Source organism: Rhizobium sp. SG2393 (genome assembly GCF_042610495.1).
Taxonomy (GTDB): Bacteria; Pseudomonadota; Alphaproteobacteria; order Rhizobiales; family Rhizobiaceae; genus RU20A.
This window is the reverse complement of sequence record NZ_JBHGAP010000010.1, coordinates 113,988-169,391: the sequence shown is the minus strand read 5'-3', so window position 1 is coordinate 169,391 and position 55,404 is coordinate 113,988. Positions and strand designations below refer to the sequence as shown.

Here is a 55,404-nt window from a genome sequence, read left to right as displayed (position 1 = left end):
CCCATGAGCCGGATCCTCGCCCATCGCAGGCTCGTCACGGTCTGGCAGAAGCTCGGCACGCGCTTCCTGCCGTTCGCCGATGCCGCGACGGTCGATCTTCCGCTCGGGCGGCTCCTGCGTCTGGCGCTCTTCCAGGTCTCAGCCGGCTGCATCATGGTGCTGCTCAACGGCACGCTGAACCGCGTGCTGATCGTGGAACTCGGCGTGCCCGTGGCGCTCGTCTCCGCCGTCATCGCCATTCCCGTGCTCGCCGCACCCCTGCGGCTGTTCTTCGGCTACCGCTCCGACACCTACCGCTCCGTGCTCGGCTGGCGGCGCGTGCCCTATGTCTGGATGGGCAGCATGCTGCAGTTCGGCGGCCTCGCCATCATGCCGTTTGCGCTGCTTCTCCTGCAATCCCAGACGGTCGGGCCGGAATGGGCGGGCGCGGCCGGCGCTTCGCTTGCCTTCCTGCTCTGCGGCTTCGGCCTGCACATGGCGCAGACGGCGGGGCTGGCGCTCGCAAGCGACCTGGCGCCCGAAGACAAACGCCCGCGCGTCGTTGCCCTCCTCTACCTCATGCTGCTCGCCGGCATGATGGCGGCCTCGGCCTTCTACAGCGTCGCGCTCACCGATTTCACGGCCATGCAGCTTATCCAGGTCATCCAGGGCACGGCGGTGCTGACGCTCGCGCTCAATGTCATCGCCATGTGGAAGCAGGAGGCGCGCAATCCGCGCCTGACCGCCGCCGACCGCAAGGTGCCCGGCTTCTTCGAGGCGCTCGCCGCCTATCGCAGCGATGCCGGCGTCACCCGCCTACTCGTCGCCGTCGCCATCGGTTCCATGGCCTTTTCCATGCAGGACATCCTGCTCGAACCCTATGGCGGTGAGATCCTCGGCATGCCGGTGGGACGCACGACGCTGCTGACGGGCCTGTGGGCGGCCGGCGCCATGGTCGGCTTCACGCTGGCGGCCCGCAGCCTGCAGCGCGGCGGCGAGGTGCACCGCATCGCCGCACGCGGCCTGCTCATCGGCATCGCCGCCTTCAGCGCCATCATCTTCGCAGAGCCCATGGCCTTTGACGGCCTCTTCTACGTGGGCGCGGCCGCCATCGGGCTCGGCAACGGGCTCTTCTCGGTTGGCACGCTGCTCGCCGCCATGGCGGTGTCGCGCCGGGCCGACAGCGGCGTCGTCGTCGGCGCCTGGGGCGCGGTGCAGGCGACTGCGATTGGCACGGCCCTGCTTCTCGCCGGCTTCATCAAGAATGTCGTCAATGCGCTGGCGCTCTCCGGCGCGCTGGGAACGGCGCTGCTGACGCCTGCCTCGGGCTATCTCGTCGTCTACGGGCTGGAGATCGTCCTTCTGTTTTTCTGCCTTGCGGTGATCGGCCCCCTGTGTGGCGCCCGCACTGGCTCGCATGAACGCAATGAAACCCGTTTCGGCCTGGCAGACATGCCCGGCTGACCGCCATCATTTGGGGAGGCTTACATGACCGGATCTCTCGTCGGCAGCATGGATGTGGCGCAGGTGGTGCTCTACGCCTTCTGGCTCTTCTTTGCCGGGCTCGTCTGGTATCTGCGCCAGGAGGATCGCCGCGAGGGCTATCCGCTGGAGGAAGACGCGACGGGCCGCTACAACAAGCACCCCTTCCTCTTCGTTCCGCCGAAGAAGACCTTCATCCTGCCGCACGGCCAGGGCACGCATGCCGTGCCGGATTTCGTGCGTGACACGCGCCCCCTCTCCGCTCGCCGGATCGCCAAAGCCCCGGGCTCACCGATCGAGCCGGTCGGCAATCCGCTGCTGGCCGGTGTCGGGCCGGGCTCCTGGGCGGAACGCGCCGAGCGTCCCGACATGACCGCCCATGGCGATGCCCGCATCGTGCCGCTCAGGGTGGCCGAAGGCTTCGGCATCGCCGAGGGGCAGAAGGATCCGCGCGGCCTTGCGGTCGTCGGCTGCGACCGGCGCGATGCCGGCACGGTCACCGATGTCTGGGTCGATCGCTCCGAACAGCTCCTGCGCTACTACGAGGTGACGCTGGCCGATGGCGGCCGCAGCGTGCTGCTGCCCAACAATTTCGTCGTCTTCCAGACCGTGCGTGGCCGCCGCCAGCTCTATGTCCACGCCATCACCGCCGCCCAGTTCGCCGACGTGCCGGCGACCGCCGCGCCGGAGACGATCACGCTGCGCGAGGAAGACCGTGTCGTCGCCTATTTCGGCGCGGGCCTCCTCTACGCGACCGGCGACAGACAGGAGCCGCTGCTGTGAAACAGTTCGTCGTCCGCGAGCATGAGATCGAGCCGGTTCCGGGCCTGCCGGGCCAGCTTCCGGCCGGGGAGCGCATTCTCTGGCAGGGGCGTCCCAGCACCCGGCTGGTGGCCCGCCACAGCCTGAAGAACATCTACCTCGCCGCCTATTTCGTGGTTCTCGCCCTCTGGGCCATCGCGGCCGGCCTCTCGGATGGCCAGCCGGTCGGCGGCATCCTCTTTGCGGTCGCGGTGCTGACGGCGATCGGCGCCCTCCTGATCGGCCTCGTTGAGCTCTTCGCCTGGGGTGTGGAGCGCACCACGCTCTACACCATCACCACGGAGCGTCTCGTGATGCGCTTCGGCGTGGCGCTCTCCATGACGCTGAACCTGCCCTACCGGCAGATCAACGCCGTCTCCATGGCCGAACGCGGAAAACGCGGCGGCACGATCGCGGTTGCCCTCCTGCCCGGGCACAAGCTGTCCTGGCTCGTGCAGTGGCCGCATGTGCGCGGCTGGCGCTTTTCCGAGCCGCAGCCGGCGCTGATCTGCCTGGAGGACGCGGCCGGTGTCGCCGAAATCCTGGCGCGCGCCGTGGTCGCCTACCGCAACAGCCCCGCCGGTGCGGGTGTTGCCCGCCCTGTGGCGCCGGTTGCCGCTTCTCCCGACTACCTGCCCGGCGGCCATGCCGCGGCGGCGGAATAGGAGGCCTCCCATGAGTTCCGCCCTCAGCCTGGGCTATCTCGACAAGCGCCGCCCCGGCAAGACCGCGCGCATCCCCGCGCCGCTGATCGCCGCCGCCATCGGCCTGCTCCTCTTTGCGACCGGCGCGGTGCTTTTCGGCCAGACGACGGGCCACGGCGTGGTCCGGGTGGACAATGGCCGGGCGGTCGCCGTGCGCGACATCGTGCTCGGCCGGGCCGCTGGCGACGTGGTGACCGTCACCGATGCCGTGACCGGCGAGACGATCGCGTCCTATGCGGCCGATACCGGCGGCTTCGTGCGCGGTTCGCTGCGCGCGTTCGAGCGCATGCGCCAGATCTCGGCCGTGCCGGTCGAAACACCCTATCGCCTCATCCGCTGGGAAAGCGGCCATGTCAGCCTGTCGGATACGGCGACGGGCGAACGCATCACGCTTGAAGCATTCGGCCGGGACAATGCGGCAGCCTTTGCCGCGCTCCTCGGCAACCAAGGAGGATCCCGCCAATGATGTCACCGCTTTCCGCGCTCTTTGCCCTGATGCGCCGACGCGAGACCGTCGACTGCACCGTGGAGATCAACAACACCTTCGAGGCGCTCGGCGCGCATCTGCGCTTCGACAATGGCGTCATCGTGCATCCCGGCGACGAGGTGCAGGTGCACGGCGCGCCGGTGCAGATCCCCTATGGCCAGTGCAAAAGCTTCCGCCGCAAGGCGACGATCACACGGGCCGGCGCGCTGGAGCGGGCCTTTACCCGCGCCACCGGCGATTTCGACATGATGGAACTGTGCGAATTCAGCTTCACGGAAAGGGCCCTGTCATGAACAACCACGTTTCCACCAGCGATCTCCAGGACCACGAACCGGCGATCGAGGACCGCCTTGCCGGCGTCAACGACACGACCCGCAGCGCGCTGGTCTCCACCATGCTGACGCCGCGCTTCTACACGACCGATTTCGAGGAGATGGACCGGATCAATGTCGAGCCCGTCCGCGCCGAATGGGACGTTTTGATCGCGCAGATGAAGAGCGACCCGAACCGCGGCCACTTCAAGCGCAATGCCGAGTGGGAAGACATCGATATCGACGCCCTTCCCGATGGTCTGCGCGAGGAGTTCATCGACTTCCTTGTCTCCTCGCTCACCTCGGAATTTTCCGGCTGCGTGCTCTACAAGGAGATGAAGCGGCGCGGCAAGAACCAGGAGATCTGCGAGCTCTTCGGCTATATGAGCCGTGACGAATCCCGCCATGCCGGCTTCATCAACGATGCGCTGAAGGAATTCGGCATCGGCGTGAACATGGGCTTCCTTGCGAAAGCGAAGAAATACACCTTCTTCAAGCCGAAGTTCATCTATTACGCCACCTACCTCTCCGAGAAGATCGGCTACGCCCGCTACATCACCATCTTCCGGCATCTGGAAAAGCACCCCGAACAGCGCTTCCACCCGATCTTCAAGTGGTTCCGCGAGTGGTGCAATGACGAGTTCTCCCACGGCGAGGCCTTCTCGCTGATCATCCGCTCCGACAAGAAGCTGATGCAGGGCATCAACCGCTACTGGATCAAGTTCTTTCTGCTCGCCGTCTTCGCCACCATGTATGTGCGCGACCACATGCGCCCGGCCTTCCACGCCGCGCTCGGCGTCGACATCGACGATTACGACATGCGCGTCTTCCGCCTGACATCGGAAATCTCGCGCCAGTGCTTCCCGCTGGTGCTCGACCTTGACAATCCCGCCATGCGCGCCGGCTTCCGCCGCATGGAGCGCATCAACCGCAAGATGATCGCGGCCACGCAGGCGGGCGGTATCGGCGGGCGGCTGCGCAAGACGGTCTGGACGCTCGCCGCCGCCGCCAATTTCGTGCGCATGTATGCGATCCCGACCAAGGAGAACACCATTCCCGCCACCTCCCGCCTGCAGCCGGTCTGGTAGGCGGTCATGGCCTTTTCGCACCCGCTCGTCGTCGTCCTCGTCGCCATCGGCGTCTGGTGGCTCTCCACCGGGCTGGTGCTGGCCATGGTCAACCGCACGGAGCGGGGCGGCTGGCGGGCCTGGCATGTGATGCCGTTGATGACGCTGGCCGGCGGCATGGGCGTGGTGCTGATGGTATTCGGCGGCGCGGAGCGCACGCCGCTCGGCTCCTATGCCGGCTTCTTCGGCGCACTGCTCGTCTGGGCCTGGCACGAGGCGGCGTTCCTCACGGGTGCGCTGACGGGCCGGCGCACGGGCGACTGCCCGCCGGGGCTGACGGGCATGGGCCGTTTCAAGGCCGCTTTCGAGGCGGTCTGCGACCACGAGATCGCCATCCTCGTCACCGCGCTTGGCCTCTACCTCCTCCTGCATGGCGCCGACAACCGCTTCGGGCTTGCCACTTTCAGCCTGCTCTGGGGCATGCGCATCTCGGCCAAGCTTCTGATCTTTCTCGGCGCGCCACATGCCGTCAGCGAGCTGATGCCGCGGCCGATCGCGCATCTCAAGACCTATTTCAAGACCGACCGCATCGCGCCGATCTTCCCGCTTCTCATGGCGGCGGCGACGGGCATGTTCGCGGTGCTGGTGATCGGCGCGATGAGTGCCAGCGACGCCCATTCGNTTCAAGACCGACCGCATCGCGCCGATCTTCCCGCTTCTCATGGCGGCGGCGACGGGCATGTTCGCGGTGCTGGTGATCGGCGCGATGAGTGCCAGCGACGCCCATTCGCTGGTCGGACACATTCTTCTGGCGAGCTTCATGGCGCTCGCCATTCTTGAACATCTGATCCTCGTGCTGCCGGTGTCGGATACGGCGCTGTGGCGCTGGGCCATGCCGCGCGGCAAGGCCGAGGTGGCGCCCGCCGTCCTGGTGGCGGCGCGGGAGACGAAGACGCAGACGACCGCCGTTCCGGTGGCCGAGGCAAGGGCAGAACGACTTTGATGAAACCGCATATCCGCCATGCCAGCAGGCCGATGGCGGGAGACGGTCAGGACATGACAGGGGAGGAAAGGCAGATGGACGTCAACCAGCACATGGCAGGGGCTCTCGATGAGCTGCGAACCGCCGGCAATTATCGCGTCTTCGCGGAGCTCGAACGCCAGTGCACGGCGTTTCCCAAAGCCAGCATCCACACGGCCGAGGGGGTCGGCGAGGTCACCGTCTGGTGCTCCAACGACTATCTCGGCATGGGCCAGAACCCCATCGTCACCGACCGCATGATCGAGATCATCCGCAAATGCGGCGCCGGTGCCGGCGGCACCCGCAACATCTCCGGCTCCAACCACCACCATGTGCTCCTGGAGCGCGAACTGGCCGACCTGCACGGCAAGGAAGCGGCGCTGATCTTTACCTCCGGCTACGTCTCCAACTGGGCGGCACTCGGCACGCTCTTGTCGAAAATCCCCGGCATCATCGTCTATTCCGATGCGCTGAACCATGCCTCAATGATCGAGGGCATCCGCGCATCGGGCTGCACGCGCCGCATCTTCCGCCACAACGACTACCGCCACCTGCGCGAGCTGATGGCCGCCGACGATCCGGCCGCGCCGAAGCTGGTGGCCTTCGAGTCCGTCTACTCCATGGATGGCGATATCTCGCCGATCCGCGAGATCTGCGATGTCGCCGACCAGTTCGGGGCGATGACCTATCTCGACGAGGTGCATGCGGTGGGCATGTACGGCCCGCGCGGCGACGGTGTCGCGGCCCGCGAAGGGCTGATGCATCGCCTGACCGTGATCGAGGGCACACTCGGCAAGGCCTATGGCGTCATGGGCGGCTATATCGCGGCCTCGGCGACGCTGGTCGATTTCGTCCGCTCGTTCGCATCGGGCTTCATCTTCACCACCGCCATTCCGCCGGCGCTGGCCGCCGCCGCCACGGCCTCGATCCGGCATCTGAAGGAAAGCCAGGTGGAGCGCGAACAGCACCGCGCAGCCGTCGCCAAAGTGCGCGCGGCCCTCGATCGGCGCGGCATTCCGCATATGGCCAATCCCAGCCACATCGTGCCCGTCATGGTCGGCAATGCCGCCAAGTGCAAATGGATCTCCGACGTGCTGCTCAATGATTTCGGCATCTACGTGCAGCCGATCAACTATCCGACAGTCGCCGTCGGCACGGAGCGGCTGCGCATTACGCCGACGCCGCTGCACAGCGATGCCGACATCCACCATCTGGCCGAAGCGCTCTGTTCGCTCTGGTCGCAATGCGCACTCGCCCGCCACGTCGCCTGAGATTTGGCCTTTTGCCGCAAAGAGGGGTATGAGGGCCATCAGCGGCCCTCGCCTCGCGGACAATGAAACGAAAGAACAGAGCATGCCCCGCCCGCAAGCCCCCGTCATCATCCCCGCCGTTGCCGGCGACGGCGCGCTCTATCCGATCGAGAAGATGAAGGCGCATGTGGACGGGCAGCTGCATCTGGCCGTCTCGGTCTTCGTCTTCGACGGCGAGCACCTGCTGCTGCAGCGCCGGGCGGCGGCGAAATATCACTGTGGCGGGCTTTGGGCCAACACCTGCTGCACGCACCCGCACTGGCGCGAGACGCTGGAGGCCGCCGCCGGCCGCCGGCTGACGGAGGAACTCGGCTTCACACTGCCGCTCGCCCGCCACGCCACCGTCGATTACGCCGCCGATGTCGGCAATGGCCTCAGCGAGCACGAGCGCGTCACCCTCTTCAGCGCGGTTGCCGACCGGCAGACGCTTGAGATCCACCCGGACCCGGCCGAAGTCTCCGAGACCCGCTGGGTCACCCGCGATGACCTCATCGACGAGATCACCGCGAGCCCGGAACACTTCACCCCCTGGCTGCGCATCTACCTCACCCGCTTCCCCGGCCTGCATTTCCCGCCGACCCGCCTGGCGGGGTAAGGGGCGGGATGCAAGGCTGATTGCCGGCAGATTTCATTTTGCCGACGATCGCCCTGTCTTCTCAATGCGTGCTTAGCTGTTATCGTTGCCTTCACCCGAGTGGGCCGAGCTTTCGGCACTCGGTTGCGAATTATATCTTTTTGTATATATTACGAGGAAATGGCGTGACGTATACGATCCGTTTCCACCCGGACTTCGTTCCTGAATGGAAAGCGCTGGACATGCGACTGAAAGAGCGTGTCGGGGAGGTGCTCGACCATCTCGAAGATGAAGGCCCGTTTCTGGGCCGACCGGACGTTGATACGCTTGTCGGATCGATCCATGCAAACATGAAGGAAATCCGCGTCCGGCATGACAGGCAGGTCTGGCGGTTTGCTTTCGCCTTCGATCCATCTCAGACAGCAATCATTCTGTGCGGTGGCGAGAAGCAGGGCATGACCCAAACCCGCTTTTACAGGCAGTTGATCGAAAAGGCCGACCTGCGTTTCAAGGCCTGGCTAAAGGAGAAGGGCAATGGATAGTCCGGACTGGAACACGATGCGGGCGGAACTGCCGGCTGACGTGCAGGCGCGACTGGACGCGAAACGCGAGGGACGACGGCTGGGCAAGGCGCTGGCCGAAGTACGCAAGGCGATGCATGCTACTCAGCAGGACGTAGCACTCCGGGCGGGTATGACCCAGAATACCGTATCGAAGATCGAAAGCGCGGAGGACGTCCGGCTCTCGTCAATCGTCCGCTACATGCAGTCCATGGGCGGCGCTGTCGAGATCGTGCTGAAGACGCCCGACGGGAACGCTACCCGAGTCGAATTCCCGACAATTGGAGCCCGCGGCGTGAACTCCGTCTGACCTGGGCATGCTTCGGCACGTCTGCGACAGATCGTGGCTCAGCGTGAGGATCGCTCGTTATACTAAAAATCGACAATTCAGTATAACGCAGAGGTGGCTTACTTTTCTGCACTGCTGAGATGGATGATTGGTCGTCATCCGAAAAAGAAGCTCCCCCACCAATAACAACGGCCGCGCCTGCAGTTGCAGGGCGCGGCCGTCGTTGTCGCGTTTTCGTGCAGCCGGTCAGTTGGTCGCGGCCGGCGCCGGCAGGGTCGTCGGGCCGTTGGCGCCCATGACCTGGGTCTTGCCGGGCTCGTATTTCGTATAGTCGGGCACGGCCGTGTCGCTCTTCTTGCCCAGTGCGTCCACATAGTCCTTGAGCATGGAGACGCCATAGAGCGGTTTCTGTACGCCGTTGTGGCAGGTAAAGCAGCCGACCTTCAGCACGTCGCCTTCCGGTCCCTTGCGGTTGGCGGGGAAGACCGGGGCGAGACCCGTGATGTAGTTGGCATTGATGTCACGCGCCATGCGGATGCCGTGCCAGGCGGTGACGCGCTGCGGCGGACTCTGGTCCCAGTCGTTGAAGGCGCGGGAATTGTGGCAGGTGACGCAGTTGACGCCGAGCGATTCCGACATGTGGATCATCAGCGACCAGGTCTTTTCCGTCTCCTTGGTGCCCGCCGTCGACGTGCCGCTCGGCAGCGCCGTGGTGGCGTGGACGCGGATCGGCTCGTCGCCGAGCAGATAGGCAGCGAGCGCATTCTGCGGCAGCGAGGTGTTGCCGGCCAGCGCGGAGGCGACATTCTGGCCACCGCGATCCTGCGTCATGTTGCCGGCCGGCTTCGGCTCGAGGCTTGCACTCCACACCTGTGCGGGTACCGCATTGCCGCGGTGGCAGGTGTAGCAGGTGACGCCGGTGGCGCCCACATGTGGCTTCCAGTCCACGTTGATCGCCTGCGTCATCTGGATCATGCGGCGCGCCACGACCTTGGTGTAGTGCTCGTCGGAGGCCATGTTTTCCGGATTGTGGCAGTAGTTGCAGCCCTGCTCGGCCGGTGCGATCCAGGAGGTGATGGCGGCCATGACCTGGTTGAACTGGTCATCCGAAAGCTCGCCCAGAACCTGGACGTTCTGGTAGATGTTCTTGGCCTTTTCGCCGGAGGGATCGGGCACCCATGGCGGGTCGGGCACGACGTTGGCCGCCTTCAGCGCCTCCTGGGTCTCGATGTCGCGGTGAATGACCATGCCCGTGCCGCGATAGCCGAGCTGGGTCGATTCCACCGGAGGCGCATCCCAGCCGGCACCGACGAAGCTTGCAATGGCCAGAAGCGTCCCGGCGGAGACGGCGAAGGGAATCCAGAGTTTCATCGTCGTTCTCCTTACAATGCGGGATCGACGACGCCGGGCCACAGGCGCGGCAGCGGCGAGACGAGGCCGTGATTGACGCCCCAGAGGTACCAGTTGTCGACGACCGTTCCGGTCAGCAGGATGCCGATGCCGCCCGTCAGCGGCGTCAGGATCGCGAACCACCAGGCCCAGCGGTGAACCGATTCCATCGTGGCGTTGAAGCCCATGGTCCAGCGCCAGAAGAGGGCGGCGCGCTCTGAGGCCGTGCCGCGGTCGGTGATCTGCTCCAACTCGCGCTCGCCGCCATATTTGCCGACGGCCAGGATCGTCGCCCCGTGCATGGCAAAGAGCAGCACGGAACCATAGAGGAAGACGATCGAGAGGCAGTGGAACGGGTTGTAGTAGAGATTGCCGTAGCGGATCGAGAAGGCGGCGGTCCAGTCGAGATGCGGGAAGATGCCGAAGGGCACGGCCTCGGAGAAGTTGCCCATCAGGAGCGGGCGGATGAAGCCGAGCACCAGGAAGAGCCAGATGGCGGCGGCAAAGGCCCAGGCCACATGCATGCCGAGTTCCAGTTGCCGGGCGCGGCGGTAGATGCGCACCCACCACAGGATGACGGACAGGGTCAGGAAGAAGCCGGCGATCAGCCACCAGCCGCCTTCGGCCAGCGGCGGGAGAACTTTCAGCCCATATTTGGCCGGCGGCGGCTCCAGCCCCAGCCAGAAGAGCTGGCGCACGAACTGGATCGGATCCCAGCCGACGGAGGCGAACATGTTGAGGCCGATGATCTCGAAGGCGATGAAGCCGAAGACCAGCGAGAGCGTGCCGAGATAGCCGAGATAGATCGGGCCGATCTGGGCATTGCCGATGATGCCGAAGAGCCGGACGAAGAAGGCCTTGCCGGTGCGGGGGCTGTCGCCGCGCGGCAGCGGCATACCCTCTTCGATCGGGCCTGAAATCTGGATCGGCGTGATGATGTTCTGATATTGCGCCATGACGGCTTCCCCCTCACTTCCAGATCGGCAGCTCGAGCCACCAGTTCCACCATTCCGGCCAGCCGCGGTTCCAGAAGGGGCCGCTGATGACGATGCAGACCGCGCTCCAGAAGCCGGCGTTCAGCGCCAGGATCAGACCCAGACGGTGGATGCCGAGCGTGCCGATGGAGTAGCCGATGATGTCGCGGAAGAAGGTGTCTTCGTATTCCGGCGTCTTGACCTCGGCCTGCTCGCCGGCCGCATCGCGCGAGGCGCCGGGATTGGCGGCCGACAGGATGAGGCCGCCATGCAGCGAGAGCGCGAAGGTCGTCGTGAAGAAGAACGACACGGCGATCATGTGGGCAGGATTGTAGTGGAAGTGCAGATACTGGTAGCCGACATTCGACACCCAGTCGAGGTGGCTGAAGATGCCGTAGGGGAAGCCGTAGCCCCAGGCGCCGAGCAGCAGCGGGCGGATGACGACCAGCGTCGTATAGGCGAGGATGGCGAAGGAAAAGGCGAAGGGCACGTGGTAGCCCATGCCGAGCTTGCGGCAGATTTCCACCTCGCGCAGCGCCCAGGACGAGAAGGCGCCGAGCGCGCAGACGGTGATGATCTGCCAGAGCCCGCCTTCCTTCAGCGGCGCCAGCGCCAGGCCATAGGAAATATCGGGCGGCGCGATCGAGATCTGCCAGATGTTCCAGGTGGGGCCGATGGCGGCGCCGTAAATGATCAGCGCCGTGCCTAGGATGGCGAAGAAGGCCGTGGTGACCCCGAAAAAGCCGACATAGAAGGGCCCGACCCAGAAATCGAACAGGTCGCCGCCGATCAGCGTGCCGCCGCGCACGCGGTATTTGCGTTCGAAACTCAGCAGCGCCATCAGGGTTCCTCCTCGGGCCGTCCGCAGATTTTGGCGGTCGCCTCAGCGCATGTCGCGGGGCGTCTCAGCCGGTGTTCGGCGGCGGGCGGGGCCGGGTATCCGGCCGCCCCCGCTGCCCTCTCGGGGTTCAGCCGATGAGCCGCTGATCCTGATCGCTGCCAATCACGTGCTCGATCGCGCTGGTCTTCAGGGGTTTGCCCTCAAGCCAGTTGAACCGGTCCGTGCTCAACAGGATGAAATGGATCAGAATGGCGAGCGTGAACAGGAAGACGGACAGAGCAACCAGCGCCTTGCGCGGGTCGAACATCAGCCAGATTCTCCACATTGTCGCTCTCCTCAGGCCAGCATCGGCAGAAGCGCCTGGGCAGACTGGTTCATGTGTTCAAGGAACACATACCCTTCCGGCCCCGGGATCCAGGGACGCCACATCCAGACCAGGATGTGCGCGACGACAGCAATCGCCGTGAACATCAGGAAACCCTGGATGAAGAGCCCGTGGAACTCGCGCGCTTCGCTTTCGGTCAGACCCGAAAGTGAAACATTCGATGGATCAGCCATCAAACGCACCTCCTAGCCTCGAATACCGCGGCACCCCCGCGGCGGGGTTCCGGCAGGCCGCGAGCGGCACTACCGGGGTCCTGACGGTGTCGAGAACACCGCCAAAGCTTGGGCAGGGTCACGCGTGGAAGGCGTAACCGACGGCGGCATAGGCCGAGGCGCGGGCCTCGGCGAAGACCGATTGATCAGAAGGCGCCGCCTTGCCGGAGGCGAGCGCCGTGGCGCGCCGCGCCAGCGCCGCCATCAGGCAGAGCGGGTAGGAAATCAGGAAGAGCTGGCGCATCTCGATCCGCTCGGCGCTGCGATCGAGATGGACGCTTCCGGCCGCGCCGGTGACTGCTGGTTTCTGGTGCATGGCATGCCCTCCTCGCGGCCCGTCAGGCCATCCGTGTTTCATTGCCGGTCCGCTGATCACGCGGGCATCGGCATTTTCGCGGCCCGCGCCACATGGGCGGGCGTGACTTCGCTGGCGTCAGTCCGTTCGGCCTCGCGTTCGGCCGCATCGCGCAGCCGCTTGGCGGCGGAAATGCGCACCAGCACGGGCTCGTCGGCCATGCGGCGGTCGAAGATCGCCTGCGCCTCCGCCTGCCAGGGCAGTTCACTGGCGCGCCGCGCCGTCGTCGCCTCGATGGCGTCGAGTTCGCTCGCCTTGGGCAGGATGGCGAAGAGCATGTCGAAGAGGGCGTTGCAGACCTCCTGGATCAGCCAGGCCGCGCCCGAATAGCCCATGACCGGCGTGCCGGTGTGGCGGCGCACCACGGCGCCCGGGAAGGAGAGCTGCACGAAGGTGGCGCGCGCATTGCGCTCGGCGAGATACATGCGCTCGTTGAAGGAGCCGAAGAGGATCATCGGCGGACGCGCCGCCACGAGATCGCTGACGGCCTGGTTGTCGGTCTTCTCGCCCGGACGGCGGGCGACGGCGAAGGTGCAGGGCAGGCCCATCTCGCCTTCGAGAAACTGGCGTACGCCGCGGGCGTAGGTGTCGGTCGCGACGATGGCGAAACTGGCGGTCGCGAAGAAATCCTGCGTCACCGAGCGCCAGAGATCCCACAGCGGCTTCAGCGTCGTGTGCTTCTCGCGCGCGATGAAGGGTTCCGGGTCGAGGCCGAGAAGCTCGCCGAGGCTGCGCAGGAAGGCGGTCGTCTGGTGTATGCCGATCGGCGCCTGCAGGTAGGGCCGGTCGAGGCTTTCGCAGAGCAGACGGCCGAATTCGCGGTAGAGACAGATGTTGACGTCAGCATCGGCCAGCTTGCGCACGTCTTCGAGATGGCTGCCGAGCGGGAAGATCATGTTGATCTCCGCGCCGATGCCTTCGACGAGCCGGCGGATTTCGGCGAGATCGGAGGGCATGTTGTAGGTGCCGTAGATCGGGCCGATGATGTTGACGCGGGGCTTGGCCCCTTCCGGCCGGCGGCGCGGGGCCGGCACCTTGCCGCCCTTCGGGCCGAATTCCGTCCACAGCCAGCGCAGCGCACGGTCGGCGCTCTGCCACTGGTCCTCGTCGATGGTGCGCGGCAGGAAGCGCAGGATGTTGGAGCCCTCCGGCGTCACGCCGCCGCCGATCATCTCGGCGATAGAGCCGGTGACGACCACGGCCGGCAGATCCGGATCGAGCGCGCGGCGTGCCCGCTTCATGGCGCCTTCCGTGCCGTGCTGGCCAAGCTCGTCCTCGGAAAGCCCGCTGACGACGATGGGCAATTCGTGCGGCGGCAGCGCATCGGTGTAATGCAGCACCGAGGTCACCGGCAGGTTCTCGCAGCCGACGGGGCCGTCGATGATGACCTGCAGGCCCTTGATCGCCGTGAAGGCGTAGACGCTGCCCCAGTAGCCGCCGGCCCGGTCGTGGTCGAGGATCAGCATCCGACGCTCTCCCCGTTATCGACCGCGTTCATCGACTTGCGCACCTTGGCTGCGTAGGTCTTGCGGAAGGCGGAATGGTCCTTCGGCGTCTCCTGCCAGATGCCGGCCGTCTCGCCCGTGCCGACGCCGGCGAAGAAGGCGTCCATGGCCTCGAAACGCGCCTTGTTGGCGATGGCGGCGTTGATGACGTCGGGCAGCGAGCCCGCGCCGGCCGGACCCATCAGCGGGCGGGCGGAGATGAGATTGGTGAAGTAGAGCGCCGGTGTGGCCGTCTCCTTGGCCTTCTGCACGACGGGCGTGGTGCCGATGGCGAGATCGGGCGAAAACTCGTGGAAGGCGGCGAGATCGTCCTCCAGCGAGGCGCGGAAGCGCAGCTCGACGCCGCGGGCCGCGAGCCATTCGGCATCCTCGGCATTCCACGGCGTGCGCGGACAGGCCGTGCCGACATAGCGCAGATCCGCGCCAAGCTCGACCAGCAGGCGGCCGACGATGAGTTCGGAGCCCTCATAGCCCGAAAGCGTGATGCGCCCGTCGATGCGTTTGGCCTGAAGGCTCGCCGAAATCGCGCCGCGCATGGCGTTGCGGGCGGCATCGATGCGGGCACGGGACACGCCGCAAGCGGCGCCGATGGCCGAGAGCCAGGCGTCGGTGCCCTCCAGACCCACCGGCGCGGAGCCGACGATCGGCCGGCCGGCGGCTTGGAATTCGCGGATGCTGGCGGTGTAGAAGGGATGGATGGCGGCGACCGCGGCGCAGTCGAGTGCGCCATAGAGATCGCGCCATTCGCGCACCGGCACGGTCGGGCCGGCGGCAAGGCCCATCGGCTCCAGCATGGCGCCGATCACCATGGGATCGGCCGGGAACATCTCGCCGAGCAGCGTGACGGTCGGGCGGTCGGTGGTCTGCTGGCGCGGACGCTGCACGGGACCGGCCTCAACCTCCTGCCTTGCATAGGCGAGCATGGCGGCCGAGAGCACGTCCTTGGCCTCCGCATGGGTCGGCACGCCGAAGCCGGGCACGTCGATGCCGACGATGCGCACGCCGGAAATCTCGCGCGGCAGCATCTTCAGCGGCACGCCTGACGCGGTGGGGACGCAAAGATTGGTGACGACGACGGCGTCGTATTTCTCCGGGTCCGCCATCTGGTGCACGGCCTCGACGATATCCTCGAAGAGCTTGCCGGTGACGAGCGTTTCGGAGCTGAAGGGCACGTAGCCGACAGAGCGCTTCGCGCCGTAGAAATGCGAGGTGAAGGTGAGCCCGTAGACGCAGCAGGCCGAGCCGGAGAGGATCGTTGCGACGCGGCGCATGCGCAGGCCGACGCGCAGCGAGCCGAAGGCCGGGCACATGGATTGCGGCTGGTCGTGCGGGCCCTTGGGATAATCGGCCTCGAAGCGATCCATCAGCGCGCCATTGCCGGCGGCGCGGGCTCTAGCACGCGAGAGGTCGGCACCGCTGTGGCAGGCCCCCTCCCCCGCCGCGGCGGAGGGGCCGGAGGCATCGATCGGGCTCGTGTCTGGTGCGTCGAAGGGCTTCAGCTCATCCATGATCAGGGCCTTCCGACCGTATCGTAGATGACCTCGAGCGAGGGGCGCACGAGCTGGCCGGCCGCGCACATGTCGGCGGCGGTGGCCGGTTCCAGCCGGTAGTCGGCGCCCGTCTCGCTGGCGTCGAAAAGGGCAAGCAGGCCATCCTGGTCGAGCGGGCGCGGCAGCACCGGCGGCGCCTCGGCAAGGTTGATCGACAGCGCCTCGAAGAGCGGGCCCCAGCGATTGTCGGGCGTGCCGATGATCTGGTAGTTGGCGCTCTTGCGGCGGATGTCCTCGTCCTGCGGGATGGCGGCGAGGACGGGAATGCCGACGGCTTCGGCGAACGCCGCGGCCTCGCCCGTGCCGTCATCCTTGTTGATGACGAGGCCGGCCACGCCGACATTGCCGCCGAGATTGCGGAAATACTTCACCGCCGAGCAGACATTGTTGGCGACGTAGAGCGACTGCAGGTCGTTGGAACCGACGACGACGACCTTCTGGCACATGTCGCGGGCGATGGGCAGGCCGAAGCCGCCGCACACCACGTCGCCGAGGAAGTCGAGCAGGACATAGTCGAAGTCCCAGTCGTGGAAGCCGAGCTTTTCCAGCGTCTCGAAGCCGTGGATGATGCCCCGTCCGCCGCAGCCGCGGCCGACTTCCGGGCCGCCGAGCTCCATGGCGAAGACGCCGTCGCGCTTGAAGCAGACGTCGGAGATCGAGACCTCCTGGCCCGCCGCCTTGCGCATCGAGGCGGTCTGGATGATCGTCGGGCAGGCCCGGCCGCCGAAGAGGAGCGAGGTCGTGTCGCTCTTCGGATCGCAGCCGATCAAAAGCACCTTCTTGCCGAGCTGGGCGAGCATGTAGGAAAGGTTGGCGAGCGTGAAGCTCTTGCCGATGCCGCCCTTGCCGTAGATGGCGATGATCTGCGTTTCCTTCTTCACCGGGCCCGTTTCCGGCAGGTCCGGCTCGATCATGGCTTCTTCGCGCAGCTGATCATGCATCAGGTTACGGCTGTCGAGGTCGAGGGTCATGCGGCGGTCCTCCAGTCGATCACCATTTTCAGGCAGTCGGCATCTTCGAATGCGGTGCGGTAGGCGGATTGCGCGGCAGCGGGTGCGGCGCGGTGGGTGATGAGGCCCGAAAGCGACAGGCGTCCGGCGGCAATGAGCGCCAAGACGGCCGTGACATCGGCGGGCGTGAATTCGGCTGCGATCGACAGGCGCAGCTCGCGCATGAAGGCCGGCGTGAAACGGAAGTCGATCCGCTCGCCATAAAAGCCGGCCAGCACGATCTCGCCCGGGCGGGAGAGGCGCGGCACGATCCGGTCGATGAGGCCGGTATCGCCACTGGCATCGATGACGCCGGCAAGGCCGGTGCGCGTATCGTCGGCGGGGTCGATGACGGCATAGCCGTCTGCGCCCCGGCGGCGGTCCGGATTGATCTCCCAGACGATCGGGTCAGGCCTGCCGAGGGCAGGCAACATCCGGGAGATCAGCCGGCCGAGCACGCCATGGCCAACAACAAGGTCGACCGGTCCGCCGGCGCGCGAGACGGCATGGTGGGCGGTGGCAGCAAGCGCAAGCAGCACCGCCTCTTCGCCCAGCGTCTCGTCGATCTCCACGGTGCGCGCGCCCGGCACCACGAGGCGTGAGGCTGTCGCGCCGAACAGGCCGGCCGCCTCTGTATAGCAGGCCGCACCGGCCACGAAGACGAGGCTGCCGACCGTCCGGCCGGAGCTTTCGCCGGCTTCGACGATGCGCCCCACGGATTCGTAACCGGGAACCAGAGGATAGGTGAGCCCGGGGAACGCCGGCATCGTGCCCGTAAAGAGCAGTTTCTCGGTGCCGGTCGATACGCCGGAGGCCAGGGTTTCAACGACCACATCGGCCGGGCCGGGTGCCGTCAGCGCAAGACGACGGACAGCGACGCTACCCGGTCTTTCGAAGATGACGCCTGCCGCCTCCATGATGTCCCTCCCCGACACGGGTTCATTCGAACTCCGACTGTCATCTTAGATTGACAGTAAAGATCGTCAACAAGAATTTACACTTTTCCGCTCTTGTCTGTGTTTGGCCTAGCGGGTGGCCGTCATGATGCCGGCGATCAGCCGGTTCGGAGAGGTGACGGTGCGGATATCGCGGAAGCCCGCAGCCGAGAGGAAACCCGCGATCTCGGCGGGGCTGCGGCAGCGGCCCGAGCCCATGGCGAGGAAGTAGAGGCCGAAATAGGCCGAGGAGAGACGTGCGCCTGCCTCCGACCCGCGCATGGCTTCGGCGATGACAAGCCTCGTGCCGGGGCGCAGCGATCGGTGGAGATTGGCGAGGATGGCGGCGACGCGCGCGTCGTCGTGGTCGCAGAGGATGCGGATCAGCGTCACGCAATCGGCCTCCGCCGGCAGCCGGTCGCGGGCAAAGTCGCCGCCGGTGATCGTGGCGCGGGCCGCAAGCCCCGCCGAATCGAGCAGGTCGGCCGCCCGTTCGGCGACGGCCGGCAGGTCGAAGAGGTGCAGGCGCAAGCCCGGATGCCGCCGGCCGGCTGCCATCAGAAAGGCACCCTCGCCGCCGCCGACATCCATCAGCCGGCGATATTGCCCGAAATCATGGGCGTCGAGCAGGCATGCCGCCATCATGGCCTGGCTCTCGCGCATCAGAGCCGAGTAGTCCGCGACGGCTTCGGGGGGCAGGAGGCCGGGCTCCGCGCTGCGCGCATAGGCCCAGTAGCGACCAAGCTCCGTCTCCCGGGTCGTTCCTGCGAGCAGGCGATCGGGTTCCAGGAGGTCGCGGTAGAAGAGATCGTGGTGGAGCACCATGGCCCTGAGGCCGGGGTCGCTGGCAAGCACGACGCCGGCATCGCCCAGTGTCCAGAGGCCGGGCGCGGCCTCGATGGTCAGGCCGAGATCGGCGTTGACAGCCAGCAGAAGGCCCATGCGCTCAGGTGTCAAGCCAAGTTGACGGGCGAGGCTTGCCGGGTCGGCAGGCCGGGTCAGGAGCGCTTCATAGAGGCCAAGCCTTATGCCGGCGAAGAGGATTTGGCTGTGGACGAAGCCGGTCATGAGCCCGAAGAGGGCGCTGGCGTTGCGGTCGGCAATGCGTCTGAAGAGCGGCAGGCGGGCAATCAGCCGGCGAAAGCCGGGCTTTGCGATCTGCCGGTTGCGCCAGAGCCGCAGACGAAGGGGAAGCGGCAATTGCTCCTCCCCGCGTGCGGCTGCGACGTCGGCGGCCATCACGCAGGCCTTACGCCGCGCTCGCGGCGAGCTTCTTCGGCATCAGGCGCACCGCTTCGTTTCGGATCATGCCGCGCAAGGCGTCGGCGCCGGCGCAGTCCGGCACGCTGTCTGCGGCGGTATCCACGAGCTGGCGCAGATGCGCCATGGCTCCGGCCACGCCGCGTACCGCAACGATATTGGGACGGCCGTTCAACTGGTCCTGATGGGCGGGCTTGCCCATGGCGTTGTCGCCGTCATCAAGCGCGTCGTAGAGATCGTCGGCAACCTGATAGGCCGAGCCCAGCGCATCGGCGAGTGTCAGCCAGGCCTGCGGCTCACCACCGGCAGCGACAGCCCCGGCCGAGACCGCGCCAGCAAACAGCGAGGCGGTCTTGGCGCGATGATACTGATCGATGTTGATCTCCGGCTCGCTCTCCCACGCCTGGCCCGCCACGAGGCCGAAGGGGGCGCCGACAGCTTTCGCGATGATGGCAATGAGCGGGCCGGTCAGGCGCGGCGCATGCACGGTTTCGCGCGCCAGCGTCTCGAAGGCGGCAACGATCAGCCCGTCGCCGGCCAGAAGTGCCGTCGCCTCGCCGAATTCGGCCTGTACTGACGGCTTGCCCCGGCGAATGGCGGCATTGTCGAAGCAGGGCATGTCGTCATGCACCAGCGAAGCGCAGTGCAGAAGCTCTATAGCGGTGGCAGCCGCCGTTGCCGAAACGGGGTCGCGGTCGCCGCAGGCCGCGGCGACCGCGAGACATAGACGTGGCCGGATGCGTGCGCCACCGGGGAACACTGCGTGCCGCAGGGCGCGGGCCAGACGGGGCGGACATCCGCTTGCCGTTGCCATGCGCAGCGCGTGCTGCATGCCGGTCTCGATACGCTCCGACAGATCCATGTTCTTCCTCCCTCACGTGAATGTCAAAATGTGTTGACGAATTCGCGTGTAAACATAAATTGACACACACATACGGAATGTCAACGTGTCGGGAGGCTCTTTTGCCCGGGGGTGCGGACGAAGCGGTGATCGTTGTCGGAGCGGGTATTGGCGGCCTTGCCGCCGCGATCCGGCTTGCCGCTGCGGGCTTTCGCGTCAGTCTCGTGGAGGCGGCGGACCATCCGGGCGGCAAGCTGCGTCAGGTACCGGTCGGCACCGCAATGATCGACGCCGGTCCCACCGTTCTCACCATGAAATGGGTCTTCGACGACCTCCTGTCGCTCTGCGGCACGTGCCTCGAAGATGAAATCGTGCTCGACCGGGCAACGACGCTGGCCCGCCATGTCTGGCGCGGCGGTGACAGCCTCGACCTTTTTGCCGATCCCGCCGAGAGCCGGCGCGCGATCGGCGATTTTGCCGGCCGGCGCGAGGCGGAGGGCTTTTCCCGATTCGCCGCGGACAGTGCCCGCATCTACGCCCTGCTCAAGGACACCTTTATCGACGCCTCCCGGCCGAATCCCGTGTCGCTGTCGGCCCGAATCGGGTTGATGCGGCCGGCGTCGCTTCTGGCGTTGCGCCCCTTCTCCACTCTCTGGTCGATGCTGGAGGGCTACTTTGCCGATGCGCGACTGCGCCAGCTTTTCGGCCGCTATGCGACCTATTGCGGTTCGTCACCGTTTCTGGCCCCGGCAACGTTGATGCTGGTCGCCCATGTGGAGCAGGCGGGCGTCTGGATCGTGGATGGCGGCATGCATGCACTCGCCCGGCGTCTTGCCTCGATTGCCGCCGATTTCGGTGTCACCTTCCATTATGGCGAGCGGGTCGATGCGATCATGCTGGACCGGGCGGGCCGTGCGGTTACCGGCGTTCGCACCGATCGCGACCGCGTTCTTTCGGCCGCAAACATCGTCTTCAACGGCGATGCGGGGGCGCTGGCGACGATGCTTGGCCAATCGCGGCCGCGTCCGGTCCCGCTGGCCCGACGATCCCTGTCGGCAATCGTCGCATGCACGCTTGTCGAGCCTCGGGACGAGCGCCTCGCGCATCATACGGTGCATTTTTCCGACGATTACCGCGGTGAATTCGACGCGATCTTTGGCCATGGCCGTGCGCCTGCCGATCCCACCGTGTATCTCTGTGCTCCGGACCGGACCGCCGATGGCGCGCGGCTGGACGGCGTGGCCGTCGGTGCGCCGGAACGCCTCTATGCCCTGATGAACATGCCCGCCGATGGTGACCGGTGTTCCTATGACGAAAGCGAGATGGAGCGATGTCTGACCGCGATGGAGGGCCGACTGGCGGCCAATGGATCGGCGCTGCGCTTCGACCGGAGCCGGATGACGGTGACGGCGCCGGATGGTTTCGCCCGGCTCTTTCCGGCAACGGGCGGGGCGCTTTACGGCATGGCCTCGCACGGATGGGCAGCCTCCTTCCGGCGGCCCGCGGCCCGGACGGCGCTGAAGGGCCTCTATCTCGCGGGGGGCAGCATTCATCCGGGGCCGGGCGTACCGATGGCGGCTCTCTCGGGCAAGATCGCCGCAGCGAGCCTGATGGCGGATCGCCGTTCGGACGGCTGGTCCCGCCCGGTGGCTATCAATGGTGGTACGCCGATGCGGTCAGCGACTGCGGCGCCTTCGCCGCTACAGTAATTGCCTTCGTCGGCTCGGTCTTTTCGCCCTATTATCACTGGTCGGGCCGCGGGCGTCCCGAGAACCACGTGGCCTTCAACGTCGCACTCTACACGCCGCATGGAAGTTTCTGGGCGATGACGGAGCGTGGCGCCGCGGCGCTCGATGTTTGCGACAATGCGATCGGCATCGGCGCGAGCCGGATGGTACTGGACGCGGATGGAGCGCTTTCGATCCATTTCGATGAGATCGCCCTGCCCTGGCCCGGCCAGCGTCTCCTGCCCCGCCGCATCGCCGGCAGCATGAGGATTGCGCCGCAGGCCGGAGCCGGGCCTGTCGTCGCGCTGGATGGCGCGGGTGAGCATCTATGGGCGCCGCGCATTCCGGCCGGCCGCGCCGCGATCGTTTCCGACGTTCTGCCGGGCGGCGGCTGGGAGGGGCATGGCTATCATGACTGGAATTTCGGCCGTCGCCCGCTTGAACGCGATTTCACCGGGTGGGACTGGGCGCGCGGCCGTGTCCAGGAAACCGGAGAAACGCTGATTGTCTACGATGCCCGCCTGATGGATGGGACGCGGCGTGCTTTCGGTCTGCGCCAGTCGATCGAGAGGGTCGGCTGCGTGCCGGAGGTCTTTTCCCTCGCGCCCGGAAGGGAGCTGCCGCGCGGCTTCTGGGGTGTGTCAGGGACCGTTGCCTGTGATCCCGGCACTTGGCCAAGGGTACAGCGCCGGTTGGAGGACACGCCCTTCTATACGCGTTCGCTGGTGGATGTCGTTCTTGCGGGACGCAGTGTGAGTCTGATGCATGAAACCCTCGACTGTCGCCGACTTGCCCATCCCCTGGTTCGGCTGATGCTGCCTTTCCGCATGCCGCGAAGAGGACGCTAGAGGACTTTCCTTAAGTGGCTGATCGCGAAACGACCGTGCCTTAGCCCTTCTCGTCCTCATCCGGTGTCTTGTCTTGCGGCTTGCGATCGTCGTAGCGGGCAAGGTCGCGCTTCTGCCAGATGTAGAAGGCCAGGACGAGACTGAAGACGAAGAGGGCTTCGATCAGGCCAAAGTAATTCTCATACATGGCCGGATGCCCCCTCCGCGATCCCCTTTGTCGATGGCCGCCGGATCGGCCGCCGGTTCGCGTGCGCCCGACGTTCGAGGTCGAGCAGCAGGGTTGCAAAGCGGTCAAGGCCACCTTCGCCGGCCGTTGGCAGTGAGCTGCTAGCGACGGCGTGGCCGGCAGCTGCCTGAACGAGGGATTGGACGGAGGGATCGGGCGGCGCAAGCCGGGCGGCGGCCATGAAGCCCTCCGACAAGGCAACGGGCCGGCGCGCGGCGAGCATGATGGCGAGCTTGCGGGGCAGCGAGGTGCGGGCGCGGCGCGTCAGGCTGTCATGGCCGGCAAGCGCGATCTCGCGGCCGATCTCGCGATAGGTGAGCGCTGCGGTGCGGATCGCGTGGCGGCAATCGGCCGGCAGGGCGGCGATGCCGGCATGGGCGAGCGCATAATGCTGGTCGGCCTCGCGCAACAGGCGGGCCACCACCCCGCCGATCTCGGGCGTGAAACGCGGCGCGGCGCGCAGGGCGGCGATATCGACGCCCGCCTCCGTCAGCCAGTCTTCCGGCAGGTAGAGCCGGCCGTTGGCGAGATCTTCGCCGACATCGCGGGCGATATTGGTTAGCTGCATGGCAAGGCCGAGATCGGCGGCGCGCGCCAGTGCCCAGGGCTCGTTCGTCTGCATCACCAGCGCCATCATGATGCCGACGCTCGATGCAACACCGGCGGCATAATCCTTGACCTCGGCAATCGTCCGATAGCGCCGCTCGGTCATGTCCATCTCGAAGCCATCGAGCAGCGCCACCGGCACAGCCTTCGGTATCCCGTGCGTTTCCACCAGCCGCGCAAATGCGCGGTCGCAGGCGTGATCGGAGGGCGTACCGGCATAGAGGCGGTCGAGCCGCTCGCGCAGCCGTTCCAGCACATCGGCCCGCCGCCCGCGCGCATCCACGGCATCGTCCGAATGGCGGCAGAAGGCATAGAGCGCATGCGCCGCCTGCCGCGTATCGCGTGGCAGCAGAAGCGAGGCGATGTGGAAGGATTTGGAGCCGCGCCGAATGGAGGCCGTGCAGCGGTCGAGGTCCATGCCGGCACCGCTGAAGCCGTAATTGAGCGCTGCCGGGCGATAGATGGCGGAGGCAGGCGCTGACGTCACGATGTCGCTCATGCGTTCGCCCTCCCCGCCTTAAATACGGATGGATCCGGCACGAGGCCTGCAACAATACGGGCCGAGCAGATGACACCCGGCAGGCCTGCGCCCGGATGGGTGCCGGCGCCGCAGAGATAGAGATTGTCGAGCTCTTCCGACTGGTTGTGCGGGCGAAACCAGGCGCTTTGCAGAAGCTTCGGCTCCAGCGCGAAGGCTGCTCCCTGGAACGAATGCAGCCGGTCGCGGAAATCGATAGGGGTCGCGATGCGCGAGGAGACGATATGGTGGCCGAGATCCGGCAGGACGGTTTCCTCCAGCCGCCGCTCGATCCGCCGGCGGTAGATTTCCGCCTCGCTTGCCCAGTCGGCCTTGCCGGCGAGATTGGGCACGGGGCTCAGCACGTAGAAACTGTCTGAGCCGGGCGGCGCGACAGAGGGGTCCACGGCGCTTGGACGGTGCAGATAGAGGCTGAAGTCGCCGGCCAGATTCTTGCGGTGAAAGATATCGTCAAGCAGGCCGCGATAGCGTGGGCCGAAGATCATCGAATGGTGATGGACATTGTCATAGCGGCGGTCGGTGCCGAAGTACCAGACGAAGAGGCCCATGGAGTAATCGCCACGGCCGATCTTCCGATCCGTCCAGCGCTTGCGCGGAAGATGTGCCAGGAGTTTTCCGTAGGTGGTGGCGGGATCGGCGTTGGAAATGACGATGTCGGCCGACATCGTCTCGCCGGAGGCAAGCCGCACGCCGGTCGCCCGCCGCCCTTGCGTGAGGATCGTCTCGACGGTCTCGCCGAGCCGTATCGTGCCGCCATTGCGCCGCACGAGGCCGGCAATGCCGGCGACCAGCGCATTGGTGCCGCCCATGGCGTAATGCACGCCATGTTTGCTCTCCAGATGCGCGATGAGGCAGTAGAAGGATGTTGCCGAAAAGGGATTGCCGCCGATCAGCAGTGGATGGAAGGAAAACAGCGTGCGCAGCTTTTCATGCCGGAAGTGCCGCGCCACGACCGAATGGACGGACCGGTAGCCGCCGAGCTTCACCAGCCCGAGAAGCGCCTTCGCCGTGAAGGCGAGACTGTGGAAAGGCTTGTCGGCCATCTGCTCGAACGCGACTTCGTAGATGCGCCGGCTTTCCTCCATGAAGCCGCGATAGCCGGCAACGCCATTGTCGGGGTCAATGCGTGCCACTTCCGCTTCCATTGCAGTGCGGTTGCCCGAATAGTCGAACCATGTGCCATCATCGAAGCGCACGCGGTAGAAGGGTAGGCAGGGCCTGAGATCGACATCCTCGGAAAAGGTGGCGCCGCAATCCTTCCAGAGGGCTTCGAACAGCCAGGGCGCGGTGACGATCGTCGGGCCGGCATCGAAGACGAACCCGTCCTGCCGATGGGCGTAGGCCCGGCCGCCCGGCGCATCGAGCGGATCGATGACGGTCACGCGATAGCCGCGAGCGGCGAGCAGGGCTGCGGCAGAGAGACCGCCGACGCCGGCACCGATGACAACCGCATGCGGACGGGCCGGGTCGTGCCCGACCGTTTCGGCAAGGGGAAGGCGCTGCGCCACCGTCATGCTGCATCCGCCCCGGCCGGGCGCTCGCTGTCGAGCGCGGTTTCGATCATCCGGCAAACCGTCTCGGCTGCCGTCTCATGCACGAGATGCCCGCCTGACGGCATGCGCATCAATCGTCCGCGCGGCGCAAGACCTGCGGCATGCGCGGAGTTGGCAGCCGGAACCATGGGGTCATCCTCGGCGGCAATCAGGGTGAGCGGCGCGCGAAAGGCGGTCAGCAGACGATCGAAGCGCTGCAGATCCCAGGAGGCCATCATGCCAAGCGCCCCGCGCACATGACCTGAGGACGTCAGCAGCCGGCGATAGAGTGCCGCGCCGCCGGGGTCGATCGCCGATCCCGTCGCGGCCAGAAGATTGCCGCCGAGCGGCGTGGCGCGCGCCAGAAGGGCGAACATCCGCGCCGAGATCCCGCTGGAAAACAGGGCCTTCGCCATCGGAGAAAACAGCCGATCGCCACGGATGGGGAGGAACGCGCCGTTGATGCCGATGACGGCGGGTGTGGGGTTTCCGTGTGTGGGCTGGCCGGATGTGGCCGCGCTGCCCTCACGCGCCGAAATCGCGCTGGCGAGCGAGACGGCGATGGCAGCCCCGGCCGAGTGGCCGATGATTGCAGCGGGCACCACGCCGGGGATGGCGAGCAGCGCGAGGAGGGCCGCCGTCATGCCCGGCAGAGAGAGATCGGCCGTGCCGGTCTGTGGCCGGGTGAAGCCGTGGCAGGGCAGATCCGGCACCAGAAGCCGGTAGCGTCTGGCAAGGATCGGCAGCACATGCCGCCACGAATGGCTGGATGCGCCGGTGCCGTGCAGCAGCAGGAGAACGGGTGCGGCTTCGGGGCCGGCGATCTGGATATGGAAGGACAGCCCGCCCGCCTCGACGAAGCGGCTGATGTCGCGATGCGGCCAGTCCCGACCGTCCGTCGTCCAGTCGAGCCAGCGATCGGCGGGAGCGAGGCGCGCGCTCATGGCCGTGCGCCTGTCATGGCGGTGTTGACGAGGGCGGAGAGGCTGGCCGCCGCGGACTGGCGCAGCACATGCAGCTCGGCCCCCAGCTGGCCGGCAAGGGTTGCGACCGCCGGGCGCGGCCGGCGTGCAATGTCCACGCAGATCGTCGTGAGAGCCTCGGCGCGATAATGCCGGGCGATGTCCTCCGCCTGCCGGGCCGCGAGCGGGCGGTCTGCCTCGCCGCCAAGTGCGACATTGCCCGCCCCGTCGGTCAGCACCACCACCAGCGGCGTGTTGCCCCGGCGGCGCACCGACAGCGCCAGTTCGAGCCCCATTTTTAGCCCCGCCGCCAGCGGTGTCGGCCCGCCACCGGGAAGGGCGGACAGGCGGCGCTTGGCGGCGGCGAGCGAGCGGGTCGGCGGCAGGAGCAGGTCAGCACCTTCGGCGCGGAAGGCGATCAGCGCCACCTCGTCGCGGCGCACATAGCAGCGCGCCAGCAGCTGCTCGATCGCGCCCTTGGTTTCGCCGAGGCGATCGAGCGCGGTGGAGCCGGACGCATCGACCACGAAGATCGCGGTGGAGGGGCTGGCATGCCTACGGCGATGATAGCGGAAATCGGATTTGCGCAGATTGGGGCGTTGCCGGCCGAGCTCTTCGTTGCTGGCCAGCGGAGATGATGGCGCGGCAGCCCGCAGCCGCTGCCAGGGTGCTGCGGCGCGCAGCGTCGCGGCGATATCCGGCCGCGCGTCGGGAAACGGCGCTGTCGCCCCTGTCGTATAGGGACGGCCGCGCCGGGCCTTGCGCATCTCCGCGCCCGCCTTGCCGGCGCGTTTGGCCTGCCGTGACGCCCGTTCGGAGACGACGAGCGAGAGGCCGTCTATGGTTCCTTGCGCAACCGCGGCTTCGAGCAGGCTCAACGGATCGGCAGGTGCGGCCGGCGGGCGTGCCTGCGGCGGTTCGGCCGTGTCCGGGGAAGGCGGCGGCTCGTGGTCAGGCGGCGACGAGCCATCTGGGACAGCATTGGAGTGGGGCGGTGGCGGAGCGGTCTCGCCGGGCGGCTCGGCGGAGAGCAGGCGGATACCGAGGCAGAGCCGCAGCGCCGTCACCGCATCCTCCGGCCGCACCTGCCGGCGCCCGGCGAGCGCAGCAAGAATGCGGCTGACGGTGAAGAGCTGGAAATGGGCGCGGGCCGAGCGATGGCCGGCGGAAACCGCCAGCGCCAGCATCTGCTCCAGGAGCCCGTTCTTGATGCCGACGGCCTGCCACTCGCAAGCGGTTCGGTGGCCACGCGGCGACGGTGCGGGACGGGTGGCCGACAGCGGGATGCCATCGAGGCTGACATGCAGCGCCAGCCGTTCGGTGAGCACGGCTGGCGGGGCGTCGTCCGTCTCCGCGGCTTCGTCGAGGGCGAGCACGGTGACCGTCCGGTCATCCAGACCGCCAGCCAGCGCCGCAGCCGCGCCGGGTTCCAGCCGTTCGGCCATGGGCACGACCAGAATGCCGCCTCGGCAGGTGTCGAGAAGACCGTCCTGCAGCATCGGCCGTCCAAGCCGCGCCGTGGCGGCGAGGTCGAGACGGGCAAACAGGGCATCGCTGCCGCTGCCCGGCGGAAAACGACGGACCGGCAGGCCGGGGCCGAAAGCGGCCATCAGGCGATCGATGAAGGCATCGCGCACGCCGCTTGCACGGGCCGTGAGCCAGAGACCACCCAGCGCGCCGCGTCCGGCCGAGAGCACGGCAATGGCGAGCAGCGCATCCGACCAGCGCTCTTCGCCACTTGCCTGCATGGCCGCCTGGAACGCGCCGCGGGCGCCGACATCATCCATGGGCGTGGACCGTGTCGAGTGCGGCGAGTGCGCGCTCGATGCGCGGCGCGCTGCCGGCATCGTCGAGCGGATCCCGGCGAAGACGGTGGCAGAGCACCATCGGCGCGATCTCCTCGACATCGGCCCAGCTCACCGCCTCGCGGCCGTCGAGGGCCGCGGCGGCACGGGTGGCGCGCATCAGCGTCAGCTCGCCGCGCATGCCGTCGATGCCGAGACGCATGCACAGCTGCGACATGCGGGTGAGAATAACGTCGGAGATGACGACGCTGCGCAGCAGCGACCGTGCCGACACGACGCTCTTGCGGATCGCCGCTTCCTTGCGGGCCCAGCTGTCGGCAAAGGCCTGCGGATCGGTCTCGAAGGCATCGCGCCTGCGGATCACCTCGATGCGCTGCTGGAGATTGTCGAGCGTGCGGATGTCGACGGCGAGCCCGAAACGATCGAGAAGCTGCGGGCGCAGGTCTCCTTCCTCCGGATTGCCGCTGCCGACCAGCACGAAACGGGCCGCATGGCGCACACTCAGGCCCTCGCGCTCCACCACATTGACGCCGGATGCCGCCGCATCCAGGAGCAGGTCTACGAGATGGTCTTCGAGAAGATTGACCTCATCCACATAGAGAAAGCCGCGATTGGCGGCGGCAAGCAGGCCCGGCTCGAAGCGCTTTTCGCCCGAGATCAGCGCCGTCTCGATATCCAGCGCGCCACAGACCCGGTCCTCGGTGGCGCCGAGCGGCAGGTCCACCATGGGGGCCGGCACCGCGACGACCTTCAGCTTGCGCTGCGCACCCGGCGCCGAACAGACGGGACAGGCCGCCTGCGGCTCGTCCGGCAGGCAATGATAGCGGCATCCCTGCCGCGTCTCGATGGACGGCAGCAGGGCTGCGAGCGCCCGGACCGCGGTCGATTTTCCCGTGCCGCGATCCCCGAAGATCAGCACCCCGCCCAGAAGCGGTTCCACCGCCGCCATGAGCAGCGCCTTCTTCATGTCCTCCTGCCCGACGATCGCGGAGAAGGGAAAGGGCTTCAGCATGGGCCAGACCTCGGTTGAGAAGTGTCAACATACATTGACACCTCTTCGCGGTCTTTTGAAGGGGCAAGTTAAGATTTGTTGACAGATCCGAAGGGCCGCCCGGCCGCCCTTCGCGGAGATTTCGCCTCAGAGCGAAAATTCGTTGGCGAGTGTCACGTGGTGGTGGATGCGGCCGACGAAGAATTCGGAGAGCACGGCTTCGGTCGCGGCGCGCGCTTCGGTTCTGACGGGGCTCGCCAGTGCTTCCTCGACGGCGGTGAGGTCGGGGTAGTTGATTGCGAGGATCATCGGATATTCCGGCGCGCCATCGTCACGGGCCTCGGCGAAGGAGACGCGGACATCGGTCGCCTTTGGAAACTGCTTCCACTTCGGCAGGATGCGGTCCATCACCGCCTTGCGGAAAGCGTCCGTTTGGCCCTCTTTCACGGTGCCTTCGAAGAGTGCGTAGCGGGTGATCATGAGAAGTGCTCCTTGTTCGGTCCCCGGAAGAATTCCATCAGTGCCGCCTGGTCCTCGCCACCGAGGCCGGCGGCCGTCAGCATGCGGTGGATTTCGGCGCAGGCCGCCGTCAGCGGCATGGCGGTGTTGGTGCGGCGCGCCAGATCCTGCGCGCCGTTCAGGTCCTTCACCATGTTGTCGATGCGGCCCGTGCGGCGGTAATCCTTCGTCACGAAGCGCGGCATGTATTCCTGAAGGATGGCGCTGTCGGCGCGTCCGCCTTTCAATGCCTGGGGAATCTTGGCGGCATCGACGCCGGCATCGAGCGCCAGCTGCGTGGCTTCCGCGACGGCGAGGAAGCCGAGGCCGCAGAGTACCTGGTTGATCAGCTTCGTCGTCTGCCCCGCGCCGACCGGCCCCATATGGGTGTAGTTGCTGGCGACGTGGCGGAGCACCGTATGGGCATCCGCGACATCCTCGGACGCGCCCCCGGCCATGAGTGTGAGCTGGCCGACCAGCGCCTTCGGTGCACCGCCCGAGAGCGGGCTGTCCACCCAGCGCAATCCGTGAGCGGCAGCGTCAGCCGCCAGTTCCTTCGTCGCATCGGGATCGATGGACGACATGTCGATGATGAGTGTTCCTGCCTTGGCACCGGCCGCCACGCCACCGTCGCCGAACACGGCCTTGCGGACGATGGCCGGGGCATTGAGGCTGAGGATGACATAGTCGCTCGCCGCTGCCGCTTCGGCCGCAGACGTCGCCTCATGGGCGCCCTTCTCGACCAGAACGGCGCGTTTGGCCGGGTCTGGATCGAAGACCGTCAGGTGATTGCCGGTTTCGGCAAGGCGGGTGCCGATGGCGCCCCCCATGGCGCCGGCGCCGATCAGCGCGACCCTGTTTGTCATGACTGTCTCTCCTGAAGGCGGGCAGCGATCGTCGCGACGATCGTGTCCAGGGGCGCGTCGATATCGACGGTGATGGCGTTTTCGTCGACGCCCGGCGGTTCGAGCGTTGCGAACTGGCTGTCGATCAGGCTGGTCGGCATGAAATGGCCGGTGCGCGCACCCATGCGGCGGGCGATGAGCTCCCGGCTTCCCGACAGATGCACGAAGGTCACGGGCGCGTCGGCCTCGGCACGGATCAGGTCGCGGTAGGCGCGTTTCAGCGCCGAGCAGCCGAGAAGGAGGTCGCCATGCGTCGCGCCAAGCCGGCGCCCGACCAGCGTCAGCCAGGGCCAGCGGTCGGCATCCTCAAGCGGTTCGCCGCGGCGCATCTTCTCGATATTGGCCTGCGGATGCAGGTCGTCGCCATCGACATAGGTGGCGCCAAGGCGTGTCGCGAGCGCCGCGCCGACGGCGGACTTGCCGCAGCCGGCGACGCCCATCAGCACCACCCGCAGGATGGAAGGGGAGGCCGTCATCAGAGCGAAGCCGTGATGCCGCCATCGACGAACAGCACATGGCCGTTGACGAAGGAGGATGCGCCCGACGCCAGGAAGATGCAGGCGCCGACGAGTTCGTCGACATTGCCCCAGCGCCCGGCCGGCGTGCGCTTCTCCAGCCAGGTGGTGAAGGCCGGATCGGAAACCAGCGCCGCATTCAGGGGCGTGTCGAAATAGCCGGGTGCGATGGCGTTGCATTGCAGTCCGTATTTCGCCCAGTCGGTCGCCATGCCCTTGGTGAGGTTGGCGACCGCACCCTTGGTGGCGGTATAGGGCGCGATGCCGGGGCGCGCGAGTGCCGTCTGGACACTTGCGATGTTGATGATCTTGCCGGCGCCACGCGCGATCATGTGGCGGGCGACGGCCTGACCGACATTGAAGACGCTGGAGACATTGGTGCGCATCAGCCGCTCGAAGGCATCGGCCGGGAAATCCTCGAGCGGCGTGCGGTGCTGCATGCCGGCATTGTTGACGAGGATGTCGATGGCGCCGATCTCGGCCTCGAAGCGGTCGACGGCGGCGCGGGCGGCGGCGTGGTCGGTTGCGTCGAAGGCAAGCGTATGGGCTGCGCCGATTTCGGCTGCCGCGGCAGCAAGCTTTGCTTCATCGCGACCGTTGAGGATGATCTCGGCGCCGGCAGCCGCCATGCCCTTGGCGAGTGCCAGGCCGATGCCCTGCGAGGAGCCTGTGACGAGCGCGCGTTTGCCGGTGAGGTCGAAGAGGGTGATGCTCATTGTATCAAGTCTCTGTTGGTCGGAACTGCGAACTTAGAGCGTTCGGCAGCTTCAGGCGAAGGCGATCTGCGTCTTCATCGATTGTGTCTTGTCCGACGCGATCTCGAAGGCGCGGTGCGCTTCGGTGAGCGGCAGCGTGTGGGTGATCAGCGGTTTCACGTCGATCAGGCCGCCCTGCATCAGCTTCACGGCCACGGCGAATTCCTCGTGGAAGCGGAAGGAGCCGCGCAGGTCGAGTTCCTTGGCGGTGATCGCCATCATCGGAAGCGTCATCTCGCCACCAAGGCCAAGCTGGACGATGACGCCGCGCGGCTTCAGCGCCTGTATGCCCGCCACGAGCGCGGGCTGGGCGCCGGAGCATTCGTAGAGCACGTCGAACGTGCCCTTGTTGGCGGCGTAGGGCGCAAGACCGTCCCGGTCCTTCGAAAGGTCGATCGTGTGATCGGCGCCGACAGCGCGCGCAAAGCCGAGCGCGCGCTCAGACAGATCGGCCGCGACGATCTCGGCTGCTCCTGCCCGGCGGGCCGCGAGAATCGAGAGCGTGCCGATCGGGCCGCAGCCGGTGACGAGCACGCGCTTGCCCAGCATCTCGCCGGCGCGGCGCGTGGCGTGCAGCGTGACCGAAAGCGGTTCGGCCATGGCCGCCTCGCCCGCCGAGAGGCCCTCGGCCTTCACGCACTGGCTCGCCCTGGCGACAAGCCGTTCGCGAAAGGCGCCCTGGATGTGCGGGAAGGGCATGGCCGAGCCGTAGAAGCGCATGTTGAAGCAATGGTTCGGCAGGCCCTTCAGGCAGTAGTCGCAAGCGCCGCAGGGGCGCGAGGGCGAGACGGCGACGAGATCGCCGATGGCGAGATCCGAGACCCCCTCCCCCAGCGCCGCGACATGGCCGGCGACCTCGTGTCCCAAGATCATCGGTTCCTTCAGCCGCACCGTGCCGAAACCGCCGTGATTGTAATAATGCAGGTCCGAGCCGCAGATGCCGCCGGCGGCAAGGCGGATCTCCACCTCGCCCGGCCCCGGCGGTTCCGCCGGGCGATCTTCGAGGCGCAGATCCTTGGCGGCGTGGATGACGATCGTCTTCATCGCGAAATCCTTAGAGAACCGGCGTCGGCAGCGGCTGGCCTGCGAAATGGGCGGAGAGATTGTCGAAGACGAGCTTGCCCATCGCCTTGCGGGTCTCCACCGTGCCGGATGCCATGTGCGGCTGCAAAAGCACGTTGTCGAGCGCAAGGAAGCGCGGATTGAGCTTCGGTTCGCCCTCGAAGACATCGAGGGCGGCCGAGCCGAGCGCCTTCGTTTCCAGGGCGTCCAGCAGCGCCTCCTCGTCGATGTTGGAGGCGCGGGAAATGTTGATCAGCATCCCCTCCGGCCCGAGCGCGGCGATTACTTCGCGGCCGACGATGTGGCGTGTGGCGGCCGACGCCGCGAGCGTAACGAAGAGGAAGTCGCTCTCCGCGGCCAGTGCGACCGGGTCTGCGATGAAGCGCCAGTCGCTCGCGAAGTCCTTCGGTCCCGTGTCGCTATAGGCGATCTGCATGTCAAAGCCGACCAGGCGGCGCGCGACCTCGTAGCCGATGCGGCCGAGGCCGAGAATGCCGACGCGCTTGCCATGAACGCGGCTCTTCAGCGGATAGAGGCCCTGGCTTGCCCAGTTGCCGCTCTTCACCCAGGCTTCACCGCCGATCATGCCGCGCGCCTGCGCCAGCATCATCGCGACGCCGAGGTCGGCGACATCCTTGGTGAGCACGTCCGGCGTATTGGTGACGCGGATACCGCGCTCCTTTGCCGCGACAAGATCAACGGCATCATAGCCGACGCCGTAGACGGAGATGACCTCGAGCTTTGGCAGGGCCTCGATCATCACCCGGCTGGCACCGAGTTCGCCGCGGGTCGCGATCCCCCGGATATTGGCACCACGCTCGGCCAGAAAGGCCGCCTTGTTTGCCGCTTCGAAGTAGCGATGCATGGTGAAATGCGCGTTCAGGCGCTCCTCGTCCCAGGCGGGATAGGGGCCGACCTGCAGAATGTCGATCGGGGTCGCCGGTGTGGGGATCGGGTCGGTCATGGCGTTTCCTCGTGTCTCTTCGGGCCTCTCCATGCCGTGACGGCATTTGGGCCTTGCCTGTTCGTGTTATCGATAACATATTCAGCTTCGGATTTTTGTCCATCCCCTTTTTGCACGCCAAATTTCGCTTCAAATGGGGGTCTTGACAGCCATGTTATCGATACCATATCGTCACATCATCAAGCTTTGGGAGGAGCGGTCAGGATGGAGAAGCTACTGGAGTTTCGTGCCGTCTCGAAGGAATTCGGGGGCACCAAGGCGCTCACTAGCGTCTCGCTCGATCTCCATCGCGGCGAGATCCTCGCCCTGCTCGGCGAGAACGGTGCGGGCAAGTCAACCCTCATCAAGACGCTCGCCGGCATCTACCGCCCAGACGGCGGCGACATTCTCTTTCGCGGCCAGCCTTACCAGCATCGTCCGCCGAAGCCGAACGAGCGTCAATCGGTCGCCTTCATCCACCAGGACCTCGGTCTCATCGAATGGATGACGGTCGCCGAGAATGTCGGCCTGGCGCAGGGCTTTTCCATGCGCAACAAGCTGATCGACTGGAACGGCACGGCGCGGCGCACGGCCGAAGCCCTCAAGTTGGTCGGCTGCGATTTCGACCCCTCCACCCGGGTCCAGAGCCTGACGCGCACGGAAAAGTCGCTGGTCGCAATCGCCCGCGCGCTTGCCGTGGAAGCCGACGTGCTGGTTCTGGACGAGCCGACGGCCTCGCTGCCGGCTGACGAGGTCGAGCGCCTCTTTGCCGCCATTCGCCCGCTGAAGGAGCGTGGCGTGGCGATGATCTATGTCTCTCACCGGCTGGACGAAATCTTCCGCATCGCCGACCGTGTCGCCGTGCTGCGTGACGGACATCTGGTCGGCGAAACGCCGGTCAAAGACACCAATCCGGGCGAACTGATCCGCATGATCGTCGGCCGCAAGGCAGACCAGCTCTTCGCCAAGGCCGAGACCCGCCCCGGCGAGACGCTGGTGACGGTCAAGAACCTCGCCTGCCGGGGCGCCGGCCCGGTCTCCTTCGAACTCCGCAAGGGTGAGCTTCTGGGCCTTGTCGGCCTGCGCGGCGCCGGACAGGAACTGGTCGGCCGCGCGCTGTTTGGCGCCGAACCCGCCTCTGGCGACGTGACGGTACGCGGCAGCCGGCCCAACCTGGCAAGCCCCGAGACGGCCATTGCCTCCGGCATCGGACTGATTGCCCGCGACCGCACGGAGGAATCCGTCGCCATGTCTCTGTCGCTTCGGGAAAACACCTTCCTCAACCCCGGCGCCTCCGGGCGCGGGCTTGCAGCCTTCCTCTCGCCGTCGAAGGAATCCGATCAGGCCTTCGAGATCGGCCGCAAGGTGGGCCTCAGGCCCAACGACCAGGCGCTGGCGATCGAGGCCCTGTCGGGCGGCAACCAGCAGAAGGTCGTCGTCGGCCGCTGGCTGGCGACGGGGCGCAAGCTTCTCATCTGCGAAGACCCGACGGCCGGCGTCGATGTCGGCGCCAAGGCCGACATCTACCGCCTGATCGCCTCGGCCGTCGAGGAAGGTCTCGCCGTTCTCGTGATCTCCACCGACTTCGAGGAGATCGCGCATATCTGCCATCGGGCTCTTGTCTTCTCGCGCGGACAGATCGTGCGCGAGCTGACCGGTGCCGACCTCACAACATCCGCTGTCATCGCGGCAGCCTCCGCCTCCGAGGCGGCCTGATTTCCGGAGAACGCCGATGCAATCCATCCAGTCCAACGCGCTCGAGCCGACGCCCGCGGAAATGCGCGGTCTTTCCACCGGCGACAAGATCAAGCGCCTCGTGCCGGTCTACGGCCTCGTGATCCTGACCGCGCTGCTGATCGTCGTCTTCTCGGTCCTGCTGCCGGATACGTTCCCGACGGTGCTCAACCTGCGCTCGATCATCGCCAACAAGACGATCATCGCCATCCTGTCGCTGGCCGCCATGATCCCCATGGCCTGCGGGCGCATCGACCTGACGATCGGCTACGGCATCGTTCTCTGGCACATTCTCGCCATCAGCCTTCAGACCATGTACGGCCTGCCATGGCCCTTCGCGGTGGCGATCGTCATCCTGCTCGGCGCCATGACGGGCGTCTTGAACGGCCTACTGGTCGAGGTCGCCAAGATCGACAGCTTCATCGCCACGCTCGGCACCGGAACGGTGATCTATGCGCTGGCGCTGTGGCACACGGGCGGCCGTCAGGTCGTCGGTGTCCTGCCGGATGGCTTCCTGGCGCTCAACGGCACCATGGTCTTCGGCCTGCCGATCACCGGCTTCTATGTGCTCGCGCTGGCCATCGTCATGTGGATCGTGCTCGAATACCTGCCGATCGGCCGCTACGTCTATGCGATCGGCGCCAATCCGAAGGCGGCAGCGCTGAACGGCATCCCGGTCCGCAAATTCGTCATCGCAGCCTTCATCGCCTCCGGCACGCTCTCGGCCATTGCCGGCGTGCTGCTCGCCTCGCGGCTGCGCATCGGCCAGGCCAGTGTCGGCCTTGAATATCTGCTGCCGGCGCTCGTCGGTGCCTTCCTCGGCTCCACCACCATCAAGCCCGGCCGCGTCAATGTCTGGGGCACGATGATCGGCGTCATCATTCTGGCCGTCGGCATTGCCGGCATCCAGCAGATCGGCGGCTCCTTCTTCGTGGAACCGCTCTTCAACGGCGTCACGCTGCTCGTCGCCATCGGCATCGCCGGCTATGCCCAGCGCCGCCGGGGTGCCGCCGGCGCCATCAAGCCCAAGGGCGCGCCCGACAAGACGCCCGACACCGCAAAGACCTGACAGAACAGATCCGATTGCCTGATTTCACGTCCAAAGGGAGGACCACCATGAAACGCAGACATTTCCTCGCAGCGTCCGTCGCCGTTCTCGGCATGGCCATTGCAGCCCCCGCCTTCGCCGATGCCATGGCCGATGCCAAGGCCGTCGTCGCCAAATATGCCAGCAAGGTCGAGAAGTGGGATGGCCCCACCTCCGGTCCGAAGGCGGTTGACGGCAAGAGCGTCGTTGTCGTTGCCGCCGACATGAAGAATGGTGGCATCCTCGGCGTGGTCAACGGCATCCAGGAAGCCGCCGCCGCCATCGGCTGGACCGTGACCGTACTCGACAGCGCCGGCTCCATCGAGGGCCGCACGGCTGCCTTCGGCCAGGCGCTGACCCTGAAGCCCGGCGGCATCATCATCGCCGGCTTCGACGCCGTCGAGCAGAAGCCGGCCATGGAAGAGGCCAAGAAGGCGAATATCCCGATGGTCGCATGGCACGCGGCCCCGGCTGTCGGCCCGGTCGCCGATGTCGGCGTCTTCGCCAACGTGACGACGGATGCGATGGAAGTCTCCAAGGCCGCCGCCGACTACGCCTTCGTGGATGCCGGCGGCAAGCCGGGCGTGGTGATCTTCACCGACTCCACCTATGCGATCGCGATCGCCAAGGCCGACAAGATGAAGGCCGAGATCGAGGCGCTGGGCGGCACGGTGCTCGAATATGTCGACACGCCGATCGCCGAAACCTCGCAGCGCATGCCGCAGCTGACGACGACGCTTCTGCAGAAGTATGGTGAGAAGTGGACGCACTCGCTGGCGATCAACGACATCTACTTCGACTTCATGGGCCCGTCGCTCGCTGCGGCCGGCATTGCCGGCGATGGCGCGCCGAAGAGTGTTGCTGCTGGCGACGGCTCGGAAAGCGCCTACCAGCGCATCCGCGCCAAGCAGTACCAGTCCGTCACCGTGGCCGAGCCGCTGAACCTGCAGGGCTGGCAGCTGGTGGATGAGCTGAACCGTGCTTTCGCCGGCCAGCCGTGGTCGGGCTACGTCTCGCCGCTGCACGTCGTCACCGTCGACAATGTCGAATTCGACGGCGGTCCGAAGAACACCTTCGACCCGGATAACGGCTACCGCGACGAATACAAGAAGATCTGGGGCAAGTAAGGCCTTAGTGACGGCCGGGGTTGCTTCGCTCACCCCGGCCTTTCCGGTTGACAGGAACACCGGTGATCTTGCCGGGTTTGGCGCGGGCGCTAAGGTCGCGCTGATGATGACGGGCATGAGAAGGAGTTGCGCATGTCGTTTTTCGAGGCTGAAGACAAGATCTTCTCCACATTCGTTCTCGGCAATGCGCCGCTGAAGACGCTCGTCACTGGCTTCGACTGGGTCGAGGGCCCCGTCTGGTTCGGTGATCACGACTGCCTGCTGTTTTCCGACATTCCCAACAACCGCATCTATCGCTGGAGCCCGACGACCGGGCTCAGCACCTTCCGCGAACCGTCGAATTTCTCCAACGGCCATACGCGCGACCGCGAGGGCCGGCTGGTCAGCTGCGAGCACGGCCTGCGCCGCGTGACGCGCACCGAGCATGACGGGTCCATCACCGTGATTGCCGATCGCTTCGAGGGCAAGCGCCTGAATTCGCCGAATGACGTGATCGTCGCCTCCGATGGCGCCATCTGGTTTTCCGATCCGCATTACGGCATCGCCACCGATTACGAGGGTACGAAGAGCGCGCAGGAACTGCCCTGCAACGTCTACCGCGTCGATGGCGCGACCGGCGAGATCCGCGCCGTACTCACCGATTTCAACTGCCCGAACGGCCTGTGCTTTAGCCCGGACGAGAAGCGTCTCTATGTCGCCGATACGGGCCGCATGTTCAGCACTGACCCGCAACACATCCGCGCCTTCGACGTCGGCGCCGACTGGAGACTTAGCGGCGGAGACATCTTCCACGTCATCGATCCCGGCTGCGCCGACGGCATGCGCGTGGACGAGGCCGGGAACCTCTGGTCTTCAGCGCGCGATGGCGTGCACTGCATCGCGCCCGATGGCCGCCGGCTCGGCAAGATCCTCGTGCCGGAGACAGTCTCCAACATCTGCTTCGGCGGGCGCGACCGGCACCGCCTGTTCATCACCGCAACCACCTCCGTCTATGCCGTCTCGCTAGCGATCCGCGGCGCGGCGCGACCGGCCTGAGGAGAGCGATCATGGCCTTTACCGAAACCTCCGCACGGCTGACCGATCAGGGCGTCATGGCGATGCTCACCGCCGCCGTGCAGTCCGCCACCGCATCCGGGCAGCCGCAATGCATCGTGATCGTCGATGCCAGCGGTGTCGTGCTCGGCTCCTTCCGCATGACGGGCTCGCGCTATCTGTCGCTGAAGAGCGCGACGGCAAAGGCGCGCACGGCCGCCTCCATCGGCGCGGCGACCCACACGCTGCCGGACCACGCCAAGGCCGCGCTGGCCGCTGCCACCGGTGGTGACGTGACCGGCCTCAAGGGGGGTCTACCGATCCGCTCCGGTGGTATTCTTCTCGGCGGCATCGGCGTGGGGTCAGGCTCCGGCGACCAGGACGAGGCGGTGGCACGCGCCGCGCTCGCCGCCATCGGAGCGGACGAGATCTGAGGGAGCGGCCGGACCGCGCTGGGGCGGTCAGGCGGGAAGCGAGGGGCGTTCATGCGCAGCGACAAGGCACCCACCATGGCGGACATCGCCCGCAAGACGGGCGTCTCCCCGATGACGGTATCGCGCGCCTTCAAACCCGGCAGCCTCGTTAACAAGGAAACCCGCGACGCCATTCTCAAGGCGGCGGACGAGCTGGGCTACGTCTTCGATTCCACAGCCTCGAACTTCCGTTCGCAGAAGACCGACTTCATCGCGGTCACCATCCCCTCGCTCAACAACGCCAACTTCGCCGATACGGTGAGCGGCCTCTCCGATACGCTGAACGCCCGCGGCTTCCAGATCCTGCTCGGCTACACCAATTATGACGTGAACGAGGAGGAACGGCTGGTCGAGCAACTGCTGCGCCGCAAGCCGCAGGCCATCGTCGTCACCGGTGGCAAACACACGCCGCGCGCCCGCCGCCTGCTCGAAAACGCCAATGTTCCGGTCATCGAGACCTGGGACATCCCGGCCGAGCCGATCGACCACTATGTGGGCTTTTCCAATGCGGGGGCCGTGCGCGGCATGGTCGATCACTTCGTCGCCGCCGGCTATCGCCGTATCGCCTTCATCGGTGGTGATGCGAGCCGGGACACGCGCGGGGGCGACCGTCGGCTCGGCTTCATCGCGGCCCTGACAGCCCATGGGCTGGATGCGACCCGGCTGATTGACGCCGGTGTTCCCCCGATTTCCATGCGGGAGGGTGCCAATGCCATGGCCCGGCTTCTGGAGGACTATCCCGATACGGAGGCGGTGATCTGCGTTTCCGACCTCTCGGCCTTCGGTGCCCTGACGGAATGCCAACGGCGTGGCATCGCCGTGCCGGACCGCATCGCCATCGGCGGCTTCGGCGACTACGAGATCGGCGGCGTCAGCGTGCCGGCCCTCACGACCATCAATGCCGATGCAAGGCGCATCGGAGAACTGACGGGGCAGATGATCCTTCAGGTCCTCGACGGCAAGCCCGACGTCAGTGACGTGATTCTCACGCCACGTCTCATCCTGCGCGAGAGCAGCCGCTGACGCTCATCGGACGAGAAGGCAAGCCCTCCCGAAATCTGGGGAGGCAGGCAGCGATGCGCCCGGCCGCGCTCCACTCGCCCGATGTGGCGAGCGCGTCTGAAACGCTTGTTTTCCATGGGATTCGTCGCGCGTTGCTCTTGCAACGGACAAGTTACGGCCGTCTGTATAGCGCCATTCATATGTAAATCGTATTTCAGTTGTATTCTAATTAGCGCATAAGTTTACGGCTGTTTAACCAGTCGGCTTAATACTGAAGATGGAAAAGCGGCGATGAAGGCTCAGTTCGCATGATGCGAACGATGAAAAGCCCGCCCTTGTGACAAGCAGCCAATCAGAATTCCGGTCTGTCGCGTGACGTGTCGCGTGCGTTGCCGAGTCTGCCATCGTCGATGGCATGCCGGCGCGTGCGGTGATCCGGCGTGTCCATCATGGCCGGCCAGCCTCCGCATCAAAGCCACTCAGGATGTCGACATGTCATCACCAGGACTGACGCATACGGCGCCGGGCGCCCTGCCCTCCCATCTGACGATCCGCCATGCCGCGGCCGCGCACGACGCGTTGCGCCAGGCCTTCGAAGCGGAAGGACCGATCGTGCTGTCGGTTCCGGAGGGCGCGGAGATCGACCTGAGCTTCCTGCAACTTGTGGAGGCGGCCCGCAAGCAGGCGGATGCCTTCCACAGGCCCATTTCCCTGGACCGCCCGGCCACGGGCAATCTTCTTGCAACCCTGGAACGTGCCGGCTTCCTCACGGAAGCCAACGCGCGCGACACCGAATTCTGGCTTCACCGGAAGGACTGAACATGACTGCCCACATCCTCACCGTCGACGATTCCGCGAGTATCCGCCTGACGACGCGTATCGCGCTGACCGGTGCCGGCTACCAGGTCACGGAAGCGGTCGATGGGCTTGACGGGCTGAACAAGGCGAAGGCCGGCAGCTACGACATGATCGTGACCGATCTCAACATGCCGAACATGAACGGCCTGCAGATGATCGAGGCGCTGCGCTCTTCGCCGGCCCATACCGGCATCCCGATCATCTTCCTGACGACAGAATCCGATGCCGAGATGAAGGCGCGTGCCAAGGCGGCCGGCGCCACCGGCTGGATCACCAAGCCCTTCGACCCCGAACAACTGGTCAAGATTGCCAAGAAAGTGCTGGGCAGATGACAAGTCTCGATCCCATCCAGGTCTTCAGGACAGAGGCGGCCGAACTCTTCGAGCAGATCGAAGCCGGCCTTCTCGACCTCCTGCACGACCTGTCCAACCAATCCCAGATCGATGCCGTGTTTCGCGGCCTGCATACGCTCAAGGGCTCCGGCGCCATGTTCGGCTTCGAGGCCCTTGCCGCATTCACGCATCACTGCGAAACGGCCTTCGACCGCGTGCGCAAGGGTGAAGTACCTGCCACCGCCGAGCTGGTTGCCTGCGTTCTGGACGCACAGGACCATATGAAGGCGCTGGTGGATACGCCGAACGGCGATCACGAGGCCGCCGGCGATGTGCTGCTTGCCAAGCTTCAGGCGGCTGTCGGCGGTCATGCCGCCAGCGGTTCGGTCGTTCCGGCCCCGCTTGCCGTGCCGGCCCCGCCTGCCGCATCGGCGAGCGCGGCCCCGGTCGCGACGGCGGACAAAGGGTTTCGCATCGTCTTCCGCCTGCCCGTCAATGCGATGGCAAACGGGACGAACCCCCTCGGCCTTCTCAACGAGCTGCAGGAGCTTGGAACCTGCACGGTCAAGGCAGACCGCTCGCGCATTCCATCCCTCGCCGATATCGAGCCGGCCGATCTCTATATCGGCTGGGAGGTCACGCTTCTGACCGACAAGGGACGCGATGCGATCGATGATGTCTTCATCTTCGTCATGGACGAGATGGAACTCAGCGTCGAGACGATTGCAGCCGCGCCTGTCGCCGCAGTCGCTCCCGTCGCAGCGGCCGCAGCCGTTGCCGCTGCGCCTGTCTCGCAGGCATCCGCCGTTCAGCCTGCCACCCCGTCGATCCCCTCCCCGGCCGCAACGCCAGCGCCGGCCTCTGCCGCTCCCGCTGATGCCAAGCATGGCAAGACGGCGGAAAACGTGCGCGTGCCCGCCGAGCGTCTGGACGAACTCATGGACCGTGTCGGCGAGTTGGTGATCGCCCAGTCGCGTCTGTCGCAGCTTGCCGGCAGCAGTGCCGATATCCAGCTGCGCTCGGTGTCGGAAGACGTGGAGCGCCTGTCGGGCGAGCTGCGCGATACGATGATGGTGCTGCGCATGGTGCCGGTCGGCAGCCTCTTCAGCCGCTTCCGCCGCCTCGTTCACGATCTCGCCCGCGAGACGGGCAAGGTCATCGAACTGGAGACGGAGGGCGAAACGACGGAGGTCGACAAGACCGTCATCGAGCGCCTGGCCGATCCGCTCGTCCATCTCGTGCGCAACTCGATCGACCATGGTCTGGAAACGCCCGAAGACCGCCTGGCGGCCGGCAAGAGCCGTACAGGCACGGTCAAGCTCGCGGCCCGCCAGTCGAGCGGCGAAGTCATCATCACCATCACCGACGATGGCCGCGGCATCAACCGCGAGCGGGTGCGCGCCAAGGCGGAGTCCTCCGGGCTCATCCAGCCCGGCCAGCAACTGATGGATCAGGAGCTGCTGCAGCTGATCTTCCAGCCGGGCTTTTCCACCGCCGCCCAGGTCACCAACCTTTCCGGCCGCGGCGTCGGCATGGATGTGGTGAAGAAGACGGTGGAGGCGCTTCGCGGCGTGATCGATGTCCGCTCCGAACCCGGCAAGGGCTCGGAAATCTCGCTGCGCATTCCGCTGACGCTTGCGATCATCGACGGCCTGCTCGTGCGGGTCGGCACCGGCTGCTACGTCATCCCGCTCTCGGCGGTCGAGGAATGCCTCGAACTCTCGGTGGAAGAGGACATGCGCTCGCGGGGCCGCAGCTTCATCTCGCTGCGCGACAGCCTCGTGCCGTTTCTCCGGCTGCGCGACCTCTTCCGCACGGGCACGGCGCCGGACCCCTTCCAGAAGGTCGTGGTGATCTCCACGGGCGATGAACGCGTCGGTCTCGTCGTCGACCAGATCATCGGCGACCACCAGACCGTGATCAAATCCATGTCCAAGCTCCACCACGACGTCGTCACCTTCTCGGGCGCGACGATTCTCGGGGACGGGTCGGTGGCGCTCATTCTCGACGTCTCCCACCTCGTCCAGGTGGGCCAGAACCAGGAGGCGCAGCTGCGGGCGGCCGGATGACAATCGTACAGAACAAACAGCAGTTCGACAGGCTCTGGAACGGCGGCGAGGAAGTGGCCGTGCTGACCTTCGGGCTATCAGGCGAAACTTTTGCCATCGAGGCCATCGTGGTGCAGGAAATTCTCGATCTCCTGCCGGAAACCAAGGTTCCGGGCGCCCGGGCCTTCGTCGGCAGCGTGATCAATTTCCGCGGCAAGGTCATTCCGCTTGCCGATATCCGCCTTGCCTTCGGCATGGAAGCGAGCGAGCCGACCATCGACAGCCGCATCGTCGTTCTCGAACTGGAGATCGAGGGCGAGACAACGCTGGTCGGCATGCGCGCCGACCGCGTCTACGAAGTCACGATGCTGCCGCGCGCGGCCAGCGAACCACCGCCGAGCGTGGGGATGCGCTGGCGCTCCGACTACATCGATTGCCTCGTGAAGCGGGATGGCGAGTTCATCATCGTCCCGAGCCTCGATGCGATCTTCGCCGCCGAACAGGACAAGACCGCACTTTGAGCCGGCAGCCCGCCGCGCGCGTGGCGGCCGACCCGGCATCTTCTCCGAATAAAAACATTGGTGACGCAGCACCACCAAACCAAGGATATGGAAATGAAACTTTCACTCAAGGCAAAACTTGCCCTCGGCTTCGGGATCATCATCCTGCTCGTTGCAGCGCTCGGCGCCTTCTCGCTGATGCAGATGAGCACCGTCAACGACAAGTCGACCGATCTCGCCACCAACTGGCTGCCGAGTGTAGACATTGCCGGGCGCCTGAACACAGCGACGTCCGATTTCCGCAGCGCCGGCCTCCAGCACGTCATTTCCCAGGACGAGGCAAGCATGAAGGCCTGGACGGACGAAATGAACCGTCTGCAGGCCGAAATCGACAAGCAGCGCCAGGCCTACATTCCGCGCATCGCCAGCGACGAGGAGCGCGCGCTCTACGAGAATTTCACCAAGACCTGGGACCAGTATCTGCCGTTGCATGAAAAGGCGATCGGCTTCTCGTCGCGCAATGACACGGCCAATGCGATGGGTATCTACAATGGCGAGGCGAAGAAGGTCTACGACGCCGCGTCCGATGCGATCACGAAGCTGTCCGACTTCAATTCGAAGGGCGGCGACAAGGCGAGCGACGAGGCGACTGCCATCTATAGCTCCGCCTCCACGCTGGTCATCAGCGGCATCGGCCTCTGCGTCGTGCTGGGCTTCGGTATCGCCGTCTACATCGTCCGCGATATCCTGAAGACGCTCGGTGGTGAACCGGACTACGTTCGCGAGGTCGTTCGCGCCGTGGCTGACGGCGACCTGACGGTCAAGACCGAGCTGCGCAAGGGCGATACCGACAGCCTGCTCGCCGCCGTGAACTCGATGGTGCAGCAGCTTCTGGGCATCGTCGGCGGTGCGCTCTCGGCGTCCGACCAGGTATCCTCGGGCAGCCAGCAGCTGTCGTCGGCTTCCGAGCAGATCTCGCAGGGTGCGACCGAACAGGCGTCCTCCGCCGAGGAGGCCTCCGCCTCGATGGAGGAAATGGCCGCCAACATCAAGCAGAACGCCGACAACGCCGCCCAGACCGAAAAGATCGCCCGCCAGTCCGCCAAGGATGCGGAACTGTCCGGCGAGGCCGTCAACAAGGCGGTCGGTGCCATGCGCACCATTGCCGAGAAGATCTCGATCGTGCAGGAAATCGCCCGCCAGACCGACCTTCTCGCCCTCAACGCTGCCGTGGAAGCGGCCCGTGCAGGTGAGCATGGCAAGGGCTTTGCGGTCGTTGCCTCTGAAGTGCGCAAGCTCGCCGAACGCTCGCAGGCGGCTGCCGCTGAAATCAGCGGCCTCTCCGGCGAGACGGTGAAGGCCGCCGCCGAAGCCGGCGACATGCTGAACCGCCTGGTGCCGGATATCCGCAAGACCGCGGAACTGGTGGCTGAAATCTCGGCTGCCTGCCGCGAGCAGGACATCGGTGCGGCCCAGATCAACGAGGCCATCCAGCAGCTCGACAAGGTCACGCAGCAGAATGCCGGCGCATCGGAAGAGATGTCGGCAACCTCGGAAGAGCTCGCCGCCCAGGCCGAGGAACTGCAGACCTCGATCGCCTTCTTCCGGGTGGAAGACGCCAACATGCCGTCGGCAACCCGTGCGCCGGCTCCGGTCCGCAAGGCTGCCCCGGTCGCCAAGCCGGCCGCCCGGTCCGCACAGAAGGCATCCGCCGCACCGGCCCGCAAGCCGGCGACCGACCACTCGGTTGCCGCCCAGCAAGCCCGCGCCAAGGGTTTTGCCCTCGACATGTCCATGGGCGGGCCGGACAGCGAGGACGACGATTTCCGGCAGAGTGCGTGATGCCCTGCCGGGCCGGGGCGGCGCAAGCCGCCCCGCAGACATGAATGAACGCTTTCGCATGAGGCGGCGGCGGATCGCAGGTGCGGTTCGCTGGAAGCGGGTTCTGCTTCAGGTTTCTTTGGGGGAATGCATCACGATGCGCGGGGCGCGTCGTTAGACCAACTGATGGGGACACGACATGCGCTTTACGATCAAATTGAAACTCACGCTGGCATTCGCCTTCATTCTGACCATTCTCGCCGGGCTTTCGGTCTACAGCGTGCTGAGTCTCGGGACGGTGAACGATGCCATTGCCGAGCTCGCCAACGGCCCGGAAAAGCGGCTCCAGTATGCACTCCAGATTGACCGCAATCTGTCTGAGATCATTCGCCAACAGAAGAATGCGCTTCTCGCTCCTTCTGTGGACGCAGCCCGGCCTTTCCTCAAGGTCGCGAACGACCTGACGGACGAGACGCTCAGGATCATTGAAACCGGCCTAGCGACCGCGTCGGAGAAGGGAAAGCCGTACTGGGTCGAAACAAGCAATGATTTCAACAAGTTTGATGAGGCTTCAGCACGTCTTGATGAAATTCTTCTGTCTGGCAACGTCGCTGGCGCCATCGAATTTTCGAATGGCGAGATGCGCGGCTTCGCCAAAGAGGTTGGTGAAGGGACGAGAGAGCTCGTCAAGATCCAGGAAGAGCGTGTCGCCAGCATGCTGGCCGAGGCCGATGCAACCTACCAGCAGGTCCGCACGATCCTGATCGCCGCCGTCATTGGCTCCATCCTCGCCAGCCTTGCCGTGGCAGCCTGGATCGCGATCGGCATCAACAATGGCTTGCGCAAGGCCATGGATGTCGTCAGCGCGGTTTCGATCGGCGACCTCGGCAAGGATGTCGAGATCAAGACGAATGACGAGATCAAGGATCTCATCAACACCATCAACGTCATGACCGCCAACCTGCGCGGCACGGCCGACATTGCCGACAAGATCGCCAACGGCGACCTCACCGTCTCGCCGAAGCCGCTGTCGGAAAAGGACACGCTCGGCATCGCGCTCGAATCGATGGTTGCCCGCCTGCGCGGTGTCGTTGCCGATGCCATCGCTGCCTCGCAGAACGTGTCGTCCGGCAGCCAGGAACTCTCCTCGTCGTCCGAACAGCTCTCGCAGGGCGCGACCGAACAGGCATCGTCTGCCGAAGAGGCCTCCGCCTCGATGGAGGAGATGGCCGCCAACATCAAGCAGAACGCCGACAACGCCGCCCAGACCGAAAAGATCGCGCGGCAGTCGGCCAAGGACGCGGAAGCCTCCGGCGATGCCGTCGGCAAGGCCGTCAGCGCCATGCGCACCATTGCCGAGAAGATCTCGATCGTGCAGGAAATCGCCCGCCAGACCGACCTTCTCGCCCTCAATGCGGCCGTCGAAGCGGCTCGTGCAGGCGAGCATGGCAAGGGCTTTGCGGTCGTTGCCTCTGAAGTGCGCAAGCTCGCCGAACGCTCACAGGCTGCCGCCGCTGAAATCAGCGGCCTCTCCGGCGAGACGGTGAAGGTCGCGACCGAAGCCGGCGACATGCTGAACCGCCTGGTGCCGGATATCCGCAAGACCGCGGAACTGGTGGCTGAAATCTCGGCTGCCTGCCGTGAGCAGGATATCGGCGCCTCGCAGATCAACGAGGCCATCCAGCAGCTCGACAAGGTCACGCAACAGAATGCCGGTGCATCGGAAGAGGTCTCCTCGACCTCGGAAGAACTCGCCGCCCAGGCGGAGGAACTGCAGGCATCCATCGCCTTCTTCCGCATCGAGGAGAGCAATGCCCGCCCGTCGGCACGCCCCGCCGCTGCCGCGCACCGTGCCGCGGCCTCTGCAAAGCCGGCCGGCCGGGTGCAGCAGCAGGCAGCCGGCGCATCCCGCAAGCCGGCCCAGGACCATTCGGTTGCCGGCCAGCAGGCTCGCGCCAAGGGTTTTGCCCTCGACATGTCGATGGGCGGGCCGGACAGCGAGGATGACGACTTCCGACAGTCGGCCTGATGCCGACCCCAGCCCGGCGCCGGCCAGCCACTGGTCGGCACCGGGTTCATCGCTTGCGGACGGCCCGTCAATCCGCAAGGCCCGATAGTGATGACGACGATATGCACCGCCAGGCATGAGGCAGGTTGAGATGATGAAGACGACACAGACTTTGGCCGGTCCTGAATCCCAGTTCGTGACCTTTGCCCTCGGCAACGAGGTTTTCGCCGTGCCCGTCACGGTAGTGCGCGAAATCCTCGACCACGAGGATGTTTTCAAGATTCCGCACGGCCCGGACTATCTGATGGGCCTGCGCGACGTGCGCGGCCAGGGCGTTCCGATCGTGGACCTGCGCCTGCGGCTCGGCATGACGGCCATGGAGAAGACCGCCCATACGCGCGTTCTCGTGCTCGACATTCCCTTCTCCCACCGCATGCTGACGATCGGTCTTGTGGCCGACAAGGTGTTCGAGGTGGTGCCGTTCCGCCATGAGGCGATCGATGCCGCGCCCGACATCGGCGTTCGCTGGAACTCCGAATATATCGAAGGCGTGGTGCGTCGCGACGGTGACTTCGTGGTCATCGTCAACCTCGCCCGCCTCTTCTCCGACAACGGCGCGGCGCTTGCGAGCTTCGGTGTCCAGACCCGCGAAATTGCGTGAGGAATTCGAGTACCGTGTCAGCTGTTGCGTCTAAAGTTCAGCATGATCGCCTGAGCGAACGGAATTTCCGGCGACTCTCGGCCTATATCTACAATTACAGCGGCATCAAGATGCCGCCCGGCAAGCTGACGATGCTGGAGGGGCGTCTGCGCCGCCGGCTCAGGGCGACCGGCCAGAATTCCTTCGACGACTACTGCAACTTCATCTTCGACAAGGGCGGGCTGGAGCAGGAATCGATCTACCTGATCGATGTCGTGACCACCAACAAGACCGACTTCTTCCGCGAGCCGAACCATTTCGACTTCCTGCGGGACGAGGCCTTGCCTGCTCTTGCGGCGGCCGGCCTGCGGCGGGTGCGGGCCTGGAGTTCGGCCTGTTCCATCGGGGCCGAGCCCTACACGATGGCGATGGTGCTGGAGGACTTCAAGCGCGACAAGCGCGGTCCCGACTACCAGATCCTTGCGTCTGATCTTTCCACCGATGTCCTTGAGCGGGCGCGACGCGGGATTTACCCCGCACCGATGATGGAGCCGGTGCCGGATGCGATGATGCGCCGCTACGTGATGCGCGCCCTCGATCCGCGCCGCCCGGAAATGCGCATCGTGCCGGACCTGCGCCGCAAGGTCGGCTTCACGCGCCTCAACCTGATGGACGACGCCTATACGGTCGGTGAGCCCATGCACCTGATTTTCTGCCGTAACGTGCTGATCTATTTCGACAAGCCGACGCAGCAGCATGTTCTGACGCGGCTGTGCAAGTGCCTGGCCGATGGTGGCTATCTCTTCATCGGCCATTCCGAGTCGGTCACCGCGATGGAACTCCCCATCCGCCAGATCGCCAACACCATCTTCGTGAAGGATTAATCCGTGGCAGCCAAGAAGATCCGGGTTCTCATCATCGATGACTCCGCCAGTGTCCGGCAGACACTGGTCTCCGTTCTTCAAAGCGATCCGGAAATCGAGGTGATCGGCACGGCGTCCGATCCCTTCATGGCGGCAAAGCGCATCCAGGACGAGATCCCCGATGTCATTACGCTGGACGTGGAAATGCCACGCATGGACGGCATCACCTTCCTGCGCAAGCTGATGAGCCAGAAGCCGATCCCGGTCGTCATGTGTTCCTCGCTGACCGAACAGGGCACGGAAACGCTGATGCAGGCGCTTGAGGCCGGCGCGGTGGACGTGATCCTGAAGCCGAAGATCGGCGCGGCCGATTTCCTGGCCGAACAGGGCGCGCGCATCTGCGAGGCGGTCAAAGGTGCCGCGCAGGCCCGGCTCGGCCGGCGTTCCGGCGCGCTGGCCGGTGCCGCCCAGGGCGAGCCGCGCAAGGAAGGCCGCCTGGTGCCGCAGGAAAAGCTGACGGCCGACGCCATGCTCCCTCCCCCCTCCGGCAAGGCCATGGCGCGCACCACCGAAATGGTGGTCTGCATCGGCGCCTCCACAGGGGGCACGGAGGCCCTGCGTGAGCTTCTCGAGCGCCTGCCGGCCAACTCGCCGGGCATCGTCATCGTCCAGCACATGCCGGAAAAATTCACTGCCGCCTTTGCCAAGCGGCTGAACGGGCTTTGCGAAGTCGAAGTCAAGGAAGCCGTGGATGGCGATCCCGTGCTGCGCGGCCATGTGCTGATCGCGCCCGGTGACCAGCACATGCTGCTGGAGCGGCAGGGCGCGCGGTATCACGTGTCGGTGCGCCCCGGACCGCTGGTGTCGCGCCATCGTCCCTCCGTCGATGTGCTGTTTCGCTCGGCGGCGCGCTCGGCCGGTTCGAACGCCATGGCGGTCATCATGACGGGCATGGGCGACGACGGCGCCCGCGGCATGCTGGAAATGCATCAGGCAGGCGCCTACACCGTGGCGCAGGACGAGGCGTCCTCGGTGGTCTTCGGGATGCCGAAGGAAGCGATCGCCCGTGGCGGCGTCGACAAGATCCTGCCGCTCAACCTTCTGGCGGCGGAGATCCAGACGGAAGATCGCCGCCGCTGAACCGGCCTTGCCCGCCCTGCCTTGCGATCTCCGGTATGTGGTCTTGAGGTTTCGTTAACCATAAAGTCGCAAGATGCGCATGACGGAACAAGGGTTCCGCAGACAGGATGGCAGGCCCTTTCCCTGCCCAGCCGGGGCACGACGATGCCGATCATTACATTTGCCAATACCAAGGGTGGCGCGGGCAAGACCACGGCCGTGCTGTTGCTGGCAACCGAACTGGTGCGCCGCGGCCATCGCATCACCATCATCGACACCGATCCGCAGCGGTGGATTTCCCGCTGGTTCGAGGGGGCGGACCCCGTCGCCAATCTGACGGTCGCAACCTACGTATCGCTCGCGGCGCTTCCCCGCACCGTGGCGGAATACAAGTCGAAATGCGACTACATCATCGTCGATCTGCCCGGCGCGCAATCCCCGCTGCTTGCCACCGCCCTCGGCCTTTCCGACTTCGTTATCATTCCCATCCAGGGCAGTTCGATGGATGCCCAGGGCGGAGCGCAGGTGATCGAGCTTCTTGCCTATCTCGATCAGAAGGCGAGGATCCGCATTCCGCATGCGGTCCTCCTCTCGCGCGTCAACTCGATGGTGACGACGAGGGCCCTGCAGGCGGTCAAGCAGCTTCTGAACGAGCGCAACGTCCGCATGCTGGATACGCCGATTATCGAACGAGCGGCGTTCCGGGACATGTTCGAATACAAGACCTTTCTGCACAGGCTCGATCCGGCCCGCGTCAGCAATCTCGACAAGGCGGTTCTCAATGCCGAGCGCTATGCCGACGAGGTTGAAGCCGCACTGCGCAACCGCAGCGCAGACGCCGCCGCCGCCCCGCGTGCGACCGCAGTCCTGATGCCGCAGGCCTCTGCCGCCTGAGCGGTTCTGTCTTGGCATAGGCCGGGATCGCCAGAGGGCCGGAGGTTGCAGACCTCGGCGCACCGTCACGTCTCCGTACGGACCGCAATGATGACAACCGCGCGCGCGTTCAGCATTGCCCAGCGTTTCCTTCTTCCTCGCCGAGATTGACGTTCGGAGAGGGGAGGGGGCCGCGTCCTGTCGGCTTGTGTCCTCCCCTCCCCTCCTCTTCGTTTCCGTGTCGGGCTCCTTCACCCTCCTGCCAAGGAGGGATCTTTGTGACGGGTTTCTCCCGTCGGTCCTTCCCCCCCTCCCCCTGCGATTTGCCCTGAGGGCTGTGGATGTAGCGCTCTTCTGTCAGCGGCATCTTGCCTTCCCGCGCGCATCGCTGTAGGCGGTTTATGTAATGTTATTACATATTGGCGTCTGTATCCGCAGTCGTCACGAAAGGATGGACCGATGAAGAAGACGATCACCCTGGCTTGGGCTCTGGCGCTGACCGCGATGCTGGCGACTTCGCCCGTGCAGGCGGCCGAAACAGCGAGCGGCAAGCCCCATGCCCATGCCCATGACCATGGCCAGGCCGGATCGGCCAGCAAGGGCTACTTCTATGACAGCCAGGTGAAGGCGCGCGAACTTTCCGATTGGGAAGGGGACTGGCAGTCGATCTATCCCTACCTGAAAGACGGTACGCTCGACCCGGTCTGGACACACAAGGCTGAGGCGGGCGGCATGACGGCTGCCGAATACCGGGCCTATTACGAGACAGGCTATCGCACCGAGACCAACCGCATCTTGATCGCCGGCCAGAAGGTGACCTTCTATGCAGGCGACAAGGTGGTCAGCGGCGACTATGTCACCGACGGTCATGAGATTCTGACCTACAAGAAGGGCAATCGCGGCGTCCGCTTCATCTTTCGCAAGAGTGGCGGCGACGCCGGCGCGCCGGAGTACATTCAATTCAGCGACCACATCATCGCGCCGCAGAAAGCGGGCCATTATCACCTGTACTGGGGCAATGACCGGGCAAAAGTCCTGGCCGAACTCACGAATTGGCCGACCTATTTTCCGACGGGCATGAGCGGCGATGAAATCCGAGAAGAGATGATGGCGCACTGAAGCCCGATGAGCGAAAGCCTGCTCGTTTCAGCGCCGGACAAGGCGGTAAGCAGGCACATCGAAGATGTCGGATGATCGGTTTGCGCCGGAACCACTCTATCGGGAAACCCGCCCGCGCAGCCCGATGCAACGGCCATCGCGGCGCGGGTGTTCCCTATGCCATTTAACCGTAAGTGGTGAAAAATATAAGCGTTCCCTTCTTTACCTCCGTTTCCTCCTGTAGGGAATGGGCCGCAGTCCGCGCGGCGTCTCCTCGACCGCCGCCGGCGCGGTGGGACAGGAGATCCGGGTGGGGGCGCGGTTCGACAGGATGGCGAAGGCAGTACGGTTCTGGGCCAGGCGTGCGGCCCTTCTTCTCGCAATGGCGGCGGGGCTTTTCCTGCCGCATGTGGCGCAGGCGTGCGACGCCTCCGCAGTTCAGGGGGCCCAACGCCAGATGACGGCCATTCTTGGCCAGATGCGGACCCACGGATGCAACGGCATGGAAAGCGGCGTCTTTTCCCGTTGCGGCGGCTATCAGCAGCGCCTGACAGAGGCCCGCCGTGCGCTCGCGCAGGCCGGCTGCGGGGCAAGCCTCGATCTGGCGACATTCTCACGGGAAAAGGCCGCCAGTCCGCGTCAGACGGGCCGCAGCATCGGCGGCGTGCCGCGCACCACGCTGTGCGTTCGCCTCTCGGACGGGTACCTCTTCCCCTCCCCCAATGCCGGCTTCGCGACGCGCCTGCGGGTGGCGGACGTGCTGGCGCAATGCCGGATGATCTGCGAAACGGAAGAGATGGATCTCTTCCGCGTGGACGGCGCCGAACGCAACGATGATACGATGATCTCCCTGACGACGGGCAAGCCCTATTCGGACCTGCCGAATGCCGGCGCCTATCGCACGGCTGAGACGGCGATGCGCTGCAATCATGCCGGCTACAGCCGGTTTATCGCGGACAGACAGAATGTTTCCACGCCGGACGCCAGGATGACGGCGTCAGCGTCGGTAGATCGGCCGGCGGACGCACTTGCGATTGTCAGCGCTCAATCCTCCAGGTGGGTTCTGCGCGATCCGAACCGGACGATTGCCACGCTTTCATCGGCGACCCGCCCCGTGCGCATTGTCGGCCCCCGCTTCTTCCCGCAGTGAGCATTGCCCTCCTCCGCTCCTGTTGATGCGATCCGGAAAAGGCGGGTCAAATCATCAACGCCATGAATCGATCCGACCGGATCGATTCCAATCATTCGTTGGACGCCTGCGGTCTGTCTGGACAGACTGCGGACATGCAACAGAACCCTGCGCCTCTTCATCTTGAACGCCACGATCCCGTGCGCAACATGGCCCGCTTCTACGCTTTGTCGCTGGACGTCTCCTTGTTCGGGGAGGCGCTTCTGGTCCGGCGGTGGGGACGAATCGGCACGCGGGGCCGCGAGCGCGCGGATGTCTTTGTCTCGCCAGACGAGGCTGCAGCGGCCATGCAGGCGCTCGCGTCGCGGAAGGTTCGTCGGGGCTATCGCAGTCGTCCCTCGCCCCTCCCCGCCTGCCCGCTTTCGTCCTAGGATCCGCGCCGGCTGCATTGCCGGTGCTGAGTCGTTGGCTGCTTGACGGCGCTGGCCGGAGCGCGGCTGATCCATTGGCAGAGGTGCGGGTGTGTTTGTCAGCCCTTGCGAAGCGCTTTGCTGACGGCGGCGATCAAGTCGCTAACACAATGACAGGATTGCGATATTTCGCCCCTCTCCGGGGGATGCTTGCGTGGCGATGTGCGCGTTAAGGAAGCGTTAACCCTATTCTCCTTGCGGTGGCATCAGAATCGTGGCTTAGCTTGAGACGGAAATAGCGCGTCTGACGCCGATAAACCGTCTGAATTCGAGGCCAGAGTGAACGTGATCGACCGGCACATCAACCGAGCATCGACATCCGCCCATATTACGCAGCGGGCGGAAGCGCTGTCGGCGCGTCTGCGCAGCGTGGGTGAGCGTGCCTTTCCGCCGACGGCCCAGAAGTCGCTGCGCTCGTTTACATCCGGTGAAGTGGCCGAAATCGTCGGCGTTTCCGACGGCTATCTGCGTCAGCTGTCGCTCGACGGTCTCGGCCCTTCCCCCGACGTCGGCAATGCCGGCCGTCGCTCCTACACGCTGGAGCAGATCAACGAATTGCGCGCCTATCTGGCAACGGCGCGCCCGAAGGAAGCGACGCGCTTCTGGCCGCGCCGGCGCGATGGGGAGAAGCTGCAGATCCTGACGGTGGCCAATTTCAAGGGTGGCTCGGCCAAGACGACGACTTCCGTCTATCTCGCTCAGGGTCTGGCCCTGCAGGGCTTTCGGGTGCTGGCGATCGATCTCGATCCGCAGGCATCGCTGTCGGCCATGTTTGGCTACCAGCCGGAATTCGACGTGGCGGAAAACACCACGATTTATGGTGCGATCCGATATGACGAACAGCGCGTGAGCATGAAGGATGTCGTGCGCGAGACCTACTTCACCGGCATCAGCATCGTGCCGGGCAATCTCGAGCTGATGGAGTTCGAACACCAGACGCCGCGTTACATGCTCCAGAACCGCGGCCGGCCTGAGGATCTGTTTTTCCGCCGCGTCGCTGCGGCAATCGCCGAGGTCGAGGATGATTTCGACGTCGTGGTTGTCGATTGCCCCCCGCAGCTCGGTTTTCTCACCATGGGTGCGCTCAATGCCGCCACCGGCATGATCGTCACGGTCCATCCGCAGATGGTGGACGTGGCGTCGATGAGCCAGTTCCTGCTGATGACCTCCGATCTGGTCTCCGTGATCGAGGAAGCCGGTGGTCGCCTCGACTATGATTTTCTCCGCTTCCTCGTCACGCGTCACGATCCACGCGATGTGCCCGAGCAGGAAATTGTCGGCCTGCTGCGCGATGTCTTCCCCGGCGATGTCATGGCCGCGTCCGCCTGGAAATCGACCGCGATTGCCAATGCCGGCCTGACGAAACAGTCCCTTTACGAGCTCTCCCGCGGCTCCGTCGGCCGGTCGACCTATGACCGGGCCATGGAATCCATCAACGCCGTCAACCAGGAGGTCA

General features: G+C 65.8%; 57 protein-coding genes and 3 pseudogenes (2 of these 60 running past the window's edge). 36 read left to right on the top strand and 24 right to left on the bottom strand.

The features are described 5' to 3' along the window. From bchM to ACED18_RS18055, 13 genes are all read left to right on the top strand, one after another. Positions 1-7, top strand: partial view of a magnesium protoporphyrin IX methyltransferase gene (gene bchM, locus ACED18_RS18115; protein ID WP_377294871.1) — the 3' end only. It extends 722 nt beyond the left edge of the window; only the last 7 of its 729 coding nucleotides appear in the window; its start codon lies beyond the left edge, outside the window; it ends in the stop codon at positions 5-7. Next, the gene (locus tag ACED18_RS18110; protein WP_377294869.1) at positions 4-1,443 is read left to right on the top strand and encodes a BCD family MFS transporter; all 1,440 of its coding nucleotides are present in this window, start codon (positions 4-6) and stop codon (positions 1,441-1,443) included. The genes bchM and ACED18_RS18110 overlap by 4 nt, the downstream gene beginning before the upstream one ends. A gap of 24 nt (positions 1,444-1,467) precedes the next feature. Next, the gene (gene puhA / locus ACED18_RS18105; protein WP_377294867.1) at positions 1,468-2,244 is read left to right on the top strand and encodes a photosynthetic reaction center subunit H; all 777 of its coding nucleotides are present in this window, start codon (positions 1,468-1,470) and stop codon (positions 2,242-2,244) included. Further along, on the top strand, positions 2,241-2,927 hold the full coding sequence (gene puhB, locus ACED18_RS18100) for a photosynthetic complex putative assembly protein PuhB (protein WP_377294865.1): 687 nt from the start codon (positions 2,241-2,243) through the stop codon (positions 2,925-2,927). The genes puhA and puhB overlap by 4 nt, the downstream gene beginning before the upstream one ends. A 10-nt stretch (positions 2,928-2,937) precedes the next feature. Next, on the top strand, positions 2,938-3,432 hold the full coding sequence (gene puhC / locus ACED18_RS18095) for a photosynthetic complex assembly protein PuhC (RefSeq protein ID WP_377294863.1): 495 nt from the start codon (positions 2,938-2,940) through the stop codon (positions 3,430-3,432). Further along, positions 3,429-3,746: a hypothetical protein gene (locus ACED18_RS18090; RefSeq protein ID WP_377294861.1), complete on the top strand. Its 318-nt coding sequence runs from the start codon at positions 3,429-3,431 to the stop codon at positions 3,744-3,746. The genes puhC and ACED18_RS18090 overlap by 4 nt, the downstream gene beginning before the upstream one ends. Then, positions 3,743-4,852 carry a magnesium-protoporphyrin IX monomethyl ester (oxidative) cyclase gene (gene acsF, locus ACED18_RS18085; protein ID WP_377294859.1) on the top strand — a complete coding sequence of 370 codons (1,110 nt, stop codon included), beginning with the start codon at positions 3,743-3,745 and terminating at the stop codon, positions 4,850-4,852. Before ACED18_RS18090 ends, acsF begins: the two co-directional genes overlap by 4 nt. 6 nt (positions 4,853-4,858) lie before the next feature. Continuing rightward, entirely contained in the window at positions 4,859-5,671 is an 813-nt protein-coding gene (locus ACED18_RS18080; protein WP_377294857.1) for a DUF3623 family protein, read from the top strand. After that, on the top strand, positions 5,652-5,834 hold the full coding sequence (locus ACED18_RS18075; protein ID WP_377294855.1) for a DUF3623 family protein: 183 nt from the start codon (positions 5,652-5,654) through the stop codon (positions 5,832-5,834). The genes ACED18_RS18080 and ACED18_RS18075 overlap by 20 nt, the downstream gene beginning before the upstream one ends. Positions 5,835-5,908: 74 nt before the next feature. Next, positions 5,909-7,123 carry a 5-aminolevulinate synthase gene (hemA, locus tag ACED18_RS18070; RefSeq protein WP_377294852.1) on the top strand — a complete coding sequence of 405 codons (1,215 nt, stop codon included), beginning with the start codon at positions 5,909-5,911 and terminating at the stop codon, positions 7,121-7,123. A gap of 82 nt (positions 7,124-7,205) precedes the next feature. Continuing rightward, complete coding sequence (gene idi, locus ACED18_RS18065; RefSeq protein ID WP_377294850.1) at positions 7,206-7,757, top strand: isopentenyl-diphosphate Delta-isomerase; 552 nt, start codon at positions 7,206-7,208, stop codon at positions 7,755-7,757. 164 nt (positions 7,758-7,921) lie between these two features. Then, positions 7,922-8,278: a type II toxin-antitoxin system RelE/ParE family toxin gene (locus ACED18_RS18060; protein WP_377294848.1), complete on the top strand. Its 357-nt coding sequence runs from the start codon at positions 7,922-7,924 to the stop codon at positions 8,276-8,278. After that, positions 8,271-8,606 carry a helix-turn-helix domain-containing protein gene (locus ACED18_RS18055; RefSeq protein WP_377294846.1) on the top strand — a complete coding sequence of 112 codons (336 nt, stop codon included), beginning with the start codon at positions 8,271-8,273 and terminating at the stop codon, positions 8,604-8,606. The genes ACED18_RS18060 and ACED18_RS18055 overlap by 8 nt, the downstream gene beginning before the upstream one ends. A gap of 225 nt (positions 8,607-8,831) precedes the next feature. Here ACED18_RS18055 and pufC read toward each other — a convergent pair whose 3' ends face one another. The 12 genes from pufC to ACED18_RS17995 all read right to left on the bottom strand — a co-directional run bounded on the left by pufC (position 8,832) and on the right by ACED18_RS17995 (position 19,842). Continuing rightward, the gene (gene pufC, locus ACED18_RS18050) at positions 8,832-9,956 is read right to left on the bottom strand and encodes a photosynthetic reaction center cytochrome PufC (protein ID WP_377294844.1); all 1,125 of its coding nucleotides are present in this window, start codon (positions 9,954-9,956) and stop codon (positions 8,832-8,834) included. An 11-nt stretch (positions 9,957-9,967) separates the two neighbouring features. Next, on the bottom strand, positions 9,968-10,930 hold the full coding sequence (pufM, locus tag ACED18_RS18045; RefSeq protein WP_377294842.1) for a photosynthetic reaction center subunit M: 963 nt from the start codon (positions 10,928-10,930) through the stop codon (positions 9,968-9,970). Between the two features lie 13 nt (positions 10,931-10,943). After that, positions 10,944-11,789, bottom strand: coding sequence for a photosynthetic reaction center subunit L (pufL, locus tag ACED18_RS18040; protein ID WP_377294840.1), 846 nt, complete (start codon positions 11,787-11,789; stop codon positions 10,944-10,946). 127 nt (positions 11,790-11,916) lie between these two features. Next, positions 11,917-12,114 carry a light-harvesting antenna LH1, alpha subunit gene (gene pufA / locus ACED18_RS18035; protein WP_149740441.1) on the bottom strand — a complete coding sequence of 66 codons (198 nt, stop codon included), beginning with the start codon at positions 12,112-12,114 and terminating at the stop codon, positions 11,917-11,919. An 11-nt stretch (positions 12,115-12,125) separates the two neighbouring features. Further along, a complete protein-coding gene (pufB, locus tag ACED18_RS18030; RefSeq protein ID WP_377294837.1) occupies positions 12,126-12,347 on the bottom strand; it encodes a light-harvesting antenna LH1, beta subunit in 222 nt (73 codons plus the stop codon). 118 nt (positions 12,348-12,465) lie between these two features. Then, on the bottom strand, positions 12,466-12,702 hold the full coding sequence (locus ACED18_RS18025) for a hypothetical protein (RefSeq protein WP_377294835.1): 237 nt from the start codon (positions 12,700-12,702) through the stop codon (positions 12,466-12,468). Positions 12,703-12,758: 56 nt separating this feature from the next. Then, positions 12,759-14,207 (bottom strand): chlorophyllide a reductase subunit Z, encoded by a 1,449-nt coding sequence (gene bchZ, locus ACED18_RS18020; RefSeq protein WP_377294833.1) that lies wholly within the window; start codon positions 14,205-14,207, stop codon positions 12,759-12,761. Beyond that, on the bottom strand, positions 14,201-15,754 hold the full coding sequence (gene bchY / locus ACED18_RS18015; RefSeq protein ID WP_377294831.1) for a chlorophyllide a reductase subunit Y: 1,554 nt from the start codon (positions 15,752-15,754) through the stop codon (positions 14,201-14,203). Before bchY ends, bchZ begins: the two co-directional genes overlap by 7 nt. Before the next feature lie 2 nt (positions 15,755-15,756). Then, positions 15,757-16,767, bottom strand: a complete 1,011-nt coding sequence (locus tag ACED18_RS18010; protein WP_377294829.1) for a chlorophyllide a reductase iron protein subunit X — start codon at positions 16,765-16,767, stop codon at positions 15,757-15,759. Then, a complete protein-coding gene (gene bchC, locus ACED18_RS18005; protein ID WP_377294827.1) occupies positions 16,764-17,702 on the bottom strand; it encodes a chlorophyll synthesis pathway protein BchC in 939 nt (312 codons plus the stop codon). The genes ACED18_RS18010 and bchC overlap by 4 nt, the downstream gene beginning before the upstream one ends. 108 nt (positions 17,703-17,810) lie before the next feature. Beyond that, positions 17,811-18,959, bottom strand: a complete 1,149-nt coding sequence (locus tag ACED18_RS18000; protein WP_377294825.1) for a methyltransferase — start codon at positions 18,957-18,959, stop codon at positions 17,811-17,813. A gap of 10 nt (positions 18,960-18,969) precedes the next feature. Then, positions 18,970-19,842 carry a polyprenyl synthetase family protein gene (locus tag ACED18_RS17995; RefSeq protein WP_377294823.1) on the bottom strand — a complete coding sequence of 291 codons (873 nt, stop codon included), beginning with the start codon at positions 19,840-19,842 and terminating at the stop codon, positions 18,970-18,972. 125 nt (positions 19,843-19,967) lie between these two features. On the opposite strand from ACED18_RS17995, the gene crtD reads away from it, so the two are divergent. Next, the gene (gene crtD / locus ACED18_RS17990) at positions 19,968-21,530 is read left to right on the top strand and encodes a 1-hydroxycarotenoid 3,4-desaturase CrtD (RefSeq protein ID WP_377294821.1); all 1,563 of its coding nucleotides are present in this window, start codon (positions 19,968-19,970) and stop codon (positions 21,528-21,530) included. 68 nt (positions 21,531-21,598) lie between these two features. Beyond that, positions 21,599-22,396, top strand: coding sequence for a carotenoid 1,2-hydratase (locus ACED18_RS17985; protein ID WP_377294819.1), 798 nt, complete (start codon positions 21,599-21,601; stop codon positions 22,394-22,396). A 40-nt stretch (positions 22,397-22,436) separates the two neighbouring features. On the opposite strand, the gene ACED18_RS17980 is transcribed toward ACED18_RS17985, so the two are convergent. The 12 genes and pseudogenes from ACED18_RS17980 to ACED18_RS17925 form a co-directional block, all read right to left on the bottom strand. Then, positions 22,437-22,583, bottom strand: coding sequence for a hypothetical protein (locus ACED18_RS17980; protein ID WP_377294817.1), 147 nt, complete (start codon positions 22,581-22,583; stop codon positions 22,437-22,439). After that, positions 22,576-23,727 (bottom strand): phytoene/squalene synthase family protein, encoded by a 1,152-nt coding sequence (locus tag ACED18_RS17975; protein ID WP_377294815.1) that lies wholly within the window; start codon positions 23,725-23,727, stop codon positions 22,576-22,578. The genes ACED18_RS17980 and ACED18_RS17975 overlap by 8 nt, the downstream gene beginning before the upstream one ends. After that, positions 23,724-25,280 carry a phytoene desaturase family protein gene (crtI, locus tag ACED18_RS17970; RefSeq protein ID WP_377294813.1) on the bottom strand — a complete coding sequence of 519 codons (1,557 nt, stop codon included), beginning with the start codon at positions 25,278-25,280 and terminating at the stop codon, positions 23,724-23,726. Before crtI ends, ACED18_RS17975 begins: the two co-directional genes overlap by 4 nt. Continuing rightward, a complete protein-coding gene (gene bchO / locus ACED18_RS17965) occupies positions 25,277-26,242 on the bottom strand; it encodes an alpha/beta fold hydrolase BchO (RefSeq protein ID WP_377294811.1) in 966 nt (321 codons plus the stop codon). Before bchO ends, crtI begins: the two co-directional genes overlap by 4 nt. Continuing rightward, a complete protein-coding gene (locus ACED18_RS17960) occupies positions 26,239-28,047 on the bottom strand; it encodes a VWA domain-containing protein (RefSeq protein ID WP_377294809.1) in 1,809 nt (602 codons plus the stop codon). The genes bchO and ACED18_RS17960 overlap by 4 nt, the downstream gene beginning before the upstream one ends. Beyond that, complete coding sequence (bchI, locus tag ACED18_RS17955; RefSeq protein ID WP_377294807.1) at positions 28,040-29,077, bottom strand: magnesium chelatase ATPase subunit I; 1,038 nt, start codon at positions 29,075-29,077, stop codon at positions 28,040-28,042. The genes ACED18_RS17960 and bchI overlap by 8 nt, the downstream gene beginning before the upstream one ends. Positions 29,078-29,203: 126 nt before the next feature. Further along, positions 29,204-29,536 (bottom strand): hypothetical protein, encoded by a 333-nt coding sequence (locus ACED18_RS17950; protein ID WP_377294805.1) that lies wholly within the window; start codon positions 29,534-29,536, stop codon positions 29,204-29,206. After that, positions 29,533-30,438 (bottom strand): annotated as a pseudogene (locus ACED18_RS17945) (NAD(P)-dependent oxidoreductase); the annotation flags it as partial. The pseudogene ACED18_RS17945 and the gene ACED18_RS17950, both read right to left, overlap by 4 nt. Next, positions 30,417-30,935, bottom strand: a complete 519-nt coding sequence (locus ACED18_RS17940; RefSeq protein ID WP_377294803.1) for a gluconokinase — start codon at positions 30,933-30,935, stop codon at positions 30,417-30,419. The pseudogene ACED18_RS17945 and the gene ACED18_RS17940, both read right to left, overlap by 22 nt. Beyond that, a complete protein-coding gene (locus tag ACED18_RS17935; protein ID WP_377294801.1) occupies positions 30,935-31,690 on the bottom strand; it encodes an SDR family oxidoreductase in 756 nt (251 codons plus the stop codon). Before ACED18_RS17935 ends, ACED18_RS17940 begins: the two co-directional genes overlap by 1 nt. Before the next feature lie 51 nt (positions 31,691-31,741). After that, complete coding sequence (locus ACED18_RS17930) at positions 31,742-32,773, bottom strand: L-idonate 5-dehydrogenase (RefSeq protein WP_377294799.1); 1,032 nt, start codon at positions 32,771-32,773, stop codon at positions 31,742-31,744. Between the two features lie 10 nt (positions 32,774-32,783). After that, complete coding sequence (locus tag ACED18_RS17925) at positions 32,784-33,755, bottom strand: 2-hydroxyacid dehydrogenase (protein ID WP_377294797.1); 972 nt, start codon at positions 33,753-33,755, stop codon at positions 32,784-32,786. Between the two features lie 204 nt (positions 33,756-33,959). Between ACED18_RS17925 and ACED18_RS17920 the strand changes: the two genes are divergently transcribed. From ACED18_RS17920 to repA, 21 genes and pseudogenes are all read left to right on the top strand, one after another. Next, positions 33,960-35,450, top strand: a complete 1,491-nt coding sequence (locus tag ACED18_RS17920) for a sugar ABC transporter ATP-binding protein (protein ID WP_377294795.1) — start codon at positions 33,960-33,962, stop codon at positions 35,448-35,450. A gap of 16 nt (positions 35,451-35,466) precedes the next feature. Then, on the top strand, positions 35,467-36,537 hold the full coding sequence (locus tag ACED18_RS17915) for an ABC transporter permease (protein ID WP_377294793.1): 1,071 nt from the start codon (positions 35,467-35,469) through the stop codon (positions 36,535-36,537). 47 nt (positions 36,538-36,584) lie between these two features. Further along, a complete protein-coding gene (locus ACED18_RS17910) occupies positions 36,585-37,682 on the top strand; it encodes a substrate-binding domain-containing protein (protein WP_377294791.1) in 1,098 nt (365 codons plus the stop codon). 132 nt (positions 37,683-37,814) lie between these two features. Continuing rightward, on the top strand, positions 37,815-38,717 hold the full coding sequence (locus tag ACED18_RS17905; protein WP_377294789.1) for an SMP-30/gluconolactonase/LRE family protein: 903 nt from the start codon (positions 37,815-37,817) through the stop codon (positions 38,715-38,717). An 11-nt stretch (positions 38,718-38,728) separates the two neighbouring features. Continuing rightward, positions 38,729-39,148, top strand: a complete 420-nt coding sequence (locus ACED18_RS17900) for a heme-binding protein (RefSeq protein WP_377294787.1) — start codon at positions 38,729-38,731, stop codon at positions 39,146-39,148. 51 nt (positions 39,149-39,199) lie between these two features. Then, complete coding sequence (locus ACED18_RS17895; RefSeq protein ID WP_377294784.1) at positions 39,200-40,210, top strand: LacI family DNA-binding transcriptional regulator; 1,011 nt, start codon at positions 39,200-39,202, stop codon at positions 40,208-40,210. Between the two features lie 471 nt (positions 40,211-40,681). Beyond that, entirely contained in the window at positions 40,682-41,008 is a 327-nt protein-coding gene (locus ACED18_RS17890) for an STAS domain-containing protein (RefSeq protein WP_377294782.1), read from the top strand. A gap of 2 nt (positions 41,009-41,010) precedes the next feature. Next, a complete protein-coding gene (locus ACED18_RS17885) occupies positions 41,011-41,379 on the top strand; it encodes a response regulator (RefSeq protein ID WP_377294780.1) in 369 nt (122 codons plus the stop codon). Continuing rightward, a complete protein-coding gene (locus ACED18_RS17880; protein WP_377294778.1) occupies positions 41,376-43,448 on the top strand; it encodes a chemotaxis protein CheA in 2,073 nt (690 codons plus the stop codon). Before ACED18_RS17885 ends, ACED18_RS17880 begins: the two co-directional genes overlap by 4 nt. Then, on the top strand, positions 43,445-43,948 hold the full coding sequence (locus tag ACED18_RS17875) for a chemotaxis protein CheW (RefSeq protein ID WP_377294776.1): 504 nt from the start codon (positions 43,445-43,447) through the stop codon (positions 43,946-43,948). The genes ACED18_RS17880 and ACED18_RS17875 overlap by 4 nt, the downstream gene beginning before the upstream one ends. Before the next feature lie 87 nt (positions 43,949-44,035). Beyond that, positions 44,036-44,575, top strand: a pseudogene (locus tag ACED18_RS17870) (MCP four helix bundle domain-containing protein); the annotation flags it as partial. A 150-nt stretch (positions 44,576-44,725) separates the two neighbouring features. After that, positions 44,726-45,769 (top strand): annotated as a pseudogene (locus ACED18_RS17865) (methyl-accepting chemotaxis protein); the annotation flags it as partial. 178 nt (positions 45,770-45,947) lie between these two features. Then, a complete protein-coding gene (locus ACED18_RS17860) occupies positions 45,948-47,777 on the top strand; it encodes a methyl-accepting chemotaxis protein (RefSeq protein WP_377294774.1) in 1,830 nt (609 codons plus the stop codon). 133 nt (positions 47,778-47,910) lie between these two features. Next, positions 47,911-48,417, top strand: coding sequence for a chemotaxis protein CheW (locus ACED18_RS17855; protein WP_377294881.1), 507 nt, complete (start codon positions 47,911-47,913; stop codon positions 48,415-48,417). 14 nt (positions 48,418-48,431) lie between these two features. After that, positions 48,432-49,280 carry a CheR family methyltransferase gene (locus ACED18_RS17850; RefSeq protein ID WP_377294772.1) on the top strand — a complete coding sequence of 283 codons (849 nt, stop codon included), beginning with the start codon at positions 48,432-48,434 and terminating at the stop codon, positions 49,278-49,280. A 3-nt stretch (positions 49,281-49,283) separates the two neighbouring features. Then, entirely contained in the window at positions 49,284-50,399 is a 1,116-nt protein-coding gene (locus ACED18_RS17845; RefSeq protein WP_377294770.1) for a chemotaxis response regulator protein-glutamate methylesterase, read from the top strand. 144 nt (positions 50,400-50,543) lie between these two features. Next, positions 50,544-51,272, top strand: a complete 729-nt coding sequence (locus ACED18_RS17840; protein ID WP_377294767.1) for a ParA family protein — start codon at positions 50,544-50,546, stop codon at positions 51,270-51,272. A 438-nt stretch (positions 51,273-51,710) separates the two neighbouring features. Further along, a complete protein-coding gene (locus tag ACED18_RS17835) occupies positions 51,711-52,370 on the top strand; it encodes a ZinT family metal-binding protein (protein WP_377294765.1) in 660 nt (219 codons plus the stop codon). A 436-nt stretch (positions 52,371-52,806) separates the two neighbouring features. Further along, a complete protein-coding gene (locus ACED18_RS17830) occupies positions 52,807-53,499 on the top strand; it encodes a DUF2865 domain-containing protein (RefSeq protein WP_377294763.1) in 693 nt (230 codons plus the stop codon). Positions 53,500-53,561: 62 nt separating this feature from the next. Next, positions 53,562-53,909 (top strand): WGR domain-containing protein, encoded by a 348-nt coding sequence (locus tag ACED18_RS17825; protein WP_377294761.1) that lies wholly within the window; start codon positions 53,562-53,564, stop codon positions 53,907-53,909. 318 nt (positions 53,910-54,227) lie between these two features. Then, positions 54,228-55,404, top strand: partial view of a plasmid partitioning protein RepA gene (gene repA, locus ACED18_RS17820; RefSeq protein WP_377294759.1) — the 5' portion only. 32 nt of this gene lie beyond the right edge of the window; the window shows 1,177 of its 1,209 coding nt (coding positions 1-1,177); the start codon lies at positions 54,228-54,230; its stop codon lies beyond the right edge, outside the window.

What these genes read in the sequence shown, in the direction of transcription:
- ACED18_RS18110 (WP_377294869.1), top strand. Translation starts at nt 4, where the DNA reads ATGAGCCGGATCCTCGCCCATCGCAGGCTCGTCACGGTCTGGCAGAAG.
- puhA (WP_377294867.1), top strand. Translation starts at nt 1,468, where the DNA reads ATGACCGGATCTCTCGTCGGCAGCATGGATGTGGCGCAGGTGGTGCTC.
- puhC (WP_377294863.1), top strand. Translation starts at nt 2,938, where the DNA reads ATGAGTTCCGCCCTCAGCCTGGGCTATCTCGACAAGCGCCGCCCCGGC.
- ACED18_RS18090 (WP_377294861.1), top strand. Translation starts at nt 3,429, where the DNA reads ATGATGTCACCGCTTTCCGCGCTCTTTGCCCTGATGCGCCGACGCGAG.
- acsF (WP_377294859.1), top strand. Translation starts at nt 3,743, where the DNA reads ATGAACAACCACGTTTCCACCAGCGATCTCCAGGACCACGAACCGGCG.
- ACED18_RS18075 (WP_377294855.1), top strand. Translation starts at nt 5,652, where the DNA reads ATGGCGCTCGCCATTCTTGAACATCTGATCCTCGTGCTGCCGGTGTCG.
- hemA (WP_377294852.1), top strand. Translation starts at nt 5,909, where the DNA reads ATGGACGTCAACCAGCACATGGCAGGGGCTCTCGATGAGCTGCGAACC.
- idi (WP_377294850.1), top strand. Translation starts at nt 7,206, where the DNA reads ATGCCCCGCCCGCAAGCCCCCGTCATCATCCCCGCCGTTGCCGGCGAC.
- ACED18_RS18055 (WP_377294846.1), top strand. Translation starts at nt 8,271, where the DNA reads ATGGATAGTCCGGACTGGAACACGATGCGGGCGGAACTGCCGGCTGAC.
- pufC (WP_377294844.1), bottom strand. Translation starts at nt 9,956, where the DNA reads ATGAAACTCTGGATTCCCTTCGCCGTCTCCGCCGGGACGCTTCTGGCC.
- pufM (WP_377294842.1), bottom strand. Translation starts at nt 10,930, where the DNA reads ATGGCGCAATATCAGAACATCATCACGCCGATCCAGATTTCAGGCCCG.
- pufL (WP_377294840.1), bottom strand. Translation starts at nt 11,789, where the DNA reads ATGGCGCTGCTGAGTTTCGAACGCAAATACCGCGTGCGCGGCGGCACG.
- pufA (WP_149740441.1), bottom strand. Translation starts at nt 12,114, where the DNA reads ATGTGGAGAATCTGGCTGATGTTCGACCCGCGCAAGGCGCTGGTTGCT.
- pufB (WP_377294837.1), bottom strand. Translation starts at nt 12,347, where the DNA reads ATGGCTGATCCATCGAATGTTTCACTTTCGGGTCTGACCGAAAGCGAA.
- ACED18_RS18025 (WP_377294835.1), bottom strand. Translation starts at nt 12,702, where the DNA reads ATGCACCAGAAACCAGCAGTCACCGGCGCGGCCGGAAGCGTCCATCTC.
- bchZ (WP_377294833.1), bottom strand. Translation starts at nt 14,207, where the DNA reads ATGCTGATCCTCGACCACGACCGGGCCGGCGGCTACTGGGGCAGCGTC.
- bchY (WP_377294831.1), bottom strand. Translation starts at nt 15,754, where the DNA reads ATGGATGAGCTGAAGCCCTTCGACGCACCAGACACGAGCCCGATCGAT.
- ACED18_RS18010 (WP_377294829.1), bottom strand. Translation starts at nt 16,767, where the DNA reads ATGACCCTCGACCTCGACAGCCGTAACCTGATGCATGATCAGCTGCGC.
- bchC (WP_377294827.1), bottom strand. Translation starts at nt 17,702, where the DNA reads ATGGAGGCGGCAGGCGTCATCTTCGAAAGACCGGGTAGCGTCGCTGTC.
- ACED18_RS18000 (WP_377294825.1), bottom strand. Translation starts at nt 18,959, where the DNA reads ATGGCCGCCGACGTCGCAGCCGCACGCGGGGAGGAGCAATTGCCGCTT.
- ACED18_RS17995 (WP_377294823.1), bottom strand. Translation starts at nt 19,842, where the DNA reads ATGGATCTGTCGGAGCGTATCGAGACCGGCATGCAGCACGCGCTGCGC.
- ACED18_RS17980 (WP_377294817.1), bottom strand. Translation starts at nt 22,583, where the DNA reads ATGTATGAGAATTACTTTGGCCTGATCGAAGCCCTCTTCGTCTTCAGT.
- ACED18_RS17975 (WP_377294815.1), bottom strand. Translation starts at nt 23,727, where the DNA reads ATGAGCGACATCGTGACGTCAGCGCCTGCCTCCGCCATCTATCGCCCG.
- crtI (WP_377294813.1), bottom strand. Translation starts at nt 25,280, where the DNA reads ATGACGGTGGCGCAGCGCCTTCCCCTTGCCGAAACGGTCGGGCACGAC.
- bchO (WP_377294811.1), bottom strand. Translation starts at nt 26,242, where the DNA reads ATGAGCGCGCGCCTCGCTCCCGCCGATCGCTGGCTCGACTGGACGACG.
- ACED18_RS17960 (WP_377294809.1), bottom strand. Translation starts at nt 28,047, where the DNA reads ATGGATGATGTCGGCGCCCGCGGCGCGTTCCAGGCGGCCATGCAGGCA.
- bchI (WP_377294807.1), bottom strand. Translation starts at nt 29,077, where the DNA reads ATGCTGAAGCCCTTTCCCTTCTCCGCGATCGTCGGGCAGGAGGACATG.
- ACED18_RS17950 (WP_377294805.1), bottom strand. Translation starts at nt 29,536, where the DNA reads ATGATCACCCGCTACGCACTCTTCGAAGGCACCGTGAAAGAGGGCCAA.
- ACED18_RS17940 (WP_377294803.1), bottom strand. Translation starts at nt 30,935, where the DNA reads ATGACGGCCTCCCCTTCCATCCTGCGGGTGGTGCTGATGGGCGTCGCC.
- ACED18_RS17935 (WP_377294801.1), bottom strand. Translation starts at nt 31,690, where the DNA reads ATGAGCATCACCCTCTTCGACCTCACCGGCAAACGCGCGCTCGTCACA.
- ACED18_RS17930 (WP_377294799.1), bottom strand. Translation starts at nt 32,773, where the DNA reads ATGAAGACGATCGTCATCCACGCCGCCAAGGATCTGCGCCTCGAAGAT.
- ACED18_RS17925 (WP_377294797.1), bottom strand. Translation starts at nt 33,755, where the DNA reads ATGACCGACCCGATCCCCACACCGGCGACCCCGATCGACATTCTGCAG.
- ACED18_RS17920 (WP_377294795.1), top strand. Translation starts at nt 33,960, where the DNA reads ATGGAGAAGCTACTGGAGTTTCGTGCCGTCTCGAAGGAATTCGGGGGC.
- ACED18_RS17915 (WP_377294793.1), top strand. Translation starts at nt 35,467, where the DNA reads ATGCAATCCATCCAGTCCAACGCGCTCGAGCCGACGCCCGCGGAAATG.
- ACED18_RS17910 (WP_377294791.1), top strand. Translation starts at nt 36,585, where the DNA reads ATGAAACGCAGACATTTCCTCGCAGCGTCCGTCGCCGTTCTCGGCATG.
- ACED18_RS17905 (WP_377294789.1), top strand. Translation starts at nt 37,815, where the DNA reads ATGTCGTTTTTCGAGGCTGAAGACAAGATCTTCTCCACATTCGTTCTC.
- ACED18_RS17900 (WP_377294787.1), top strand. Translation starts at nt 38,729, where the DNA reads ATGGCCTTTACCGAAACCTCCGCACGGCTGACCGATCAGGGCGTCATG.
- ACED18_RS17895 (WP_377294784.1), top strand. Translation starts at nt 39,200, where the DNA reads ATGCGCAGCGACAAGGCACCCACCATGGCGGACATCGCCCGCAAGACG.
- ACED18_RS17890 (WP_377294782.1), top strand. Translation starts at nt 40,682, where the DNA reads ATGTCATCACCAGGACTGACGCATACGGCGCCGGGCGCCCTGCCCTCC.
- ACED18_RS17885 (WP_377294780.1), top strand. Translation starts at nt 41,011, where the DNA reads ATGACTGCCCACATCCTCACCGTCGACGATTCCGCGAGTATCCGCCTG.
- ACED18_RS17880 (WP_377294778.1), top strand. Translation starts at nt 41,376, where the DNA reads ATGACAAGTCTCGATCCCATCCAGGTCTTCAGGACAGAGGCGGCCGAA.
- ACED18_RS17875 (WP_377294776.1), top strand. Translation starts at nt 43,445, where the DNA reads ATGACAATCGTACAGAACAAACAGCAGTTCGACAGGCTCTGGAACGGC.
- ACED18_RS17860 (WP_377294774.1), top strand. Translation starts at nt 45,948, where the DNA reads ATGCGCTTTACGATCAAATTGAAACTCACGCTGGCATTCGCCTTCATT.
- ACED18_RS17855 (WP_377294881.1), top strand. Translation starts at nt 47,911, where the DNA reads ATGAAGACGACACAGACTTTGGCCGGTCCTGAATCCCAGTTCGTGACC.
- ACED18_RS17840 (WP_377294767.1), top strand. Translation starts at nt 50,544, where the DNA reads ATGCCGATCATTACATTTGCCAATACCAAGGGTGGCGCGGGCAAGACC.
- ACED18_RS17835 (WP_377294765.1), top strand. Translation starts at nt 51,711, where the DNA reads ATGAAGAAGACGATCACCCTGGCTTGGGCTCTGGCGCTGACCGCGATG.
- ACED18_RS17830 (WP_377294763.1), top strand. Translation starts at nt 52,807, where the DNA reads ATGACGGCCATTCTTGGCCAGATGCGGACCCACGGATGCAACGGCATG.
- ACED18_RS17825 (WP_377294761.1), top strand. Translation starts at nt 53,562, where the DNA reads ATGAATCGATCCGACCGGATCGATTCCAATCATTCGTTGGACGCCTGC.